The sequence below is a fragment of the Halalkalibacter urbisdiaboli genome, assembly GCF_002156385.1.
Classification (GTDB): Bacteria; Bacillota; Bacilli; order Bacillales; family Bacillaceae_D; genus Halalkalibacter_A; species Halalkalibacter_A urbisdiaboli.
Window position 1 is genome coordinate 524,592 of sequence record NZ_MVJM01000002.1, and the last position, 57,671, is coordinate 582,262.

A 57,671-nucleotide genomic window follows, 5' to 3' on the forward strand; every position below is an offset into this window, starting at 1 on the left:
TTAACAGCAAAATCATTAATAATATCGTTGGCACAATTGATGCACAAATTGCAGTTACCATACCTAGAATCCCGCCAACTCGATAGCCGATATAACCTGCCATCTTCGTATTAATCGGACCAGGCAATGTATTACCTAAAGCAAGGATGTCACTAAATTCATCCTTGTTCATCCACTTGAATACATCAACGACCTCTTTTTTCACAAGCGGAATAGCCGACGGTCCTCCCCCAAATCCTAAAATACCTGAACGAAAAAAAGCAATGAATAGGTTCCACTGAACACTCATATCTTCTCCCCCTAATGTGTTCTTTACCACCTTCTGAACATGCAAACTTATTTTAACATGTTCTCTACTAACCAAAAAAATCTACTCGACTGATAGATAACAGTCAAATAGCTGCATTCTTTGTTGTAAGAAGGCAGCTATTCAACCTTGAAGATAATCTACCCGATAGCCATCCATGAAGCAAAAAATCGCTTCACCAAAGATGATGAAAATGGGTTAAGAACGGGTATAGATTAGTACGGCTGGCGAGGAAGGTCTATAAACTATGGTGCTGTTAGCCCATCCGATAGTCTGACCCCACGACCACGGTGCATCACAGATTGTCGCTCCCTTCCGGGAAGCACTCATGGGAGATTAACCCTACTCTGGTTGCTGCACCAGCCTCCAATTTTAATCTGCCGTAGAAAGGATGAGTTCAATGAAGGTCATCATTGAACGGGCATGTGGAATGGATGTTCATAAGAAGAGTATTACTGCATGCGTCATCACCCCAGAAGGAAGGTTCAAACCTTTACAACAGAAACGGTCTTTCTTTTAAAGTTAATCGACTGGATTAAGGAGCACGCTTGCACCCATGTAGCCATGGAAAGCACGGGAGTTTTTTGGAAACCCATCGTAAATCTATTAGAAGCTGAAGCCATTGAGTTTTTTGTTGTGAATGCCCAGCACATGAAAAGCAGTTCCTGGTCGTAAAACGGATGTGAAAGATGCGGAATGGATCGCTCAACTTCCCCGTCACGGCTTACTCAAGGGAAGTTATGTTCCCGACCGAAGTCAACGTGAATTGCGAGAACTTGTTCGCTATCGTCGGAGTATCATTGAAGAACGAGCCCGACAACACAACAGAATTCAGAAGGTATTAGAAGGAGCTAATATCAAACTAGCTTCAGTTGTTTCTGATGTTATGGGCGTTTCTGCTCGCGATATGCTTCGAGCTATTGCTGATGGTGAAGAGGATCCAGAGAAGTTAGCTGGCTTTGCTAGACGAACGATGAAACGTAAAAAGAACGAGCTGGAGTTAGCGCTTCATGGCTATGTTCAATCTCACCAACGCATCATGCTAAAAACCATTCTATTACACATCGATTTCTTAACAGAGCAGATTGATAAACTTGACCAAGAAGTAGCGAACCGAGTATCAGATTATCAGGCAGATATCGAACGATTAGACTCGATTCCGGGAATTGCGGTTCGTACTGCTGAACAAATCTTATCTGAAATAGGGACGAATGTAGCCGTACAGTTTCCTACTGCTGCTCACTTATGTTCATGGGCTGGACTAGTTCCTGGCCACAATGAAAGTGCAGGGAAACGAAAAGCCTCAAAGGCTAAGAAAGGTAATAAATATTTAAAATCGGCTTTAACTGAATGCGCTCACTCTATTCGCGGTTCCAAAAACTATCTCGGTGCCCTTTATCGAAGGACTTCAGCTCGAAAAGGAAGAAAGCGAGCAGCCATCGTTGTTGCACATGCCATGCTTCGAATCGCTTATTACCTCTTAACTCGAAAAGAAATGTATGTAGACCTTGGCGAAGACTACTTTGATAAACAGAAACAGGTATCCATTGTCCGGCACTCCATCCGTCGATTAGAAAACCTTGGTTATACTGTCACAGTAACTGCTCCCGAAGCTTCTTAAACCTTTCAAAACTTCATAGAGTACCAACCCATTTTTTAAAAACACTAAAAGTGGGTTTTATTTAGTGTTGTCTTTAATCAACGTGCAGTTCTTTTAAATTTTCATGGGAGCTTAGAGGGACAACCTTCAAAAATTCTAAAAATATCGTCCTCGTTTTCAGTGACCTTCAAATAGCGTTTTTTATTTAAGTTAAAGCTACCCTTTAACAAGTAGTCCGAAGCATTATTTAACTAACCATTTTGCTAAAAGTACCATAATGAATATCTGAATTCCAATTACGATTAAGAAAGGTACAGCACTAAAAAATACATTTAACAGATAAAAACAACCAATGGATAAAGTCGTATAGTACAACCACTTCATTTTAATTCCTCCAAAAAAATAATTCCTTTTTAACCGTAACATAATAAAACCTTGATTCCCTGCTGAATTCGGTACAATTTCTTTAGGTTTCACACCAACTACAGCTTCCATATCACGAATGAACATATCCAATCCATGCCGAACAGGTAAGCTAATACCATTCGGATATTGTATCGTTGTGTTAGCATTTAACGTAAAGTAATCCATCGTACCACCTCCGAAACTAGAATACTTGTATGGTAGTTTACAGTGTTCGTAATGTCAATATTCATTCATAACTGATAAAGGGAATTTAGGCTCAAATCAAACAACACGTGCATTCATGCACCAAAGTTAGATAACATCAGTTCCTAAATCGATTTTTGTTGTGGGCTATGTTTCATAAGGATTTTATAAAACTTTATAAAATCCTATTGCTTTCCCTTCAAATCCTCTTTTTGTATAAAAATGATGTGCATCATTTCTCTCACTGCGATTTCCGCTGTTTAATACCAATTTATTTATCTCTTGTTCTTTTGCCCATTCTTCTGCTTTTTGAATAAGCCTGTCACCAATACCATTCTTTCTATATTTTGAATCTACTACTAAAGCAACAATTCTTATATAGTTTTCATTTTTTTCATAATGAAAACCTAATATCATCCCAATCATACCAACAATCTGACCGTCTACTTCAGCAACTTGAGTATTATATAATGGATTGGAACTAATTTTCGCAAAACGTTGCTCCATTTCTTGTATAGTCGTTGGATACCTAACTCTCCCATTAAAAATGCCAAACCACTTATATCCTTTTCTGTCGCTCTTCTAATCATTTATCCTCCTTCGAGATTTATTGCCCAACGGCGGACATTTTTTATTTTGGGTTACTGAGTTCCACAAAAACATCATTAGCTTCTTCCGTAACAACCTGAATATCATAAGTACCAACTTCACTATGAAACTGTATATTCCCTTGTCCTGAAGTTGAGATACTTTCTTCCCATAAAACTTCACTTTCTCTTTCAACAAAAATGACAATATCCCCTTCACTAACAGACGCTTTATATGGAAGTGAAATCATTCCTTCTCCATTCACATCGAATTCTGCTACCTGATAGTTCCCTTTTAATTTATCTATTGATAATTGAACGTTTCCATTAGATATACTTTTGTTAGCATTTATAGCCACATTATCGGATAAAAAGACCATTAACCCTACGAAACAAATGATAACAAAGCCAAATACTCTTGCTACAATAAACAATCCCTTAGTGTTTATCTTTCTTAAGATAAGACTATTAACACCATATACAAGTCTAAATACAATAGGAAATAACAATGCAAATAATAGTATGGAAAACCAATCAATTAATTGGATGATTGAAAAAGTAAGTAAAATAAAATATAGAAAAACAAAGAACCAATACCCAAATAACAGGAATTTATTATCTTTATTGACTTTTCCGAAAATAAATTCTAATAATCTTTGCAAAAAATCACCCCTAATTTAGGAGCACTGAAAAGGTGGTTTATCCTTTTCAGTGCTCTTTAAGTAATGTGCGGAGCCGTTGCCCGATTTTAAAAGCCTTGCGATGAGAAGGGTACTAAAAAAGGGTGGGTTTCCCTTTTTTAGTACCCTTTAAGTAATGTGCGGAGCCGTTGCCTGGTTTTGAAAGCCCTGCTATGAGTGGTTTTCTCATAGCAGGGCGCGCAACGTGTGGAGCCATTACTTCTTCTTTGAGTTACAAAGAAGTAGTTTTTCAGTGGCTTCGCGATGAGCGGGTTCTCATCGCAAGGCACGCAGCGAGCGAAGCCATTACTTCTTCATTGAGTTACTAGAAAAGGTTTTTCAGTGGCCTCCCCTAACTTATATTCTTACTTTTAAATAATAGGAGAAAAGCACTTAAAAAATTCCTATGATTTTTTTAAGTAAGGCCAATTATCCGCATCCCAATACAAAGGTCTTATTTGTAATGTCGGCTTCCCTTCATTCAAGGCATCGTAGGCATGATTGACGAGAAGCGAGGATTCACCAGAGAAGTAAACTGCACAATGCCCAGGTCCTATCCAGCGATCATCCCCAGCATCAATCAATGTTCCGCCACCCTCCATCATGGAGACTCCATCTTTATCAATATAGGGCCCTGTGATATCCTTCGAACGTCCAACGACAATATTGTATGTACTATCTACTCCGCGACAGCAGAAGTCAAATGATACAAATTGATAATAATAGCCGTTACGATATACGATGAAAGGCGCTTCAATCGTATTAGGCTGTTCCATTCGACTGGAGATGGCTAGAAGTTCTGCACCTTCTTGAGGCTTCATCGTTTTTGGATCTAATTTAATCAATTTATTACCTGACCAGAAGGAGCCAAAATTTAACCAAGGCTGGCCTTGTTGATCAACAATCAAATTAGGATCAATCGCATTATAATTATCTTCAGCTGTCGAATGAATAACATGCCCCATATCCTTCCATTCATAATCAGGATGGTTCGGGTTAAGCGTTGTATTTGTTACTAAACCAATGGCCGATGTATTCTGTCCAAAAGTCGAGACTGAATAATATAAATAGTAAGTTCCATTGTAAAGAGATATATCCGGAGCCCAAAGACTCTCCTCTGTTTTTTCAGGTACATACTCTTTACACCATTCAGGTAAGCTTTGGAAAATGGAACCTTCCGCCTTCCAACTCGTTCCGTCCTCTGACGATTTAATCTGTACCCCCCTACCCGTATGAAAAACATACCAGCAATTTCCCTCTTTAGAGATTACGGGATCGTGTGCCCATAATTGACCTTTCAGATTCCAGTCTATCTCGTAAAAGTTAACTCCCTCAAAAGATGCTGTATTAAACATTAAATTTTCTCCCTTCGAATGTTTTAGAGGAAGTCCCAAAAGGTTTGTTTTTAATCTTTTGGGACTTCCTCACCTTTTTTAGACCACTCACGTTTCTGTTCTGGACATAATGATTCACCCTCAAAAACTGAATATGTTCAATATACTTAATCGTGACTAACTTTAAAAAACCTTTACTAATGCCTTTTTCTTATTTTAAAGTGCTTTCAAAAAAATGAAGCGAGCAGTCGATTAATTTATATTTTACTGTGTTAGACAACAAAAGTGGAACCCTCTACTTAAAGATTTTGTTCATTAATTTTTGTGTTTGCTTTCCAGCAATTCTTCTCCCGATTCTTTTCCCCGCTTTTCCTTTATTAATAGCATTTATGTCTACTAATCACTTTGCAACTGTATATAGAGCTTTTCTTACTTCATTAATCTTCATATACAACATCCCTTCCATTGACATATCTTCATTATACCTGACCATTACAATTGATTTGTCTTCCCACACCCTGCATAATAACGTTATTCTTGGTCATTCTATAATTAATACTAGATAAAGGAGTGCTAAAGCTTGATACACTTCTTTGAAAGTCATCCCCAACTATTTATTATTAGTGCAACGATCCTATTGTCCATACCGCTTCTTTGTTTTGGCTGGTCTCAATTAAAGAGAGCCTCTGCCTTTTACAGCTACAATTGGAGTGACATTGACCAGCTTAGTACACGAGAATTCGAATCGTTACTAATCCCATATTTTCACAACCAAGGCTATTCGGTTACCAATGTAACGGATACAAGCCTCTGTAAGGTGAATTTTGTCTTACGAAAACGAGGGATTAAGGTCGTTGTAATCGTTAAAAAGCAGGAGAACAACGTTGATTCTCTTTCAGTTAAAGAACTCATCGAAGCGAAGGACATGTTTGGAGCAAACAAAGCCTTACTCATAACCAATCTCTATTACACATCGACTGCAAAAAAATTGGCTGCAACAGAAAATGTGAACCTTGTTGATCGTACTGCTTTGCATTCTATACTCACGAATAAAGCAGGTATAGACCGTCCGCACCGCTTTATTGAACGAGTCCGTACATTCTCAGATTACCCAAACATTGAGTAGAGAAAAAAACCTCTGGGACACCCAAAGGTTACTTTCTTAATATTGTCTAGCTTTCACAAGGTTAATGCTGCGTGCTTTTGCAGCTTCAACTACGCTTGCTTTTGTAGAATCCCCAGCTACTCTTCTTTTCTTAATTAAGATGTGTGAGAAAAGATCAGTTGTACAGTACCTGTCATTTCAAATTGTGGGACTGTTGATGGAATAATAAAATGATCTCCCTTTTTTAAAGAGTAGTTTTTTTCTTCAACAACCAATTCCCCATCTCCTTCAAGCACACTAAAGAGAAGGTACTTCCCATCAGTCCTTTTCATGACATAACCATCTAACGCCCCATGATACACCGTAAAATAATGTTCTGAGACAAGCTTCGTAATTTTTAAGCCACCCTCTTGAGCAACTTCCTGTTTAACGTTGACATTAACATGTGGAATTGTCGTTACTTCAATCGATTGCTGAATATGCAACTCACGTTTTGCCCCCTGGTCATCAGTCCGATCATAATCATACACACGGTAGGTCGTATCTGAGCTTTGCTGCGTTTCTAAAATAACAGCACCTTTTCTAATCGCATGAACAGTCCCACTTGGCACATAATAAAAGTCACCCGGTTTAATCGGAACGCTTTTAAAAAGCTCATCCCATTTCCCTGCCTCAATCATCGACACGAACTCTTCCTTCGTGTTCGCGTTATGCCCTAGCACCAGCTTAGAATCAGGATCGCAATCAACTACATACCAGCACTCGTTTTTTCCAAGTTCACCATTTTCATAGGTAGCTGCATACCGATCATCTGGGTGAACCTGTACCGATAAATCTTGATTTGCATCAAGAATTTTCACTAGTAATGGAAATTGCTCTCCCTTTTCATTTGAAAAAAGCTCACGATGGTTTTCCCAAAGTTCAATTAATGTTTTTCCTTTTAATGAACCATTCCTCACTGTTGAGGGACCGTTTGGATGGGCTGAAATTCCCCAGCACTCACCCGTCGTACTGGAAGGAAGGTCATAATTAAATTGCTCTTTTAACTTTTTACCGCCCCATATTCTTTCCTTAAACTCAGGCTCCAAAAATAAAGGTTCCTTTACCATCTTCCCGTCACCCACCTTATGCCAAGATTTCATCAATTCGTTGAATCACTCCATCTGTTTTACTCCGGTTGATTTCACTGCGATAAACATTATGATTGATGGTACGTTACAAGTGATGCTGCACCAATTAGTCCGACATCTCCTCCTAATTGAGCTTGAACAAATTCAATCTCGTCAGCCATTGGTTTCATTGCTTTCTTTTTTGCAAACTCAATCGCTGGTTGAAATAAATAATCCCCTACCTTACTAACACCTCCGCCAAAGATAATGATTTCTGGATTATATAGGTGAATTATGTTAACGAGGGCGACCCCTAAATAGGATCTCGTTTCCTCAACAAGCTGTAACGCAAGTGGATCGTATTTTTGAGCAGCATCGAAAATCGCTTTTGTTGTCACATCCATTTCACGTAGTAAAGATGCACGTCCCTCTTCCTCTAGCACTTTCTTCATTCTATTAACAATCCCCGTTCCAGATACGTAGGCTTCGACACAGCCTTTGTTTCCACAACCACATAGAGGCCCAAGAGGATTAATAATCATATGTCCTACTTCTGCAGCGCTGCCATTTCCCCCTAATTGCAGTTGACCATTATCAATAACTCCACTTCCAACCCCTGTACTAATTGTTAAATACACGACATTTTTCTTGCCTTTCCCGCCCCCATGAAAATACTCACCTAAAACGGCTGCATTGGCATCATTGTTTAAATAAACAGGAACATTAAATTGATTCTCTAGAATTTGACGTAAAGGAATGTTCACCCAGCCAGGTAAATTAGGAGGAGATTTTATCACACCTTCAAAAACATCTAACGGACCTGGACTACCAATTCCAATTCCACTAACAGAACCGTCAGCACTATTTTCGGTAATAACAGCTTGAATGAACGTTATTAAGCGTTCAATTACGTTGTCAGGACCTTCTTGAGCAAGCGTTAACGTCGCTCTTTTGTCAATTAGCTGACCAGTGTCACTGAAAAGCCCTACCCGTATTTGTGTACCTCCTAAGTCGATCCCTACAATATACATATGCTCCGCCTCCCTACTATATAAAGGGCTGTCTCAAAACCCCCAAATAGTACTTGGGTGTCCCAAAAGGTCAAAAACAAACCTTTCGGGACACCCCGCTATTATTTAGATAAATAAAAATTCTCGGATTCCAACCCAACCCCAAGTCATTCCTTTAATATAGTCCATCTTGGTGCAACTCCTTTAATCTTCTATTTACTTCCTATTCTTTCAATCAATTCAAAGCAAAATCTAGCATTATGATATGGACACTTCCAAGGTTCTACCTTCCCTTTACTTACCGGCACACTCAAATCTGCATTTCGTTGCCAATACCATTCACCATGCTCTTTATCAATAATATATTCCTTTGTAAAATCCCATAGTCTATTAACCGCCACTAAATAATCCTGTTTAGATGTAAGCTGGTACGCATTATAAAAACCAACCATCGCTTCCGCTTGCACCCACCAAATCTTGTCCTTATCGAGGTGTCCATCTTCAAGCTCATTCATGACACTTCCATCCTCGTCAATTCCGTCGGCTAGTACTTTTTCAGCCATCTTGATAGCAACCTCTCTTACTTTGGTTAGTAACGCTTTGTTACCTAGCACTTCAGCTGCTTCAAATAGTAACCAGCTTCCCTCAATATCATGACCGTATGAGATTACATTTGATTTTGACTCCCATTGTTCATTAAAAAATAAAATAAATTGATCGTTTTCAGGATGAATAATATGGTCTAGTGTGAGATGAATTAACTCATCTAGCTTTTCTTTTAAACCATCATCCTTCCATACACGATAAAGATTGGTATACGCCTCTAAAATGTGTAAATGGGTGTTCATCGATTTTGCTGTATTTAAATCCTTACCACTTAAACGTAAGTCTTCATCTGTTTTCCAATCACGTGTGAACGCTTCGAGGTACCCTTTATTTTCCGTATCATACGCATGTTTTTCGATAATCTTATAAAGACGAATAGCAAGATTAAGACTCTCTTTATCACTAGTTGCCATAAAATATTCAGATAGCCCATAAATCCCAAATGCTTGATTATAAATATGCTTACGATCCTCTACTGGCTTGCCGACATAATCTACCATCCAATAAACCCCATCATACTCATCATCCAAAAACGAATCTTTTAAAAACGAATATGCGTGTGTCGCCATTTTCAAATATTGCGGGTCACCATACGTTCGATACGCCTTTGCATACGACCAAAGAATTCGTGAATTTAAAATACATCCTTTATCTGCCTGCTTGTTGACGTCTAATTCATTTGTAACAAAACCAAAAAAACCGCCATTTTCCTCGTCAACCGTATGATTTATCCAAAATGGTAAAATATTATTCTTAAGCTCAGTTTCAATTTTCTGTCGTAAAATCACCATATATCCCCCTAATAAATCCTTCTTCCTAAGCTTAAACCTATTAATAAGTTTCAAATAAGCTATCTCGTTACTTTGTTTTAGTTTATCGTTTAAGTAAATAATAACGCGAATCAACGTTCCTTGTCAATAATGGTTCGTTTATAATAAAATAAAAAAAACCTTTATTTAAGTTAAGAAATTAGACACTTAACTTAAATAAAGGTTAATTATTGTATTAGACTACTTTATTCTTTGAAATGACTTTTATAGAGTTAACGGACTCACGATGAATAACTTGCCCTTTAATCAGAACTCTACCATAGCGTTTCTCTTTATTTTTTATTTTCTCAAGAATAAGCTTCACAGCCACTTTAGACATTTCCTCAATATCTACCTGAACAGTCGTCATTGGTGGATGAGATAGTGAAGAATAAATATCGTTGTCAAAACCAACGACAGAACAATCATAAGGAACAGAGTAATTCATACTCTGCAGCTGTTGGATTAAATTATAACCAATCTGATCATTATTGCATACAAAGGCAGTTGGAAGGTTTCTAGGAATTTGCAAATCAATAAATTTCCCTCGCTCATCACGGTCATTTATGATATAGTCTTGCTTCAAACTAATTTTATGTTCCAATAATGATTTATAATAACCTAAAAAACGATCTTGAATACTACTTGTAGAATAGATGTTTCCAACGAAAGCAATATCACGATGTCCCTTGTCAATAAGATAGTTAGTTAGTTCATATACGCCATAGAAGTTATCGGTAACGACCGAATCAATATCAGAAAGATCCGTATAAAAGTCTAAAAAGACTTTGGGGATTTCGTTGACCGTCAATAAATCAATATATTCCTTACTAACTTGACCAAGGATAATAAACCCATCTACTTTATTTTCATAATAAGTTCGAGGGAGATTTAACTTTTCTTCATCGTCGTCAGTCAATATTTGCAAAATACCATAATAATTATAACGTTCTAGCATCTTCGTAATATGCTGATGAAATTTCAAATAAAATGACTGTGCATCACCAGTAAACCTCTCTGGGATAATCACACCGATATTATAAGAAAAGCCTTCTTTCATAGATTTTGCTACAGTATTAAAGCGGTAACCCAATTCCTCAGCTAACGTCTTTATTTCGTTTTAAGTTCATCACTTACTCCTTCTTTATCATTCAAGGCTTTCGAAACCGTAACACTACTTACTCCGATTTTTTCTGCTATATCCCGCATCGTTACATTGCTTTTCACTTGGTCACCTCCATTCTAGTTAAAAATTATCCTATGATACTAAAAACATTTTATACTATTTAACCTAATTTGTAACGTTTTATTAGTTAATTAATTATTACCAAGTAAACGAAGATTCTTTTCAATTAGTTTAATCCGTTGCTCTGCACATTCTAATGAATGAAGCGGATCTACCGGTGTGTTAAATGTATAATCAATGAGCTTTTCAATTGTCGTTGTCGCTACATGGATACGTGTATCACTTGACGCATAATAAATAAACACTTCATTATTCTCATTTACAATCACACCGTTATAGAAATCTTTCTTTTCGTTTTTTCTCGATAATAATTGTTCCTGCTTATCAGCTAATTCAAAATATTTTTCATGAATCATTCGTTTTATCCCCCTAAACACATATTTATCGTTAACCTAATTCAGTGTAAATATTACTTAACTCATTGTGTTTTGTCAATTAAATAAAAGCGCTTTCTCTTCAATATTGAGAACAAATAACCTTTTATTGCTAAAAAGAGGGAGAAGTAAGGTAAAGATTTGTCGTAAAGGATAACAGGGAGGTGAAAGGACTATTCAACCTCTTATATTGTTCTTCTGCAAGCTAATAAGAGAAACAACAGCTCTTTCGTAACGACTTCATCAGGCGTTCCTTCTCTCTAGATTACTCCTTTCTGAAGTACTGAAAATTTAGCTATTGCTCAACACTTACATCTTACAGATACTCTTTTCCATTATTTACATAAAGAAATTCGGATTGTTCTTTCTATATAAGGGATAATAGGAGCGTCGAAACTAAACTATTTTTGGAGGTTCAAGAAGTGAAGAAATTTACGCTTATTTTTGCAGCAATTTGTCTCTTACTGTCATTTACTGGCCACGAGGATGCACACGCTCAAATTAAAATGTTTAAGGAGCCACCATTTTCCCATTACAAAGTTTCCCCTGGTGATTCCTTCTGGTTCATTGCTCAACGGTATGGACTCGACTATCAAGAATTAATGCGTTTAAACCCAGATGTTGAGCCAAGAAACATGCATGTTGGCGAAGTCATTCGTCTAAAAGCAGATGCTACTCATCATAGTACATTTGAAGATCAAGTCGTTGCCCTAGTTAATCAAGAGCGGGCAAAGCAAGGATTAAAGCCACTTACACATCGTGCTGATGTAAAAAATGTTGCCCACAAAAAAGCAGAGGATTTAATTAATGCCAACTATTTTTCACATAACAGCCCAAATTATGGCTCTCCATTTGATATGTTAAAATCATTTGGTATTCAATACACTACTGCAGGTGAGAATATCGCAAAAGGACAAAAAACACCTCAAGAAGTAATGAATGCTTGGATGGACTCACCGGGTCACCGTCAAAATATTTTAAAGCCTGAATACGATACGATCGGTGTCGGCTTTTATCATAGCGCCTGGGTTCAAATGTTTATTAAAGCAAGATAACTTAGACGGGGGTGTCCTAAAAGGTTGATTTTGACCTTTTATGGACACCCCCTTAGCATTGAAGTCGCTACAACTGTTATAAGAATGATCAAACCTCACTCACTATTCTTATCCTACATAAGCCATGACGGCAAGAGCGATTGCAATTGCAACGCCTGCGACTCCACCAATAAGGAATGGTTTTAGCTTTTTAAAATTTATCACTTTCATGCTTCTCACCCTCCTGTTTTAAGGCCTGTACAATAATCCCTATGTTAGCTCCAATAAAAATAGGACAATAAATTGCTTTAAAAAAGATTAGATCCTACATTGTTGCTATAATAATCTAAAATACAGACTTTATTAGGAGAGATAAAAGATGAGCTTTCATTCAGCACCGAGTACATTTATTAGCCAAGTAACTTTAACTGTTTCCGATCTTAGACGTTCTCTTACTTTTTATGAAAAAATGATCGGCTTTCGTATTCTACAACAAACAGAAACAAAGGCAATTTTAAGTGCGGACGGGGTAAACCCTCTTCTAATTTTAGAGCAGCCAGAGCAGGTTAAACCTAAGCAATCTCGAACTACTGGTTTGTATCATTTTGCCCTTTTATTACCTAAACGCTCCGATTTAGCGTCCGTGCTAAAGCATTTAGTGGAAAATAGGTATCCGCTACAAGGGGCATCCGACCATCTCGTTAGTGAAGCGATTTATTTTGCTGATCCTGACGGAAACGGAATTGAGATGTATAGAGACCGTCCAGCTAGTTGTTGGACTTGGCAACAGGACGAAGTAATGATGGATACAATGCCACTTGATCTAGAAAACCTTCTTGCAGAAGCGAATGAAGATTCTTGGATACGTCTGCCTTCAAATACGGTTATCGGACATATTCACTTACATGTTTCGGATTTAGAAGCGTCAGAACAGTTTTATTCCAAACTCGGTTTTCAAGTAGTCACAAGATACGGTCAACAAGCTCTTTTCATTTCAACTGGCCGCTATCATCACCATATTGGATTAAATACATGGGCCGGTGTTGGAGCACCTGCCCCTTCAAAAGAAAGTGTTGGGTTAAAAATATTTTCTTTACAATACCCTCACAACGAAGCAAGAGCTCATGTTATTGAACAATTAGTTGAAATGGGTGTTCCTATTTTGGAGGATGGTGGGCAATGTATTGTCGAGGATCCTTCGCATAACGTGATTCAATTAACTACTTAAAGTCGTTTGTATATCAAGAGGCTGTGAGCGTAGTCGCTACATTTTTTAAAAGCCTTACGAAGGGGGGTTCGCAAGGCGCGTAGCCAACGAAGCCATTGCTGTGAACGCTTTATGCCTTTGAGACACTCCCTTGCGTTTCAACAAACAAAACAGACCCAAGACATTCATTTGTCAAGGGTCTGTTTTATTAGCTGCAAACAATTATACTTTTTGTACGTTTGTCGCTTGAGGTCCTCGGTTGCCTTCTTCGATATCGAAAGTAACTTCTTGACCTTCGTCTAGTGATTTAAAACCTTCGCTTTGGATAGCTGAGAAGTGAACGAAAACATCTTCGCCACCTTCACGTTCGATAAATCCAAAACCTTTTTCTGCATTAAACCATTTTACTTTTCCGTGTTCCATCTTTGTTGCCTCCTTGCATGTACCAAATACATGAAAAATATTGCAAGTACCTTGCGTATTTTATTATGTCCATGGCGTATAGTTTTATTCATTGAATATTATTAATTTATTTCTGCATACTAAAAACATATTTTGCTCAACTTCAACCTATTTTCATGTTTCGTAAAAATGACTACTTTTTTTTAGGTTTTTTTGCTGGCTCTACCGTTACAGTTAATATCACTTTTTTAGAGTAACCTTCAACGGTTCCTTCAATTATCTGTTCACCGACTATACTAGAATCAATGGAACCATCCCACGTGATTTCCATCTTTTTAACAGAACCATCATTCATTATCGCCTTTACCTTTTTCGGGAGTTTTACCTTTTTATATTGGGTAACAGTCATTGCTATATCTGGTATAGTAAACGTATCTTCCATTTTTTCTGCTTCAATAATTCGACCTTCTGGCTCAGCATAGGCTTCACCTACTGTTCCAAGCTTCTCTAGGAATTCCGTAAAAACATCATAATCTGGAAGGAATAATTCCATCATTCTTCCATCGTCTTTCGCCCGTTTTAAACTCTCAAAACCATCTCCCCCATCGGCAATAAATTCATTCGTCGCAACAATATAGGTTGCATTCTCATCTAATGGCACATACCCTGTTTCTGTTTCTATTTCGACGTCATAAACCCGCTCAAATGCTGGTTGTGCTCGGTCGTAGCTAAATCGGAGCCCCGCTACTTGTAAGAAACGACCTTGGGCGCTTTCAACCTGACTTACACCATTTTCTAACGCTTCGAGTAGTTCTGTTCCAGTTAATTCAAGTGCAACTAAATTATTCGCAAACGGAAGAACCGTTAGCACATCTCCTAATGTCACATCTCCAGCACGAATCGAGGCTCGAATACCGCCACCGTTTTGAATTGCGATTTGAGCATTGACACTTTCCTTTGCTTTCGCTAACATTCCATCGGCAATGAGATTGCCAAGATTCGTTTCCTTCGTTCTAACATTTTCACGTTCTCCATCCAGATCGACTGTCGATTTGCCAATCACAGTTTGCTTGAGCTCTTCAATTGGTTCCTTTAGGACTTCTAAGCGTTCTGCGGCAGCCATATCTTCAGCAAATATATACTCGCCAGCTTCATTTTTCTCATCAACTTCAACTAACTCTGAGTGCCATTGCTGTAATACACCGTGTTCGTCAAACTCAACATCCATTCTACCAATGTAAACACCATAATCTTGCGCTTGAACAACAATTGTCGGCTCCGTCTCTTCATGAAGAACAACTGCTTGGTCAATTTTCGTGTGACTATGTCCGCCAATGATCACATCTATGCCACTTACCTCTTCTGCTAATTTCACATCATACTGATGGCCTAAATGCGTGAGAGCGACAATCTTATTTACTCCCTCTTCTTCTAGCATCGCTACTGTCTCATGTGCTTTTTCAAGATAATCCTCAAAAGTTATCTGTTCTCCTGGATTTGCTAAATAAGCTGTGTCTTCTGTTGTCAAACCAAATACTCCTATTTCTTCTTCGTCGATTTCCATAATAATCGCTGGATACAGCTTTCCACTGTCTCCAGATTTACCGATCGTATGCTCAGCAAGTTGACTCAGTTCTGGGTCCTGACTGTAATCAACGTTTGCACTGACAAACGGGAAGTGAGCATTTTTTATAAAATTCGCTAACACCTCTGATCCTTTATCAAATTCATGGTTACCAGGTACCATTGCATCATAGCCAACCATATTCATAAATTCTAAGTCTGCCTGTCCAAGGTACTGGTTAAAAAATAATGTTCCAGAAAAGACGTCTCCAGCATCAAGTAAAATCGAATGTTCGACCTCTTCACGTATCGTGTTAATAGCCGTAATTCTTCTAGCAACATTATCTAAATGAGCATGAGTGTCATTCGTATGCATAATTGTTAAATGAAAGTCTTCATCCTTTTTATGATCTAAAGCCATTTGAACAACGACCGGATCATGGTCACTCGCACGACCATGAGCTTCCATAAAATCCGCATTAATGTTGACAATATCAATTTCAGTTTGTGAAGCTAAATGATTACTAACAAGTATATGGTCCAAGACTTGAGAATTTCCTTCATATACATACGTATATTGTTCGTTTAACGGAAGAGTATCAATCATGTTTGTTAATTGATTCCCTTTAACAATATCTAATGTTTTCGAAAACTGATAATCATTTAAATCACCAAGCACAACGACATTAGCCTGTGGATTTTTTGTCTGCACATCTTGCACAAAATTATGAATAATGGTGGCGATTTGATGACGTTGCTTTTCACTTTCAAAAACAGGTGGTTGGTTTTTTCCAAATAAAGGTTGGTCACCACGTTTTGAATTAAAATGATTGTTAATGACGATAACCTTTTCACCATTGAACACAAATTCTGCAGCCAATGGCTTTCGGCTGTTTTCAAATGCTGTATTCGTCGGGTCAATCCTTCCTGGATTTAACGTTAACGCTCCATCAAGATACTCAACAGACTGAGTTGCCGTACCAGCTTCTTTTCCTTCAGCTAATTTCACTCGTTCCGTGTTATAGAGAAAACCAACACGAATATTTCCACCTGGAACCCCACCATCTTGATTGTTTTCAGGCGCAATATCTGTGAAATCATACGAAGGCCCACCTAACGCTTTAATTTTCGCAATTAGCTTTTCATACGTCTCATTTGCAACTGTCGTGCCTGAATCTGTTTCGCCGTCGTTATCTTGAATTTCAACTAACCCAATAATATCGGGCGATTTAAGATTCGTAATAAATGATTGAGCAATTTTTTCTATTTTTGTGTCGGATGTTCTTGCAGAAAGATTTTCAACATTGTAGTTTGCTACGGTTAATTTAGATTCATCTTTTACAATCGCAGTAACTTCTTGCTCGACTTCACTTTTGATTAAATTAGGTAAGCGATGTTTATCGGTCATAATTTTAAAGTTATTATATGTGTATCCGACTACACCTGTAATTGAGCCATCAAAACAATCCCCAGTTTTCGCTACAAAGCTCGTATCGTTAATATTAAGAAATAATCTATCTGGATTTTGGTTGGCTTCTGTAAGGATGCGACCGCCGTTTGCAGTTTGAAGTTTTTCACGACCATTTGCAACAGTGACTGGTACTTCACCATATTTTTGTGGACCAACTGCGCAAGCATGATTAAGCTGAACCCGCATTCCTTCTAAGCTTTCGTAAAAGTCAATGGCATCGACTTCTGGATTAAAAACGGTTAGCATGTCACTATCAATATGATCTGCTGGAATAATACGCCCATTCTCTCCTATGAGAACTGGTGGTGCTAATTGATGTAATTGATCGGTCGCTACGAGCTCAACTTTATCACTCGCTAAATTGGCACTAATTTGTGTGACCTCTAAATGAGTATCCGCACGATCATCGTATCCCTCACTTGACGTCCCACTGAATTCGGTCACCTTTCCAGTAACCTTGACATGGTCACCAACACTGCGTCCATGTGACGTTTTATATACATAAATTCCTTCTGAAGTTTTCTCATCCCCATCTGGGAGAGGATCCTCTATATAAAAGCCATGGCTTGTAACAAACGTGACAATTCCTTCGACACTAGCTACATTTTCATTTAGGAAAGGCGAAGTATGCCCTGAACCTTGAATGTCATGAATTCTTGGATTGTCATTTATAATTGTATAAGAATACTGAACAACCTCACTTATATGGCCTTCCCCGTCAACGGCTATTGCTTTAAGTGTGACATTATCGGAAATTTCAATAGGAGAAGTATATTTTGTACTCATTTCTGTAGGGGTAGAACCATCTATTGTATAATAAATAGTTGCACCATTTTTAGCTGGTGTGAGTGTAACATTTGTTCCTATTGCTACTCCACCTGAATTAGGATTTGCCATAACGGCTGAAACGTCTTCTGCTTCTCCAGCATCTACAAATGAGAAGTCATGAATACCTCTTGGTTTTAACTGATAAGTCCCGTTAAACACAGAGGCTATTCCAACCACGTCGACAACCATTCCATTGGTATAAGGAAACTCCTCATACGTTAATCCCGTTCGATTATCGACACGAACAGTAAGCGTTTGATTATCTTTTTCAGCTATAAATTCAAATGTTCCATATTGATTAACACTTATTATATTCCTAATTTTTATACTTTCTAGCTTTACAAGCTGTCCTTGATTCGTAGCATCCACCTTATCTGGTGTGACAATTACCGGTTCAGGAATAGCCGCCTCTCCTTCTTTTTGAAGAGATGATATATTAGAAATTTGAAGCTCACCATTATATGCTCCTTTTTGTCCGCTCAGTGTTACGTTATCCCCAGGCTTTACTTCATCATTTCCTTGATATACATAGATTCCTGCTGTTTCATCTTGAAGATAAAATCCTTTTGAGCCCCAAAGACCTGTCCCTGTTGTTACAACACCATTTATTTTAACTTCTGTTCCATTTGTTAGGTTACGAACCTGAGATATTGTACTTACTGGAAGAGCTTGCTTCATTGTATACGTAAACGTTGCAACATCACTCGCCTCAAAACCATCGGCAACTGCAAATGCTTTAATGGTTGTCTCTTCAAAAATAATAATCGGTTCATCGTAGACCTGACTTTGTTTATTAGGCTCTGTTCCATCCGTAGTATAGTAAATCTTCGCACCTTCAGTAGCTGTTTGCAGGCTTATTGTTGTTCCAGCCTCAACTTCACCTTGCAGTGGAGTAGCTTGTACATTAGCTGTTTTCCCTGCGTTTTCTTCGACAAACTCATAAGTTGTCGGTGATTTTAGACCAGCTACACCAAAGTATGCTTCTAAACTTCCGGTTATTTTAACTTTCTTTCCTAAATTATTTGGATTATCAACTAGATTTAGAGCTGTTCGAATCGCCCCTGACGGTAATTGGATTGGCAGAAAATCAGTTGGCTCTTCAGCTGAGTCTGCTAAGGCCAAATTTGTACTAACACTAAATGGTGCATTTAGCTTAAAGTTAGGACCACTACTTACAGTTCCTACAATATAGCCTTCGACCGTTGCGATTCCGGAATTATTTGCTATCGCTTCAGCAACCGTCAACGTTGTAGATGCTTGTACATTCCCAATTCCTATTTGTGAGTAAACTGGGAGCATTAAGGTGAAAACTAAAAAAAGCTTTACGAGTTTCTTGATTCGATTCTTCAACGTTTATTCCTCCTTCATATATTAGGTACATCTTAATCATAAAAGAGGAATAATAAGCCAGTTTTAATAATGTTAATTTTTTGAATAGTTTCTTTAAACCTTTTTTAATTTTTACAAATCTTTTAATAAACAAAAAAAGACACCTTCCCGTTTCCGAGAAAGTGAGTTTAGTTAATAATGAAAATAATTCCCATATAACCTACCTCTGCTAACAGTAGTACTACCGCTATATCTAGTATCCCAATAACATTAGTGACTTCCCATTTCTTATTCTTCTCTCTTTTTCTTAAAGTCTTTCACTAATTTAGAAAATTGCTCTTCAAACTCTTTAGCAGGTATTGGTTTCATAAAGTAGTAGCCTTGTACAACATTACATTGCTGCTGACGTAAAAATTTAAGTTGTTCTTTATTTTCAACTCCTTCAGCAATCACTTTAATTCCGAGACTTTGTGCCATGGCGATAATCGCTCCAACTATTTTTGCATCATTTTCATCAACTAAAATATCTGTCATAAACGATTTATCAATTTTCAAACAATTGATTGAAAAGCTTTTTAAATAACTTAATGAACTATAACCAGTTCCGAAGTCATCCATACTAATTTGTATACCTAAATCTCTTAATTGTCTTAACACGTTTACAGCATATGTAAAATCCATAGCCATTGATTCAGTAATTTCTAACTCTAAATACTGAGGTTCAAGATTTGTTCTAATCAAAATATCTTCAATCACTTCAGCTAAATTTTGCTTTAAAAACTGTTGTGGCGACAAATTGACGGCGACTTTAATTAATGGGAGTCCTTTATCGAGCCATTTTTTGATTTGACGACAGGCTTCCTCTAGGACCCACTCGCCAATTGGAATAATAAGTCCAGTTTTTTCCGCCAATGGAATGAATTCATTCGGTGGGATAAGCCCCGATACCGGGTGATTCCACCGTAATAATGCTTCTAATCCTGTAATATCTCCCGTATCAATATTGACCTGCGCTTGGTAATAAAGAGAAAATTCCTTATTTTCCAGTGCATTTCTAAGATGATTTTCTAATAAAAGCTCTTCTCGAGAATCAATATACATTTCAGGGGTAAAAACGATATATCCATTTTTCCCTTGAAATTTTGCTTTGTACATCGCAGCATCGACTTGTACCAAATAATCTTCTAGCCCAATCCCATTTGTCGGATAAAAAGCAATGCCGATGCTAGCCGTTGCGTTAAACTGATTGTTATTAATGGTGAATGGCTTTTTAAATTGTGCGACAATCTGATCAGAAATCCTAGTCGCCTCGTCCTCTTTGTGAACATCTTTCAAAAGGATCATGAACTCATCACCACTAATCCGTGCAAGCATATCATCAGGTTGTAAACAAGCCTTTAACCTTCGAGTCACTGCCTTTAGTAATTTATCGCCATTACTGTGACCAAATGTATCATTAATATTTTTAAACCTGTCTAAATCAATCAATAACAAAGCAAAATCCTTATTTTTATTCTCATTCATTAATCTTTCCAATTCACTATGAAAATACCTCCGATTAGGAAGTCCTGTAAGCTCATCATGATAAGCTAAGTAATTATACTTTTCTTCCATCAAAAAGCGTTCCGTTATATCGCGAAGCTGCGCAAAAGCTCCAATTATCGTGGCATTATTATTATCATAAATTGGTTGAGCATCAAAAAGACAAATAATTCGTTCCCCGTTATTATTCGTAAATTTCATTTCCACGTCTTTAAATATTTTTTGTGAATCAATTACTTCTTGGAAATAGCCCCCTGTAATATCGGTTGCATAAATATTTTTACCTATCATCTCATCCCTTGTAAATCCTGATAATTCTTCCGCGAATTCGTTAAACTCTGTCACTTGACCAGCAGCATCAGTAATAATAATCGCATTCCTTGTTCTACTAAGCATAATTTGATTCATGATGTTTAGTTTTCTATTTTGTTTTCTTAATAAAAGCTCGCGTTCTATCAAATCTACTATGTTTGTCAACATATTTATAAACAACGGATTTTGTAATTCAACCGTTGTCATCATTGAAATACTGCCAAGTAAGTCATCAATGTCTGTATAATGAAACGTGACTCCATAGCAAGCTGAGCTATGTAAACAACGAAAATAATGGTCATCTCCAATTATCTGAACAGGGTGTCTCTGTTGTAGGGCTAAACTGATGACGTTCGTTCCCATATCTTCTAGTGAAAACTGGGCCCCCAACCTAATTCCTAATTGAGTTACGGTTGTTTCAATCATTTTATCACCCATCATATCAAGTATGAAACCGTTTTCATCCGAAATCACTAATAAGATAGGCTTTCCCTTTAATGAATTTAGAAATTTCTGAGAAAAAAAACTAACAACTTTAAGGATCTCACTATATGATTCTCTTTTTTCTGCAAATTGACTTGGTGTCATATTTATACTAGGTTTTCTAATCTCGTTAGGGTCCATACCAATTAATTTACATTGATGCAAAGATTCAAGAATATAGTAAGGAGTTTTATTGGTAGGCATCGTTTAATCACTCTCCTTTTAGTAGTATAATCTTTTTTCAAATATAAAGTAAATGAAAAAGGAGAACTATGTCGGTCCTCCTAAAAACGCTCGTAATAGCTTATATTAAAGAGCCTACACGATCTTAAATCGATAGGATGAATTTGCCATTTAACGCTACCAAACACCTATGTTAATATAGGTGATTCCCTTTGACTCAAGGTCACATAATTAGTATAAGGCTAGCTCTTCTTGGGATTTTTCCGAATCGTTTGGTGTTTTTTAAATATCGTACTTAATAAACGAGTATCCACTCAATTAATTCAGCATTCTTTATATAAAAATCAATTTTCTTCGTTTATAATTGGAAAACATAGGTTGGTATTTTATACCTCAAAACCCTCAAAAAGGAGAAATAAAAATGAAGCTCTCTCGTAAATTCAAAATTAGCTTGTTCTATGGGGTAGCTCTTGTCATTGTTATCGCCATTCTTTTACTAATCCCTGAAAGTACATTTGAAATAAAAGTGGTTGACAAAGAAGAACAGGAGCTGGTTATCGGTACAAGCTTTGTTGTTTATTCTGAAGAAGATTATTATATTGTTTCCGAAGAGGAGTTTGCTACAATTGACATTGGAGATACAATCGAATTTCGCTGGGTAGATAATCGAAAAATTGAAATTCTTTCCGTCACTAAGACAAACCGTTAAAGGGCACTACTTAAGTATTAGTCGACTACAAGCCTCTCTTGTAGTCGACACCACTGTTCTATCGATAACGACTTATTTTAAAGAGAGCTCTCTTCTATTTAATATCCTTATCAAGCCAATAATCATTCGACATAATAAAAATTTAGCCGCCATGCTAAAAAATGAATGATGCCATTTCCACCCTTTTTTCCACGTAATTAAATCCGTCTTCTTTTCAGCAATCGTTTCAATAATAACCTGCGGAATAATGAACACAAATAGCTTTAATATGATACCAATAGGCCTGCTATTTAGCGTCCATTGATTATAGTAAAGTAAAAATAGCGGATAGTGTACATAATCAAATGGCAGATGTATAGGCGTTTTTTTGGATAGAGGTTTTATTTTATATTTTATATACCCCTTTGAAACAAGGTAACGATCTGCATAACTGTTCCCTATACAACTGACAAGGTAAACAATAATCCAGTCTTTAAGAGGACGTTTCATGATCGCGAAAGGTAATAGAGCTAATGCTACTACAGTTGTAAATAGCAAAAAGGAGCGTTCGTACTGTTTTCTCTTCATGTCATAATTCACCTCTAGGTTAGGATGCCTTTAAAAAAAAGTAATACTCCTTAATTATGGATTCTAACCAAATTATCCAATTACCAATCAGTCTTTTCAACTTACCATTTTAGACATGCTCATCCCTATATCGTTCAATTACTAAATTTATTATCTTGTTATAAGCATTTATATAAAGATTAGGATCTGGCTCCTTCCCCATTACCTTTGGGACATCGAAGTCGGATAATACAAAATGATGCTTCGGTGTAACCTCATGTCTAGCTAAACAGCTTTTACAACAAGACAATGGACATCCGTCAATGGCGATAATATTCCGACCAGATTTGGCTGTTTTCACAAGAGGTTTTACATCTCCACCGACACCAGCGATGCACGACATCTCCGCCACTTTTTCACGATCCATCTTTAATGCAATCATATTCGCGGTTTGTGCAGCAGAGGAACATCCTGAGCATGAATAGACAAGAGGTAAATCGTTTTTTTTCATTTTTGTACCCCTTCCACGTTTGGATTAGTTTGATTCATAAAGTTTCTATAAAAAGTCCACACTGTTTGTAAGCAACATATCCAAACAAGGTGGAATGAAACGATGATTCTTAGGTTCGGTTACGTCTCAACAGCACTTTCACTATGGGAAGCCTCTCCTTCTCGGACACTAACATTTACAAATTGGAAAAAACTTGATAAAGAAAAACGAATGGAAAAACTCTATTATGCGACCGAGCAAAATTTAAAAAATACAATACGTGCCGTCCATTTTAATATTGCTAACGGCATCTATGTGTACCGTATGTCATCTTCTCTCGTCCCACTCGCTACACATCCAGAGGCAAAGTGGGATTATTTAACACCATTTTGTTCTCTCTTTAAAGAATTAGGGCATTTGATTAAAAGCTCACAAATGCGTATTAGCTTCCACCCTAATCAATTCACATTATTTACTAGTCCAAAAGAGCACATAACTGAAAATGCAATCATTGATATGACCTATCACTACGACATGCTTGAAGCAATGGAGATACATGATAAGGCAACGATCAATATTCATGTCGGTGGGGCCTATGGTAATAAGGATGCTGCTATCTCTAGATTTAATCAATCTTTCATAAAGCTTGACCCTGTCATCCGAAAACAAACAACACTTGAGAATGATGATAAAACCTATACAGCAGCAGAAACTCTAAACATCTGTGAGCAGCACTCACTACCATTCGTTTTTGATTATCACCATCATTGGGCAAACCGCAGAACGGAGGAATTCGAAGATTTGCTACCAAGAATTTATGCGACCTGGAATGATTCAAACAAACTCCCTAAGTTTCATCTCTCCTCCCCAAAATCACAATCTGAGTTTAGAGCACATTCCGATTATGTAGATTTAGATTTTGCCCTACCCTTTATTAGGACACTTAGAGCATTCGGACAATCTGCAGACATTATGATTGAAGCAAAAGCAAAGGATAAAGCCGCCTTAAAGCTTGTTGAACAGCTATCAAGTATTCGTGGTTTTAAACGAATCGATGGTGGGGCAATTGAAATATAAGGGTTTTGTCGATTTTAAACTAGGCAAATCATAAATGCTATGAACTAGATCACTGCTAGAAAAAATATCTCTCTAACGCACGAGTTCGTAATCTAAAAAACAAAGAAACAATCCATTCCTACTGTAGGAATGGATCGTTAGAGATTAGACGTTCAAAAGCGTAAAGCTCAGATACAAAACACTTTAATTAGAAGTCTGAGGATCTTCCTTAATGACTACGTGGAATTCCTTCAGCATATTGTCCATACGTACACCGTGCCCTTCAGAAGCTTCCATAAAGTACTTCTGTTTAATAATAAAGCTTCCGTCTAACTCGTTGCTAACTGCATAGTAGACAACGACTGGATCATCCCATTCATATCCGTTGTTTGCTGAGAATCTGTATCCAATTACAGGACTCTCTACTTGTTCAACTTCCCCAACATTTTCATAATCTTGCACAATATCCTTCCTTATCTCTTCCATTGCCTCTTTTGTCTTCACATTTTTTTGTTCTATGATCTCCATATATACTTCAGGATACCTTTCGGGAAGGTCTACTGTAATACGGAATACCCCCTCCTCTTTCACTACGTCATAACGCTCCTCATCTACGTATATAACAAAGCTCGCTTCTTGCTCTGTTTTTCGCTCTCCTTCATGAAGCTTCATATCTGTATCCTCAGGCATTCCCTCAAGTTCTTGTTCAATTTTCTTTTCCGGTTCAAACAACATACGAATTTGAGAGATAACCGCTTGCCCTTGGGATGTTGTTGTCAATAGAAGTGCAAAAAATAGCGTTGCCGCGACTGTGAGCCCTGTCCATCGTTTCCAGTTATACACGTTTCTCGCTCCCCTCTTTCGTTCAATTCTATTTTTTTTCGTGTTCTTGTTGTATACATCTTTCTTCATTCGATCGATTTCATCTAACTGATTTTGCATAGATTGCCATATCTCTTCCTTACGGCTACTAGATGTATCAATCCCTTTTGTTAAACTGTCCTTAATCCATTCTTCTTCTTTACGGTCCATCATTCAAATCCCTCCTTTTCAAACCTTCAAGAGCAGCTTTTAACTTACGTCTTGCTTTAAATAATCTTGATTTCACTGTATTCAAATTAAGATCGAGCACTTGTGCAATTTCTTTTTCCGTAAGGTCATGTAAATACTTTAAAATAATCGGAATACGATGATGTTCCTGGAGCGATTGTATCGCTTGATATAACTCTCTATATTGGTCAAGTGCATAATTATCCCGCTTCGCTAAATTAGGGTCATTCTCCCACTCATGCTCTACGGGAACCACCCTCGCCGATTGTCCCATCACTCTCTTGCACTCATTGATAAGAATTCGATAAAACCAAGGTTTAAACGGCTTATTTATATCGTATTGATCGAGATGTTCGTAAACTCGAATAAACGTTTCCTGTACAGCATCGGCTGCGTTTCCCTCATGTCTTGTTACAGCTGTGGCTACACGCATTGCATAATCAAAATATTCGTCATAAAGGCTTTTAAACGCTTGTCGATTACCCGCTTTTATTTCTATAATCCAAGACTGTTCCACATTTCCATCCTCCTTTCACTTCTTACTACCCGTGAACTTGCTAAAAAGTTTTCATTTTTAATTATTTTTTTATCTGATTCTGATTAATCTTATAAAAACAAAAAAACTACACAGATCCTGGTGTCACAAGATTCTGTGTAGTTATAAACGTTGTGTATGGGGATGCAGAGTGAACCATGCCGCTAAGTTTTTAATTCGCAATACGGTGCTCTCCCGTATTTGTCAGTTAAAATTACCTATTAATGCATCGGCTTCAACAATTTTGATAGCTAGATTTTCCTTCGCTGATAAATCAATTTCATAATGTTTCACTTCTTGTTGTTCCTCATCTCTTATAATTCTTATCACAGGTCGCCCGACAGCTCGGAAATTATACCTTGATACTATTCCCGTTCTGCCATCGTTTAATTTTACTGTTAAACCTTGTGGATAAATGGCAATACAATCCTTAAACAGTTCAACCTGTCTACTATCAAATTGTGTCCCGCTTCCTGCATAAAGAATTTCAATACCTTCATGTGGTAGCACGGCTGGTCGATACACTCTCTTACTCGTTATCGCATCAAATACATCGACCACACTCAATATTTTGGCGTATTTATGAATTTCATTCTCTCTTAAACCTCGTGGATAACCTAATCCATCGATACGTTCATGATGCTGCAGGGCACAATGAGCTACAGGTAAGGGGATTTCATGTATTTTTCTTAGGATCTCAAAACCTAAATGACAGTGTGACTTCACCTGCGCATATTCTTCATCCGTTAGCTTCCCGGGCTTATTTAATATTTCTAGCGGGATATACACCTTTCCCAAATCATGTAGCATTGCCCCTAACCCTATTTCTTCAATATTCTTTAAAGGCAAACCATTCTCAATAGCCAACTGACATGCATAAATTGAAACATTGAGACTGTGATTATACACATAATTCTCGTGAATTTTTGTCGTTGCTAATAAATTTAATGCATGCCGATTTTCATTTAAACAATTTAGAATATCCTTAAATATCTTTTTAAAACTACGCACCGCTCTTTCTGATTTGATCATTCCTTGAATATTTGACCTACCTGAGCTTAATTCAGCAATCGTTCTAAAGCCTTCGGTTATCTTATTAACTGCTTCTCCACGCACTTCCGCAGGAATGGCTTCAACGATGTCAATCCCTTCAGACACTTCATCCTCTATATAAATGGTTGAAACATTATATTTTTTTAACTTTTTTAGTAAGCCATCATTAAGTTCAGTACCCTGAGATAAAAGAACTTTACCATTTTCATTGTAAATTGATTTACCTAGTTTAATCCCCGACTCGCATGTATCTACATTTACTAAGCGCATATTATATCCCTTCTTCTGCTTATGTTGAATCCTTCAGAAAGCTCAAATCAACAGAGAAATTGTTGTTCTAAATTTCGACATAAATCATCATATTCCTGCAACAACAAAACTATTTTAGAAACTTTTTATCATTTTTTAGTTTTTTCTAATGCAAATGAAAATTAAACGACTCTAACTAAATTCATACGCCAACATAAAATCTTTTAAATAAACGTTTAATTAAAATGGAGTATAGCGGTTAACACAAACGCTCCTTTTAAAAGAGGGTGAATGCTCACAGTAAGAGAAAGTGTAGCTTTTGCGTTGCTCAAGCATCGTTTCTTCTATATATATCCCCTTCAGGATCATGAATAAATTTGCTTCTAATATTAACAATAACATTAGTGTTAATCTTAACACTAAATTTCAATGTGGAGGGATCTACGTGAATATTCTTAGGTTTTTCTCAACTATAATGGTTATTGTTTTTAGAGTAGCATCCTTAATTAGCTCTAAAGTAAACAATTTATTAAGAATGCCATCCTTGACTTAAGCTTGGAGTATTCAATATGTATATCTAAATCGCATTGCATTATTAATGAGGCGAGCATAATAGTGTGCTCGCTTTTTAGTGTATCCTCATTTAAGATGCATTCATTCGTAATACATTCAATCATGATAGATGGGTACAATAACGTTTAGATTAGTTGACTTTAAATGATATAAAAATCAGTTTACATACTAATACTAACCATTCAAGTTTACATCTAGATTAAAAATACAATTTAATTTTATAATTGGAGGTTTATTGTGGAAAGTACTAATTCTCAACTTACATCAGCAGAAATAGCAAATTTATGGACACAATATATAAATGACTCATTATCAATTTGTATCCTTACTCACTCGATTGATAAGGCGAAAGACGATGATAGTAAAGCCATACTTGAATATGCTCTTAGCATTGCTGAATCCCATATCGAAAAAATCACAGAGTTTCTGAATCAAGAGAATTTTCCTATTCCAAAAGGATTTTCATTAGAAAAAGATGTAAATCTGAATGCCCCTGCCTTATTTACAGATACATTTATGCTCGTCTATATGCATGTTATGACCATTCTCGGTATGACAGGCTATGCTGGTGCAGTTGCTACATCAACACGCGCTGATCAAATAACCTACTTTATCGAATGTAATAATGAAGCAATGGAACTCTTTAAACGAATTGTTCATTTAATGCAGGATAAAGGGATTTATAGTAGACCTCCGCGAATTAATACACCAAGTGAAGTCGATTTTGTAAATAATCAACGTTATTTGACCGGTTGGTTAGGGAAAAAGCGCCCTTTAAATGCTGTAGAAATTAGTGGTATTAGTTTTAACATGATGAAGGTAATAGTTAAAGTTGTATTAGAAATTGGATTTGGACAAGTCAGCCAAACGCAAGATGTCCAAAAATATTTCCAAAGAGGAAAAAATCTTTGTGAAAAACAATTTGGGCTTCTTAGTGCTATATTAACAAAAGATGAATTAGCCTCTCCCGCTTCATGGGTATCTGAAGTTACTAATTCAACAGTTCCGCCCTTTTCAGATAAACTGATGTTAAATCATATTGTCATTTTGGTCTCATCAGCAATAGGATATTATGGAGCTGGTGCATCGGTTTCTCATCGAAGAGATCTTGCCTTTGAATACACTCGTCTTGCGGCTGAGGTAGGGTTATATGCAGAGGATGGAGCTGAATTATTAATTAAATACGGATGGATGGAGCAACCACCGTTAGCTGATGACCGAGAAAATTTAGCAAATAAGAAATAATCTCCTTCGCATAAGGATATAGTTATTGAACGTATATGATGGCACATTGCGTTACTAAGCTTTGCTCAACTCCTAAATAAAAAACTCTTAAAAAGGATGGCCTTGTTATTGGACTTAAGAGCTATTCATTAAGTTCAAGTGAATGTAACGGAAATATAAAATCGCTATTAAAATATTCTCTTGCAAAAAAGATGAGCAAGATTGAACCAGTAACGCATGTCCATAAAACAAAAAGACTGCATATAGCAGCCTAAGATTGTTACGTTTTTGTAAAAGAAAAAGAATATTAATTACTCTTCGTTTTGAGCTTTTTCTCGATACAAGACATTACCAACCTTTTCATATGTCTCTTCATCAAAAGCTGTAAGGCCTCCCGGCGAAAGTATAAATAGATAGCCATTTGCGTACACACTTCTCTGTACAGACTGCTCGTAGCTCTCGTACCGTTGTCCTTCACCTTCACTTATGAGACTCGCCAGCCGTTCGATGCCTTCAGGAGTAATGTTATATACCATTGCCCCCTGCCCATCAAATGTCCACTCCCGATCATCGGAAGGTTTGTTCGAGTTGTATAGGTGAATTGGAAATGCATAGACTGGCTTCTCCGGATGAATCGTTAGTGCCTTATGGTTGTGCATCAATTCCGAATAAGTACCTTCCCCACCAATAACCTCCACAAATTTCTCCTTGGGATTGTAAAAATCGCTTACATCAAAAATCGAAATCTTCATCCCATCCTGCCTTACGATCGGTTCACTTCCCTGTTCCCTAGGCTTACCGAGCTTTGTTTCCACCCCAAAGCCGATGAGGTGATTTTCATCGATCGGGTGCAGGTACGTGCTAACTCCCGGAATTTTCAGTTCCCCAAGAACTTCAGGATTGGTCGGGTTTGTTGCATCTATAACAAACAGCGGATCCATCTCTCGAAACGTCACGAGGTAAATCATGTCCCCCATAAAGCGTGCCGAGTAAATGCGTTCTTCCGGCGCCAAATCACCAACATGACCAATTTCGTTCAGCTTTTCATCTAGAATGAACACATGACTTTTTGAATTTCGATGGTCCCCCCATGTCTGCCCTTCTGTCGTGGCAATGCGAAAGTTTCCGTCATATTCATCCATGGAAAATTGATTCAGAACGGTTCCAACCACGCTTCCTGATGCAATAAAAGGTACGTTCAATCCATCTAAAGCAAATTTAAAAATGTCAGTACTAGTGGTAGAATCTTCTCCGTTATAAGAGTTAGAAGCTAAGTATATATGTTCCTGAGACATATACATTTGCCCGCCTGCTCCTATAAATGCATCGACAGTTACCGCTGATGACGGCTGTTTAGTATTAATAGCTGTAATGACTGTGAAGCTACGCTCTTCACTGTTTGGTATGCGCGCAATATTATCGAGTGCGACTTTGGTATAATCTTCTCCGTTGTACACAACAGGTCTAACACTCACTTCCTCTTTCCCTTCCTCCATTGTTCGAACCATAGGATAGTAGCTTGTAACATAGTAGAGATGATCTTCTATCATTCGAGAACTAACGAGGTGTCCTTCAGTTCCTGACTCCCCTTTAAGCTCTGGATTTGTACGGTCTGATATATCATACACTCGTGTAAGTGTCATTCCCTCCATTGCCGGCATTGTACTTATTTCTTTAGTACTACTAGACCTATATTGCTCCCATTTATCGCCAATGACGATAAGGGTATCATCGGTCAGGAAAAGGTTCGTCGCATGGAAAGTGTTTTCGAACCTAATAATCGAAGCAACACTCATATCAGAAAGTTCTTGAATGTTAGTAATCACAATCCCTTCATTCGTTACCTGATAAATATACTCACCATCAGTTTGCACAATGTCTCCTTCCTCAACTCCCTCAACCTGATTGTTCGTCGAAGAGTAATCACCGGAAGTATCATTTGCGAACGTAGATCCCGAGGATTCTTCAGTTGCAGTAGCATTTTCTAATCTAACCTTAGTGTTGGATTCCCCTTCTTCTATATAAGCCAGGATCTCCTCCTCTGATGCAAAGCGAGGCAACTCTTCACGCACTGTAAAAGCAAAGCTCTGCTCGCCACGAAGAGGAAGTCCGTAAGCCGAACGGATCTCATTAGAGAGATGCAGCGTGTATTTCTTTTCCTCAGAATCCCACTCACCTTTTTCAACCGTCACATGAAGTGTTTTGCGATCAGCAGACAGTTTTACTTCTGCCGGGAAACGCTCCCCCTCAAAGTCTTTGACGTAGACGGTTTTGGTGGACACTGTCTCAGGATCTAATGCTGTAGATAACTGTACCGGAAAACTATGTCCTCCAAGCACTTCTGTTCCCGCAACGTTAACCGTTGGAGTCAATCGAAAAAAAATGATTGCCATTAGGACTATAGTGAGGATGCCACCTCCTGTAAGCCAGATAACTCGCTTGTTCATAACCAATCCCCCTTCATTTATCTGTATCTATGTAACGCCTCATACAGGTAGAAGGTGACATAAACTTTTGATCAGGAGGTTTATATTTGAGATCTCAGTCTATTTCTTTCATCATCTTCTTCTAAAAATAATCTAAGTTTTGTCTAATAAAGGTCATAGTTTGGTTACATTTCTTCTGTAAAGTTTAGGACAAGCAGTTAAGAGAACTGCAAAATAAACGAAAGGAGGATCCTAATCAGCTGTTTCGCACCAAACTCAACCACATTAGTCTAAGAAATATCGAATCGCAAACTACTAAATAATCAAGCATTTATGAGGAGGAAGAAACATGGTTAAAAGAAAAAATGAACGGATAAATAAACAAAAACATTCAAAGAAAGTTGTACCATTTGTTTTATCAACAGCAATGCTTGCAAGTACATTTGCAGCTGCGGGTGCACCTGCTTCAGCAGCAGAACTCGAGGAACACTCAAAAAATCATGGTCAAATTGTATCTCAAGTGGCTACTGCTATTCCTACTTCATCACAAAAAGGTAAGATTATGCGAGAGGTTGCAAAAGGGAACTATGAAGTTGCAGATGAATGGTTAAACAAAGATACTGAAGAAGATATAGAAAACGAAGAAGACGCACCTTCTAACGACGAGGCTACTGAGGATAACTCCTCTGACTCTGAAGACGCACCTTCTAACGACGAAGCTACTGAGGATAACTCTTCTGACTCTGAAGACTCAGCTTCTGACGACGTGGCTGCTGAGGATAACTCTTCTGACTCTGAAGACGCACCTTCTGACGACGTGGCTGCTGAGGATAACTCTTCTGACTCTGAAGACGCACCTTCTAACGACGTGGCTACTGAGGATAACTCTTCTGACTCTGAAGACACAGCTTCTGACGACGTGGCTGCCGAGGATAACTCTTCTGACTCTGAAGACACAGCTGAAAACCAAATTTATGAAAATTACCAATCAATTTTTAATCATTATAATCAGTTAATTGACTATAAAGACCAATATATCCAACTTTTCATCGAAAACATTGACCCCTTATCCGAAGACGTAGATGTAGTTACCGATGAAAACGCTAAAGAGCACGTAGATTCTATTATTGAAGAAACGGCTATTGAAGTTGGCGATGAGACAGAAGTTCTAGATTCTACTAATGAAATAGTTGCTGAAGAAGAAACACAAACTCTTGATTCTACCACTGATGATGCAACTACTGAAGCTAGCGATGAGACACAAGTTCTAGATTCTACTAATGAGATGGCTGATGAAGAAGAAACGCAAACTCTTGATTCCACCACTGATTCAACTACTGAAGCTAGCGATGAGACACAAGTTCTAGATTCTACTAATGAGATGGCTGATGAAGAAGAAACACAAACTCTTGACTCTACCACTGATGATGCAACTACTGAAGCTAGCGATGAGATACAAGTTCTAGATTCTACTAATGAGATGGCTGATGAAGAAGAAACACAAACTCTTGACTCTAACACTGGTGATGATTCAACACAAGATGTTAACTCTACAGTAAAGTATGGAAACACGCTTGATAATCTGATTGGCTACTATGATAAAGTCAAAACGGCTTATTTTGACTTTATCTCTTTCTTAAAATAAAAATTAATTCAAATGGGCGTCCTAAATGAGGTGAAATCAGGAGGGCGCTGAAAAGCCCCTTGAAAGTCACGCTAGGAAGCAGCAATGGCTCCACACGTTCCCCGCCTGCTATGAGAAACCCACTCATAGCAGGCTTTTTAAAAAGATGGCAACGGCTCCGCACATTGCTTAGAGGGCATTAAAAATGAGCTATTCTTTCTCTTATTTAGGCTTATTAAACTACGTCGAACCTCAGGGAGAAGCAAGACTTAGAAAGATATTTAAAACTTATGTCCCTTGTGATACCTTCGTTGGCAGTGCTACCTTGTATAAGTGTAAAAGCTTCTTTTACGTAATTCTGAAAGTAAACAGAATGAAAAGGTGGTTTACTATGCTTAAAATTTTAGTAGCTGATGATGACGACAATATTCGAAATATTATTCTTCATTATCTACGAAAACAACAGATTCATGCCTTTGAGGCCGACAATGGTAAGTCTGCACTTGACATCGTTAAAGAGAAGCAACCGGATTTGATTATACTTGATTTAATGATGCCTGAAATGGATGGATATGATGTCTGTCGCGAGGTTCGAAGAGGTTCGAATGTGCCGATAATTTTTTTAACAGCAAGTGGTGATGAATTTGACCGTGTTCTAGGTTTAGAGTTAGGTGCGGATGATTATATAGTGAAACCATTTAGCCCACGAGAATTAATCTCCAGAATCAAAGCCATCTTTCGAAGAGTCAACTCATCGAACATAGAAACAATTAAAGAACAAAAATATACATACGATTACGGTGTAATAAAAATTGATATTGACCGTCGAGAAGTTATCATCAAAGATATGAAAGTAACATTCAGACCGAAAGAATTTGATTTACTCGTATACCTTGCTGAATCTCCTGGAAACGTTTATACACGAGAAACATTACTTGAACAAATTTGGGGATATGATTATTTCGGGGATATTCGTATTGTTGATGCACACATAAAAAAAATTAGAAATAAATTAAAAGAAGTCGGTTGCAATGTACTAAGAACCGTTTGGGGAGTCGGTTATAAATTTGAAGTTGAACCTGAAACATCTACATTAATAGAAAAAAGATAGAAGCAAATATGAGTATACTCAATCTACCCTTCTCGTATTACGAGTCTACTGTTAAATTGATGGGAATTTTTTTAGTCTGTGATCAAATTGTGATCATAGACTTCACTTTTTCACCGTAAATTATTTCATTATATCGCCATATCCACGCTGCCAGCCAAATGCTCTTCCACCATTATTGGTGCTAAACTATCCACCTGTTGAAGGTATATAGTAACACTCACAGTTTCATTATTAATCATTTAGGAAATACTTCTTCACTACAATTGCAGCTAACTTTGGCCTTCTGTATCGCTCTAAGACTCCTTTGCTATTATGTGTTCCCACTCTATTTAATAACCATCCTGTGTCTTCAACGACTCGACAATCACAAAATTGCCAAATAAACATCCCTGATACAAACAACTTTGAAGTATATGCTGCTAAGTTTTTCCTAATAATCTCTGCTTGTCTATTTTCAGTACCTCTAACATAGCTCTGATCACGTAGTCCATAATATCCATCTCCACCAATTCACTCATTATGAATGGGTTTCCACTTCCACCTAATTCATCCGGCATTTTCTAGCTTGTTCACAAAGCGTTCCAGGATCTTTATCCGTGTACCATTGCGGATATAAATTAATTTAGAAATCAATATAAAATGTCACCATCAGAATTTAGACGAAAAATTGAGTGAGCCCATTGAAACTAGAATATCATTCGGAAACTTTTCTCTGTTGATTAAATTTGAAATACATGGAGAAACTCCTTTAAAAGCTAGGCTAAATAATTCGAACTTAGGAATTTCTTTATTATAGTTCGAATATATACAACAAAAAAACGACTTGCTCCAATCAAGGGTCATGTCGTTTTTTAAATTGTTCAAAGTATGTAAGACGGATCATAGTAGGCTCGAACCGTAAGCTCTCTTCCTCTATAGTTAATTACACTGCCCCAATCTCCATCAAGTCACTTACATTTAATGTTACGTTGTTATTTATTTACTTATGGGTTGGACGTATCAAACCGCTGACCACTTGAAGCATTACTTTTTTGGGAATGAAGCGATTTATTTGAGAGATTAGATAATTCATGCGTCCTGCAACGACATAAGATCGACTAGTCCCAAGTGAACGAAATGCCACATCTACCACATCCTTTGGGCTATCTTTCTTTCCCACTACCGCATCATTAGTCCCTACATTATCAAAGAAAGCTGTTTCTGTAGAACCTGGACACAAAGTAAGGAATTGAACGCCACGTTTACGATTTTCTTCCCATAATGCCTGGGTAAACGAGAGTACAAAAGCCTTAGTAGCTCCATATACAGCCATATAAGGATTGGGTTGGAATGCTGCGGTGGACGCCACATTAATGACCGTACCACTTCTCTTTCTCAACATCTCCGGTAAGAATAGATGAGTCAGTTTTACGAGAGCCATAATATTAAGCATAATTTGATCATGATTTCTGTCAAAAGACTGTTCCTCAAAAAAACCATGTGTAGCAAAGCCAGCATTATTTACTAATATATCAACACTACAACCTCGCCGAATACAGGCCTGATAGATCTCTGTAGGAGTATTTTCTTTGGACAGGTCTGAGACAATAACTTCAGTTTGAATTCCATGTTTCTTCCTAAGTTTCTGTGCAAGCTCATTGAGCTTAGATTCTGAGCGAGCTGTTAAGATCAGATGACTCCCTTTTGCTGCAAATTCATGTGCGAATACTTCACCAATACCCGATGAAGCACCTGTAATAAGAGTCCATTTGTTATTCACTTTCATAATTTCAACCCTTTCACATTTTTATTCTGTTTTCAGAAACACTGTTTCCTTACGGTATCATCGTATCCAAGGGGGAGATTTTTGTCAATTTATTTGACTAGTTACGCATCATACAATATAGTACATGTGTGAAAACGTCGTTTTCTTGAATAATTTAAAAGTTCTGAAGGTGAGATCAAATGAACCCCAAAACCTATCAAGAATCAAAACTACAGCATGCCGAGAACCTTAGACACATCATCGTGGAAGCGGCAGCAATGATCCTACAGGAACATGGACCTGAAGCAATCACCATACGTAAAGTTGCCGAAAAAATGAACTGTTCGACCAAAGTTATATATAATTTATTCAACAACAAGGATGGTTTGATTAAACTTCTATATATAAAAGGCTGTATGTTATTGGCTCAGAAGTTCGAATCAGTCAAAAGGCAAGAAAATCTGGAGCTATATCTTCGAGAACTTATGGAAGCCTATTGGGAGTTCGGACTAAACCATACGAATTATTATATGTTAATGTTCGGTGGAGCTTTTAGTGAGTTTAAGCCAGAGGATGAAAGTTTACAAGCCACAATAACAGCATTGCAGCAGTTCATCAATATTATTACAGAGACAATTGAAGCAGGACTCATCGTTGAGAAAGACCCCCTACAAGTTGTTCATGTTATATGGGCATCGTTACACGGAGTGATCCACCTCTATCTTGGAGGCCACATCGAAAGTTTAGAAACGACAAAAGCCTTGTATGACAAAACAGTAACAAATTTGATTCGCACTTACTTCCGAAGCTCTAATTAGTCATCCACATTAAAATATTGAGGGTGTCATAGAATGGGATACCCTCGCTTTTAAAGAAAAAGAAACCTTTTCCTTGGTAAAATGGACATGACGAGCATCCAAGTATACCGAAAGGAACGGTTTCTTGTACATCAAATAGATTAGACCAACTCCAATGGATATTGAAATCATGACGCCTTGCTTTGTTCACACCGTAGTCGTTCAAACGAACTCAAGCATTTAAACAACTTTGCCACGTCTGTTTGTTCCCCCTCGTAAGGCTGTACATAAGAAAAGCGCCACCACATTCCGTGGTGACGCTTTTCTTATGTATGGAGCATAGCGGGATCGAACCGCTGACCTCTTCGCTGCCAGCGAAGCGCTCTCCCGCCATAATCAGTTTCACTGCCCATGTTCTACTCAATTTCCAAAACTTTGACCATCGCATTTACCATTCCTAGATGCATGCTTTCATGAGCAATTAACACGTAAAATAGTTCTCCGATCACGCTTGCTCGGAGAAAGTTATTCTGATCATCAACAGGTTGCGCCAGCCTACCATCATACTTTTCATAAATTTCAAGCATTTGTATTTCCAATTCCTTAACAATAATATTTATATCTGGCGGTTTTCCCGACCAACTTATGGGACTTGTACCTGTCATGAAGTATGCTCTATAGCTCGTTGGTATTCTTGATCCATCACCTGACAACGTAAATATTAATTCGTCCGTAATCGTCAGCACATGCCCGATCTGCCAAAATACGTTATTACTGAATCCTTTAGGAGTGTGATTAAGTTGACCTTTTGACAAGCTGGATATTGCATTCAGCATTTGCTTTCGCAGATCTGCAAACAAATTCAAGATATAAACATCAGACAAGTCAATCACCTAACGCTCTTACAATTTCTATTCTGCCGCCATACTGTAATTCCGGCCAATCAGTTGTTAACGAAATCGCTTCTTCCAAAGATTCAGCTTCAATGATGGAAACACCGAATACATCCCCAGAGTAATCATTAACCGAATACTGTGAAACGATTTTAAGCCCATTTCCCGCAAAACGAAACTTCTCATAACCTTTTTCCTTCAGGTTGTTGAGCCATTTCCATAAATCACTAACATTCTGCTCAACCTGATCGTCCGGAACGATACCTCCTCGATACACGAACATAAATTCCAACATAATCACCTCCATAAATTCAGTTGCATATTGAAACTGATTTAAGTATAATCATAATCAATCGATGAAGTCAAGGGAGGACCTATGAGAAATTTAAAGCCAAACAGACGTTCCAACTGCCCGATCTCATTTTCTCTTGATGTAATAGGTGATTCATGGTCGCTGTTAATCGTCAGGGATATTATATTTACGGGGAAGAAAACATTCGGAGAATTCCTCGCATCGGATGAAGGGATTGCTAGAAACATATTGACTAACCGTTTATCCCGTCTTGAGACAATGGGATTAATCACCAAGAACCCCCATCCCACAGACAAAAGGAAAGACCTTTATAAATTAACCGAGGATGGATTGGATTTTATACCAGTCATATTCGAATTATCTGCTTGGGGGGCGAAGCATGAACCTGAAACATCAGAAGCCCAAGCGTGGTTGGCTGATGTCCAAATAGATAAAGAAAGTCTGATTCAATTGATAAAGGAAACCGTTAAAAATGGCGGATCTGTATTTGCAGGTCCGGGGAATGTAATTGAGCAGTTAAAGAAGAGGCAGCAATCCCAATAAACATGTGCGTACGAACCCTGGGCACGCTCCATCATACAAAAAAACTCTAAGATTAGATTAGCGTGGTTCCGTGTTATGTACGGTAATTTCATAATTCATTAAACAGATAAAATCAGCACTGCATATTGATTAGAACACTCTTACTAATCAATATGTAGTTTAAAAATGTGTTAATCGACGTGGCAAACAGTTAATGTAGATTTGAATCTCGTACTCCCTCCACTACGTTCCGGTCCGTGCGGACGCCCCCCACCGGAGTTCTCTCCCTGAGCTATCATTAAACACAAAAACAGCCAATCCTTTTGGATCGGCTGTTTTGTGTTTATGGAGCATAGCGGGATCGAACCGCTGACCTTTTGGCTGCCAGCCAAACGCTCTCCCAGCTGAGCTAATGCCCCGTAATGAGTACTATTTTATTATATTCAAGGAAAAAGAAAGGTGCAAGTCCTTTCTTTTTCCACTGAAATTACAACGTTGTTATTTGCACGATGACCACTTCGATATAGTCATAGATTCTTGATTAGTGGCTAGTCATAAAAGGTCATTTAGTTGATAGCTATTAAAGATATCTACTAATCTTTATCCGCTTCTTTTCCTTATCCACTCGAAAACCAGTCCATGTATAGCTTTTTTTAGCTTCAAACCACTCACTCTTCACTCTTTACATACTCCGTTAATGGCAGGTGTAACTCCTTTAATCCTTCTACAACTAACTTGGCAATAATAGCTGCACCTTTTTCGTGAAAGTGAGTGTCATCCTGAATCCCCTCTTGGTAATTCGGATGCTCATTCGGTTTAAACCAAACGAACAATTCTTTTGATTTCTCTGCACCAAGAGATTCATATAATGCCCGAGTTTTCATTCGTAAATCAACAAACGGGACATTTTCTTTTTTAGCAAGCTCCTCCATCGCTTTTGGGTAATCACCATGGGTTTCCTCTAACTCGCCGGCGTTGTTAAACTTTCTTCGTTCGACAGAGCTAAAAAGAATAGGGATCGCGCCTTTGCTACGTGCAACTTTAATATATTGACTTAGATGCTGTTGGTAGGTTGAGTAGGGCTCTGTTCTTCTTTCATCCTCCTTGGCATCATTATGACCAAATTGAATAAATAAATAGTCACCCTCACCGATTTCCTCTGAGAGTTCGTCTAGAACTCCTTCTTCAATAAAGCTTTTCGAACTTCTTCCATTAATCGCTTTATTTTTTATTGTGACGGTTTCCTTAAAAAAATCACCTAAAAATTGTCCCCAGCCTGCCATTGGCGCTGCTGATGGGATGTAATTAGCAACTGTTGAATCACCAGCAAGAAATAATGTAATCCCTCTCTTCATAAAAAACCTCCTATTGTTTGCGTTATCAATACAATAACGCGAAATTCTTTTTCCAACAACTATACATTTTTGCTTTCTCAAAAAAACACACCTTTTAATAGAGGGCATTGAAAAAGGGTGCTTTTCCCTTTTTCAATGCCCTCTAAGCAATGTGCGGAACCGTTGCCACTTTTTTAAAAGCCTGCTATGAATGGGTTTCTCATAGCAGGCGAGCAACATGTGGAGCCATTGCTACTTAATAAGAGGCACTGAAAAAGGGTGGTTTTCACCTTCTCAGTACCCCCAAAACGATGAGCGAAGCACTTGCTACTTAATCGTATGTGGTTAGCAGCAACTAACTCATTTTATGCTTTTGTTTTATTAATGTTAGTAAACATAGGATCGCCCCAATAAAGGTAATGATGCTACATGTAATATACGTTGCCGGCGGACCAAAATGCTCCATATACCAGCCACCGCCTGCACTTCCAATCATTCCACCAATTCCAACAATGACGGCAATAAAGATCGTTTGACCAGTAGCTGTAATTTCAGCCGGGACAATTTTTGTTACTAAAAATAAGGCAGGAACGATAAAAACAGGAAAAACACTATTTAAAGCTTGTAAATAAATGAGAATATCAGGGTCTGGAAATAAACCATATAAAAGCCATCTCACAGAAAATAGCAATGCGCCAATAAAAACAAGCGTCATTTCGCGGTATTTCTTTGCAAGCCAAGCGACAAGGATGAAAACAGGTGATGATGAAAAAGCAGCAATCATCCATGATAAGCCGATTTTTGATTCTGATGCACCTAAGTCAGAAAGATATATTGAAAATAAGCTATCGTTTAACCGATGGGCCATAAAAATGATTAACCCTAAAAATAAAAACCAGACATAGCCTTTATTTGAAAATAAACGTTTAATAGATTGTAAGGATATTGGCGAAACATTGTCTGGACGGTCATCCTTTAAAAAGAAGGCTATGCAAAGTGCAGCAATAATGATCGTTCCGTACATCCACCCAAGCTTATTCAGTCCTAATATACCGACTAATGTTCCAACGATGACGGATGCGGTACCTACTCCTACATCTCCCCACAAACGAATGAGACCGTAATTTTTGTCATGCTTTTGTGAATAGGCAATGGTGATATTTTCAGTAAGTGGTCCGGTAGAGCTTTTGAAAAAATTAAGAATGATAAAAAATGTTAATAATAGCGCAAACGAATTTACCGAATAATATACGATGCTTACGAGTAAGGAAATCAACAATAAACCAATTAATACCTTTTTTGTTGATTTCAACTTATCACTAACATAGCCGAAAAGAGGTTGACCAACAACAGCAATTACCGAGCCCATCGCAATAACTAAGCCTACCTGTTCAGTAGATAACCCCTTCGCCTTTAAATATAATGGCATAATAACGCCCATGATCGCAAAGGAAGAAAATAAGAGAAAGAAAAACAATGATAACCGAAACATGTGCTGTCCCCTTTAATATTAATAAATACCTGTCCCGTTCACACAAAAGTAAGCGCTATATCATCTTAGCCTACTAAGGCTAAACCTTCAATAGCACTTTTTATATTATTTTGTTTGAAAAGTAATGATTATTTAAAGGGGACGTTCTCGTCTTTAATAAATGAGCGTTAACTCTAATTCTTGAATAAGGCTATTTGCAATCGTTAAAAATTTCGGATCAACCTTCGCATCCTTATCTTTTGGCTCCTGAAATTGGTTAAACGAGCTATTCCAGGTCATGCTTACTAAACCGTTAAAAACATCAGGATTATCATCAAGGTTATCTTGGTATTGATGATCTAATAATAAAGGTTGCCCTAATCTTACCGTTACACCTCTTTGATCTAATTCACCATCAACTGCTTTAAACGGAAGACGTAAGAAGGTATAGCCGTTCTTTTCATCAATTTTATAATCGAAATAGCCATGATCATAATCCCAATTGCCACCAATTGTATATCCAAGTGGCTTTAGCTTTTCCTCGAGTGCTTGTAGTTTAAATTGCTGTCCGACTACCGCTGATTGCAAAGGAAACATTCCATCCACATCCTTCCTGACTTTATCTTGGGTTTAGTTTGACCTAGATGGATGTTCTTTATGTAAAAGACGGTAACTCATAAAGGGTATTTTTCGAGGGTACTGAAAAACTCCTTAAAAGGATTTCGAGGAAGCGGTAATGGCTCCACACGTTACGCGCCTTGCTATGAGAAACCCATTCATAGCAAGCCTTTCAAAATCAGGCAACGGTACGCACATTACTTAAAGGCCGCTGAAAAGGAAAATCCACCCTTTTCAGCGACCTCTATTTTTCACCTTTATAAGTCACCGTTCGATATTATTTTAGGCGCTTTTCTAGTTCTGCTTTTTCAGCTTCGAAACCTGGCTTACCTAAAAGTGCAAACATATTTTTCTTATATGCTTCTACTCCCGGCTGGTCAAATGGATTAACACCAAGAAGGTATCCACTAATCCCGCAAGCCTTCTCAAAGAAATACACTAGATAGCCAAAATTGTATTCATTTAATTCAGGTACATTGACAATAAGATTTGGTACACCACCATCCGTATGTGCAAGTAACGTACCTTGGAACGCTTTCTTATTAACAAAGTCCATCGTCTCGCCAGCTAAATAATTTAAGCCATCAAGATCATTTTCAGCTTTTTCAATCGTAATCTCTTCGCGAACATTTTCTACATTAATAATTGTTTCGAATAAATCACGACGTCCATCTTGAACATATTGTCCCATTGAGTGGAGGTCAGTTGAAAAATCAACAGAAGCTGGGTAAAGACCTTTGTTATCCTTCCCTTCACTCTCACCAAATAGCTGCTTCCACCACTCAGAAAAGAAGTGAAGTGATGGCTCATAGTTTACCATCAGCTCAATTGTTTTTCCTTTATTATATAAAGCGTTACGTACCGCTGCATATTGATACGCTTCATTTTCTAAAAGGTTCGGATTGTTAAAGTCTTCACTCGCATCCGCTGCCCCCTTCATCATTGCTTCAATATCTAACCCACTAACAGCAATTGGGAGAAGACCAACTGCAGTAAGAACGGAGAAACGTCCACCTACATCATCTGGAATGACAAACGATTCATAGCCTTCCTCGTCAGCTACTGTTTTTAATGCACCTTTTTCACGATCAGTTGTTGCATAGATACGCTTTCTTGCTTCAGCTACACCGTACTTCTTCTCAAGAAACTCACGGAAAATACGGAATGCAATCGCTGGTTCAGTCGTTGTTCCCGATTTAGAAATAACATTTACAGAAACATCTTTTCCTTCAAGTAGGTCGAATAAATCTTTTACATATGTTGAGCTAATGTTATTTCCGACGAAGAACACTTGAGGTGCTTTGCGTTCTTCCTTAGAAAGCACATTATAGAAAGAATGATTTAGTGCTTCAATCGCTGCTCTAGCACCTAAGTATGAGCCGCCAATACCAATAACAAGCAATACATCTGTATCACCCTTAATTTTTTCTGCAGCAGCTTGGATTCTAGCAAATTCTTCTTTGTCATAATTTTTAGGTAAATCAATCCAACCTAAAAAATCACTCCCTGCACCCGTTCCGTTATGTAGAGCTTCATGTGCTGCTTTAACAGCACCTTGTAAATAATCGATTTCATGTTGTTCGAAAAACGTTAACGCCTTCGAGTAATCAAATTTCACCTTAGCCATGTAAAAAATCCTCCTTATGTATTGTCCATCATTATCACTTTATCGAATGAAAGGGAAAGAATCAAGCAGTCAAACTTAGAAAAGTGGAAAAGTTTCTATTTTTTAAATTATTTAACTTTCCTGAACAATCGACTCGTGCTGATTTACAAAGCTGACGTTAAAATCTTTACGACATCTTCCTTATTTAATGCTTTAAAATTACCTAAATGACCCGTTGCCGTTGCAAGTTCGGCCATCTTTTCAATTTGAGATTCATCTATATCATAGTGAGCCAAACGATTAGGTGCACCTAATATCGTCCAGAAAGAGGATAGTTTCTCAATTCCCTTTAAGGCTATTTCAAGATCACTTTTACCTGTTGGATCTACCTGAAATACACGGGTTGCTAGCTGGACATGACGTTCGATTCTTTCTTCAAGCGTGTATCTTAACCAATGTGGAAATAAAATTGCTAATCCACCAGCATGAGGGATATCATAAATAGCAGAAACAGCATGTTCAATATTATGAGTAGCCCAATCACCACGTGTTCCCATTGACGTCATTCCGTTCAATGCCATCGTTCCACAATATAAAATGGTTTCACGATAATTGAGGTTATCTAGATTACGGACAAGCTCAGGTCCGACCTCAATTGTCGTTTGTAATATCGATTCACAAATACGATCCTGCAAAGGCGTATTTTCGGTATGATGAAAATACGCTTCAAGGACATGACTCATCATATCAACAATTCCATATACGGTTTGATCTTCTGGAACAGAAAGGGTATTAACAGGATCAAGAATTGAAAATAGCGGGAAATTATAAGGACTTGACCACCCAATTTTCTCTTTTGTCTCCCAGTTTGTAATAACTGAGTTTGCATTCATTTCTGAACCTGTTGCTGCCAGCGTTAAAACTGTTCCAAACGGTAATGCACTTTCTGCTTTACTCTTCTTTGTAATAATATCCCAAATATCCGCTTCATTTGTTGCACCAACTGCAATTGCCTTAGTCGCATCAATCACACTTCCGCCACCGACTGCAAGAATGAAATCAATATTATGGTTCTGGCAAAGCTCAATCCCTTTTTTCACGGTTGAAAGTCGTGGATTTGGTTCAACACCAGCAAGCTCAACAATCATTGAATTACGATCTTGTAGTTGTGATATGACACGGTCATAAAGTCCATTACGTTTAATACTGCCTCCTCCGTACACTAGTAAAATGTTTTTTCCGACATGTAGAAGTTCTTCCGTTAATTTATTTGTTTCATTTTCACCAAAAATGAGCTTTGTTGGGTTATGAAAGGTAAAAGAATTCATCATCGTTCCTCCTAAATAATGAGCATAAACACCTCATTATTTATGTTCTACATTAATAGTAAAAAACCTTCCAAATGATTCCTGTAATTAAAGAGCATAAATTATTCATTTACATCTCATTCTATAAACGAAGCACACCCCTCACATCGATGGTTGTGCAAATCCCTTATAACGGAGGTGAATGGTGTGAGCGGTATTCAACGCACAGCACTTGTCTTAGCCATTATTGGTGCAATCAACTGGGGATTAATCGGTTTCTTCCGTTTTGACCTTGTTGCTGCCATTTTCGGTGGTCAAGCGGCTGGTTTCTCTCGTTTCATTTATGCCATTGTTGGGTTGGCAGGTCTATACTGCATCTCAATTTTATTCAAACCTGATGAAGAATTAGAACGTGTCCCCGAGACACAGCGTTAATTTAATAATTGGACATTATGGCATGTCATTGTATACAAAAAACACCCGCTAACGGGTGTTTTTTGTTATTCTTTATTTCTTTGCGCGCTTGTTAAGGTCCGCTTGAATTTCGTTTGATTGCTTTAACCATTCTTTTAATTTATCTTCTAATGTATTAAAGCCTTGTTGCTGCTGTTGCTGTTGTTGTGGCTTACGACCACCACCGCCACCAGTGTTACGTGGTTTGCTTGGACGAGCTGGACGTTCAGGAGCTTCCTGAGTCGCACGAATTGATAACGAGATTTTACCAGAACCCTCCTCAACAGACATAATCTTAACCTTTACTTCATCACCAACGGAAAGAACATCATTGATATCCTTTACGAATCCATGAGCTACCTCCGAAATATGAACTAAACCTTGCTTTTGTTCATCTAGGGCAACGAACGCACCAAATGGCTTAATACCCGTTACTTTTCCTTCTACAATGCTGCCTACTTCGTAATTTGACATCTATTACACATCTCCTAACTATTTTTTAACCTTTTAATATTAACATAGGTTTTCACTTTACGCAAAACTCGGTCGTAGGTTATTTTTTACAATGAAAAAGGGTAGTTATTGAGGGCACTGAAAAAGGATGCTTTTCATTTTTTCAATGCCCTCTAAGCAATGTGCGGAGCTGTTGCCATCTTTTTAAAAAGCCTACTATGAGTGGGTTTCTCATAGCAGGAGAGCAACGTGTGGAGCAATTGCTACTTAATAAGAGGCACTGAAAAAGGGGGGGGTTTCCTTTTTCAGTGCCCTTTAAGTAATGTGCGGAGCCGTTGCCTAGTTTTGAAAGCCCTGCTTTGAGTGGGTTTCTCATAGCAGGGCGCGTAACGTGCGAAGCCATTACTTCTTCTTTGAGTTACAAGAAGTAGTTTTTCAGTGGCCTCAGCATCAGCGTTTATTCTTTTTTCTTAGTAAGCTTTCCATGACTTAAAAGACATTCTTCAAGCTCTACACCAAGATCTCGCTTATATTTGTTTACCTTATACTCATCCCTTGCATCAATGAGGGTAATAATCGTTCCTTCTTTTCCCATCCGGCCGGTGCGTCCTGCACGATGCAAATAACTATCTGGACTAGATGGCGGATTTAACTGAATAATGTGGGTTACATCGTCAATATCCAATCCTCGTGCAGCAACATCTGTTGCGACTAAAATGTGTATATCCCCTTTACGAAATTGCTGCAGTGCCTGCTCACGCTCTTGCTTCGTGCTATCGGATGATAATGGAGCTGCTTTAATCCCTTTAAACGTTAACTTTTCAGTCGTTTCAGCTAACTTCTCCAATTGATTCACAAATAGAATGCCTTTCTTAATTTCCTCAGCGTGAATCAATTTTCTAGCCATGTCGATTCTCTCTCGCTCACTGACACGAACGAAGAGATGCTCAACCTGCTCAGTTTGTAATAGACCACCTTCTGCTTCAAGTTTTACAACAAATGGAGCAAAGTCTGCTACCTGTTCTGTAAAGTTTTCTGGAATGGTTGCCGATACAAATAAATATTGCTTGTTACGACCAATTCGTTTAGCAATTTGCTTTAACGCTTCCCAAGAAGGACGCTCTCCCATCATTCGGTCCGCTTCATCAACTGCTACAACATCAACTTCATGAAGTTTTAACTTTTTCATTTCCACAAGCTCTAAAATACGACCTGGTGTTCCAACCGCAAGCTGCGGCTTTTGCTTTTTTAACTTTTCAAGCTGACGTTTAATATTCGCACCGCCAATAAATGATCCCACCTCAACCGCTTGCTCTTGTGTTAATGTTTTCGCTACTTCAACAATCTGCATGGCTAATTCCTGTGTTGGAGCAAGGATAAGTGCTTGTAGACCCTTTTTCGCAGGATCAATCTTTTTCAAGGTTGGCAATAAAAAGGCAAGTGTTTTTCCTGTGCCAGTTTGCGAACGTGCAATAATGTCTTGCCCTTCTAAAGCCTCTGGTATCATTTTCTGCTGTATATCTGTAGGCTCTGTAATACTTTGTTGCTGTAATGCCTTAATTAAGTAATCTGGTAAATATTCCGTACTAAATAATTTACTCATCTTTTTTCCTCTTCCTTTTGTTACATTTGGTCTCTACGTAGATTGTTAATATCTTGATCTGTTAACGTTCCTAACTGATTTAAAAGCGCCTCCTGAAAAGTACCAAGACCGATATCATTCGCTTCTAAAAAGGCCTTTTCACCTGCAATTCCGAAAAAGGCAACTGCATCCGCAGCAGCATTAACAGCCTCCTCACGATTCATCGATACAAATGCAGCTACAATTGCACCTAGTAAACATCCTGTTCCAACGACTTTTGTTAACCATGGATGCCCATTGTAAATTGTTTTTACAATCGACCCATCTGTAATCACGTCTACCTCACCTGTTACAACTGCTACACAATTATATTGCTTTGCCGCTTGCTTTGTACGTTCAATCGAGTCTCCTTCCATTGCCCCGTCGACTCCTTTTACATTTGCGTCTTCACCAATTAGCGAAGATATTTCTCCTGCATTTCCTCTAAGGACTGATACTTTCACCTCAGAAAGGATCCGTTTACACATTTCCGTACGAAACGGAGTTGCCCCAGAACCAACTGGATCGAGAATCACGGGGACTCCCGCTTTATTTGCAGCTTGTCCAGCAAGAATCATTGCTTCAATTTGCTCGGTTGATAACGTTCCAATGTTTAAAAGAACTGCCCCCGAAACACTTGCGAGATCCGCTACTTCTTCCTTTGCATAAGCCATGACCGGAGAAGCCCCTAGTGCTAACAATCCATTTGCCGTAAAATTTGTCACAACTACATTCGTCATGCAATGTATTAGTGGATTTTGCTTTCTGATTCGCTCTAATCTCACATCATTCACAGCCTTTCACCTATCATCAGTTATTCATATGAAAATCTTACCTTTTTTTAGCGAAGAAAACAAATTCATGAACAAGATGTATTATTTTCTTCATACTGGAGATACTAGTAGTACAATCGTATTCCCCCTAATTGAGACAAGGGCCTAGCTCTTGTCATTTTTTTTAGTTGACTGAAAAAGCATCTTTATGAAAGACTAAAAAACCCCACAAATAAGAGGTACTCATTGTGGGGTTTACACATTATTGATATTTTTTCAAAAAGCGTTGCATTCTTTTTACAGCTTCCTCAAGGTTATCCATGGACGTTGCATAGGAGCAGCGAATATGTCCCTCGCCCCCTTCACCAAAAACATGCCCTGGAACAACAGCTACTCTTTCTTCCATCAATAGCTTTTCCGCAAATTGCTCTGACGTTAATCCCGTATTTGTAATAGATGGGAACGCATAAAATGCGCCTCCGGGTGTATGGCATGTTAACCCAATATCAGCAAACGATTTAACAAAGAAGTTACGTCGTTGCTTGTAGGATTGCTTCATTCGTTCAATGTCATCCATTCCACTCTTAAGTGCCTCTAAAGCACCAAATTGAGCCATTGTCGGTGCACACATTAAGCTATACTGATGAATTTTAAGCATAGCTCCTAATAAATCCGGTGGAGCCAGAACAAAGCCAAGCCTCCAACCTGTCATGGCAAACGCCTTTGAAAAACCAGAAATTAAAATCGTTCGATCCTTCATGCCTTCAAGTCGAGCAAAGCTAAAATGATCTTCATCGTAGCTTAACTCTGCATAGATTTCATCCGAGAACACAATAAGATCATGCTGCTCTGCTAAACGAGCAACCTCTTTTAGCTCTTTTTCACCCATTGTAGCCCCTGTTGGGTTATTTGGGAAACACAGCATAATCGCCTTTGTATTTGATGTTATTGCTTTTTCAATTTGAGCAGCTGATACTTTAAAGTCATCCTCAATTCGTGTCCCAACTGGTATAGGAACTCCACCTGCCATCGAAACAAGAGGAGCATAGGAAACGAAGCTAGGCTCAACGACGATTACCTCATCACCAGGATCTAAAATGGCACGCATCCCGATATCAATTGCCTCACTTGCGCCAACTGTGACAAGAATTTCATTTTCCGGATTATAAGTTACAGAAAAGCGCGAACTCATATAACTGGCAATGGCTTCACGTAACTCAATTAAACCAGCATTTGCTGTATAAGAGGTAAAGCCTCGTTCCATTGATGAGATACTTGCTTCCCTTACATTCCAAGGGGTTACGAAATCAGGTTCTCCAACACCTAGCGAAATAATATTATCCATCTTAGATGCAAGATCAAAAAAACGACGAATACCCGATGGTTGAATTGCCTGAACACGGGACGATAAGCGCGAACTTCTTTTCGTTGATGGTATTGTCATGGTGTCACCACAATCCTTCTATCTTCTTCTCCCTCTTCTCCAAACACAACTCCATCATGCTTATACGTCTTTAGCTGAAAATGAGTTGTGGTTGAGATAACTGAATCAATCGTTGAAAGCTTCTCAGATACAAAACGTGATGTCTCAGACATTGTTTTGCCTTCAATCACGACCGATAAGTCATAAGCCCCAGACATAAGATAAAGTGCTTTCACTTCAGGGAATCGATAAATTCGTTTCGCTACTTCGTCAAATCCTACTCCGCGCTGTGGCGTTACTTTAACATCAATGACGGCAATGACTGTTTCACTCTCATTTACTTTACTCCAGTCAATAACAGCTGAATAACTTAAAATAATTTTGTCATCCTCAAGCTTTTGCAACATGCTCTTTACTTCTTCTTCTGTTGAATCAATCATTTTTGCTAAGGTTGGAAGACTAATTCTTCCGTTTCGCTCAATGATTTGTAACAATTCTATCGCCTTTCTCTCCATCTCTTTGTCCCCTTTCGCAAAATGCGAGTATGGATTCTGCTTATTTCGTTTATCATAACATATCGAACGTTTTGAACGAATGTCCTTTTGAAAAAAAATAGCAAAAAGGTGATGGCCATGATGTCAACCACGTCTCATCGTAACCAAACCTGCGCGTTACTCATTATTGACATGATTAATGATTTGGAATTCCATGATGGTACACTTTTATTCAAGCATGCTTATCCTGTTGCAGAAAAGATTGTCACTTTAAAAAATCGAGCAAAACAACATGAGGTTCCAGTCATTTATGTAAATGATAATTACGGCAAATGGCAGTCAGATTTCCGCCATCTTGTTGATCATTGCTTAAAAAAGAATGTACGCGGAAAACCGATTGCCCAGCTTCTACAGCCCGATGAACATGATTACTTTATACTCAAACCAACCTACTCTGGCTTTTTTTCAACACCACTTGATTTACTATTGCAGCACCTTAAGGTCAATACGTTAATTTTAACAGGAATAGCCGGAAATATGTGTGTTCAGTTTACTGCCAATGATGCTTATATGCGTGATTATAAACTCCTAATTCCTCGCGATTGCATTGCCTCGAATACGACTGATGCTAATGAACAAGCTCTACACTTAATGAAGAACGTTTTAAAGGCGGATATTCGTCCATCTGAAACGATTTCTTTCTAAAGCTGCATGTAGAAAAAGGCCAGCATGAGCTCTCACGCTGGCCTTTCACACTTAAGCAAATACTTGCTTTAAAAATTCCTTGTCATGCTCTAACCAATAGTTCATTAAACGCTTTGCTCCTTCAAGGTCATGGAGCTTTGCTTGACCGCATTGTTTTTCCGTTGCAGCAGGAACGTCTGTAAGCTCTATCGAATAGTTCATTGTTTTTTCTAATACATCAATAATCTCCTCAACACTCGGATTCCCGCTCATAATTAAGTAAAAGCCAGTTTGACATCCCATTGGTGATAAATCAATCACATCAAAATGGTCATACTCCTCAGCGAAACGACGAATGTTTAACGCAAGTAAATGCTCCATTGTGTGAATCACATCAGGCTTCATCGCTTGCTTATTCGGTTGTGAAAAACGAATATCAAATTTATTCACTTCCCCGTCCGTACCTACATTATGCTTACCACAATGACGAACATAAGGGGCCTTTACAATCGTATGGTCTAATTCAAAACTTTCTACTGTTGGCAACTTCCTTCACTCCTTTTAAATCTCATGAATGGGTTAAGTATAACGAAAATCTCCGAGACTGTCTAAGTATTTCATTTACCGATATTTCCCTTACGCCTTTACCTTCTTTGCGGTCGAATGAATCAAAATGTTATGACGCTCCGCGAACTCTGTCATCTCATTAGCAAACGTTTTAGGTTGAAACCGATGTAGTTTTAAACGAACTCCCTTTTTTACGTTTACGAGGACGATATTTTTGCTCCCTAATGTAATAACATGAATATCCTTCATTTCATCGGCATGGATGACTCGGGTCTTTAATAGAATTCTAAGGAAGCGAATGTCAAAGCTTATTCTATCCTCTTCTATCTTAAGATGATATTCAATCATCGTTGCTACAAGACAAATTGCTAAAAATAAAAAAGCTACATATCCCCAAGGAAGCTCTAGAACATTTGCATACGTTAACGTAATAATCGCCAAAACTAACCAAAGAAACTTTGGCTCTTGTGCTTTATAAGTCATCATCTTCTCCCCCTTTCTAACGAACGACTGATTCTAATATCTGTTATTTATTATACACAAGTTTGATTCACTTGAAAGAAGGGGAATGATGAAAGAACGGATGATTAATTTCAGACATAAAGGATGATTACGACATGACCTATTTTATAAAAGAATTGATTCACCATCTTAAAACCGATCCCATTTTAGATTGGGCAGCAACGCTAGCCTACTATTTCATGCTTTCAATATTTCCATTTATGATTTTCATTATTGCCCTTATTCCTTATTTCCATCTTGATGTTGGACAAGTTCAAGCGTTTATTCTCGATTATGTTCCAGAAGAGTTAGCCGAGTTGTTTACTACGACGATTATTGAAGTTATTAGTGAGCCAAAAGGAGGACTACTCTCCTTCGGTATCCTAGCTACGATATGGGCTGCATCGAACGGGTTAAATGCTCTCATTCGTGCGGTTAATCGCTCTTATAAAATTGAAGAAACACGAAACTTCTTTTTATTACGACTAGTGTCGATGATGATGACTATCGGAATGATTCTTGTCATCGTTGTGACCTTGCTGCTCCCTGTATTTGGAGACATTATCATTCACACGATTGAAGGACTGCTTTTTATAACTCCAGAAACGATTGACTTACTTCATAAACTAAGATGGATTGTCGGGATCGGAATGATGACCTTTTTCTTAATGCTCCTGTACTTAATTGCCCCTAATGTGAAATTAAAATTAAAGCAAGTCATCATTGGGGCGATTACCGCGACAGTCGGTTGGCAAATCATTTCTTTCGTCTTCTCAACCTATGTAAGTAATTTTGGAAACTTTACAGCGACCTACGGTAGTTTAGGAGGCGTTATTATTCTTATGCTTTGGTTCTTTCTAACAGGATTAATGCTAGTGATCGGTGGCGAAATCAATGCCATTCTTTATCATCAGAAACAGCAACAAAATCGATAAATCCTCTATTTGATGTATAAAACATAAAATAACGGACATGATGGTACCAGCATGATATGAAATTAAAGAGGAGATGAAAAATAAAATGAATAAAACTGAACTAGTCAATGCAGTGGCAGAACGGACTCAGCTATCAAAAAAAGATGCTGGTAATGCTGTAAATGCTGTATTTGAGTTAATTTCGGAGACATTATCTCAAGGTGAAACTGTACAATTAATTGGCTTTGGAAACTTTGAAGTACGTGAACGTGCTGCGAGAAAAGGACGTAACCCTCAAACAGGTGAAGAAATTGATATTGCTGCAACAAAGACTCCTGCATTTAAAGCAGGGAAACAACTAAAGGATGCTGTAAAATAACATAAAAAAGAGAGGATAGAACGAGCGTTATGCCGTTTCTACCCTCTCTCTTGCTAATAATCAACATATTATGCTTCCTGATAAGGATTTACATCTTGAGGTTTTTCGTATGTGACATATGTCTTTGCAATCATGTCATGGACGCCTCGTTTATCTTTACGGAATGCAACCATAAAGACGCTAACGATAAAAGCAATACCAAGTGTAATGACATAAACAAATCCAGCCACAAGATAGCGTAAAAGCATTGTACCAAAACCAACGTTGCTTCCGTCAAGCTTCACAATACGAATCCCGCAAATCCTCTTCCCAACCGTATAACCGTACCAAAAAACAGGAAGTAAAAGAGAATAGAGGACATCCGCCACCCCGTGAAAAATCTCTCTTGCCTCATCTCCTAAGCCAAGAATCATCGCAATAAGATAAATCGATAGCGAAATAAGTAATCCATCTAAAATAAGTGCACCTAAACGAATCCAAAAGCCTGCAGGTCTGTTTACCATCTTTGCTGTTACTCTCCTTTCATTCTATCCAGAATTCAAACATCTTCCATTATAAACGTTTTTAAAAAGGATTGCAGTCTTTAAAACAAATGAAAGCAATAGATCCGTTCCTATTGCTTTCATTTCTTCTTTTTTATGTTTACTTCGTAAACAATATGCCTTTTCTAGGAAGACTTCACTGTAAATTGTTCTACTAAGTAGTCACTGCCATCTTTGACCAAAGAAACAGAAATTGAAAGTTGATCAAAGGATGGATAGCCAAATCGCCCAAATTGCTCCTTTGCATACATGCTTGTCTCATCATAAAAATATATAGGAATTTGTTCACCTTCAATTAAAATAAGCCCATTTTCCTCATGAATATCAACCTCATCCCCATCAACAAATCGAAGACCAGGATTTAAAACAGATTCACGGACAATGTGATAGTAATCCTCCCTATATTCGGAACCAATTGGTCTTCTATCCTGTAAATAGTGCTGGAATTGTTCTTTATAAATTAATTTACCTTCTTTAGCTACAAATAATTCATTAATTAATGCTTTAACCCCAGTTTCAGTCATATAATTACTTAAAAATTGTTCTATTGATTCTTGCGTATGGTATTTTTGATTATAATAAATGTCACCATCCTTCACATGATGACTAAACAGCTCTCGTGCATCCTGAAGAAACTTATCATAATGATAGAGAACCTGCTCCTCATCTAGAGTGGAGTCATGACAAGCAACCAACGATACGAACGTGAACAATAAAAACGGTATCCACTTCCTCATTTTATACCCCATTTTCCCTTTTATATAGTAGACGAATGAGGAGCGGATAAAGTTTCAGTTTTTTTAAAATTTCTAAAGAATAAGTGCTGCAACCCATCCAAAAATCAGCAACGGAATATTAAAATGAAGAAAGGTCGGTACACATGTATCCCATATATGATGATGTTGACCGTCCGCATTTAAACCAGCAGTCGGTCCAAGTGTGCTGTCAGATGCTGGGGCACCTGCGTCACCTAAAGCACCTGCAGTACCAATTAAAGCAATGATTGCTATTGGACTAAAGCCAACCGCTAGCCCTAAAGGCACGAATAATGTAGCGATAATTGGTATCGTCGAGAAGGAAGAACCAATCCCCATTGTAATAAATAAGCCAACGATTAGCATAAACAATGCAGCGATTGCCTGATTTTCCCCAACCATTACTGATACTAATTCAACGAGTGTATCTACATGACCTGTCTCACGAATAACCGCTGCGAAACCAGAAGCTGACAGCATAACGAAACCAATAAATGCCATCATTTTCATCCCATCCGTCACAACTGAATCAGCTTCATTCCATTTTAACGAACGAGTAACCATAAGAATAATTATTCCAGAAAGCCCCGCTAAGATCATTGAATCAGTTAACGTTTGAATAATTAGTGTAACAACAATGGCTACTACTGCAGCGATAACCGATGCCTTTGTTGCTGGTTGAACGTTCTCTCTTTCCCCAACAACAGCCTTGTTTTCATACACACGTTTTTTTCGATAACTAACAAAAACAGCTACAAGTAGACCAGCTACAAGTCCTAACGTCGGAATTGCCATCGCATAAGGAAGAGCTGCTCGGTCAACAGTTAGTCCATTTTCTACAATATTATCGACTACAATGCCATGAAAAATTGAACCAAATCCGTACGGTAAGAAGATATACGGAGCCGTTAAACCAAAGGTCATAATTGAAGCGATAGCGCGTCGGTCAACCCCTAGTTCATTTAACAGCTTTAAAATAGGTGGAATAAGAATCGGAATAAATGCAATATGAATCGGAATTACATTTTGTGAAAAACAGGAAATAACTAAAATAAGGAAGAAGATTAATGCCTTTGATACGGTTTGCTTTTTTGTATCATTTTTTCTTCCAACTAGACGAATCACATAATTAACCATTACATCTGGTAGACCTGTTCGCGCAATCGCCACAGCAAACGCTCCTAGCAAAGCATAGCTTAAAGCAACCGTCGCACTACCGCCAAGCCCTTCACTAAAAACCGTAATCGTTTGTTCAACTCCAAGCCCTCCAATTAATCCACCTGCAAGTGCACCTACGATTAAGGCAAGAACTACATGTACCCTTAATAGACTTAGCACTAACATAAGAATAACCGCAATTAATACAGCATTCACTATTAACAACTCCCCTTTTTTATTCTAGTACATTAAAAACCTTCTAAAAAACTATACAAAAATATCATTTCCAATAAGAGCTTGTCAAATATACGCTTTACTGTATTAAAGCATTATTTCATTAAAACAACCCTCTGATTAAGAAAAGCGACTCTGCCGCTCTTTCTTAAATGCGACATATGGAACCAGCGCACTTCTTTGAATTCACTCCCTCTCTCCTGAATTACTTTCATGATTTTTCTACTTTCTTATCCGGCAAAAAAAAGCGCCCTTCTCGGACGCTTTTCATATTAGCTTATTGTTGTGCAGCGATTTCTTGTTCAAGCAGTTCAAACATTTCACGGCCTTCTTCGCCAACCACTTCATTTTTGAAGTAATCTCTAACCGGTAAAGCTAGCTCACGGAATGCCTCGCGCTCTTCTTCAGTTAACTCGATAACCGCTGTTGGTGTATCTTCGTTTTCTTTAATTGAATCTAGTAAGCTTTCATTCATTTCCTTTTGCATTTCAAACGCTACTGGACGCATTTCTTCAACTGTTTCATCAATAATCGCACGAACCTCATCTGGTAGCCCATTATAGAATGTTGGGTTTACTGTTGTCATCGCTACATAGTTGTTGTGGTTCGAAATCGTCATATGATCTTGTACTTCATGGAAAGATTCATCTTCAATAAAGAAGATTGGGTTTTCTTGTCCTTCAACAACACCACGGTCTAAAGCCGTGTATAGTTCAGCCCAGCTTAATTCTTCAGGCGCAGCGCCATATGCACGATATGATTCTTGAATTAATGGTGATGCTTGTGTACGCATTTTAAAGCCTTCAAAATCTGCTGGTGTGCGTAATTCTCTGCTACCAGTCCATTGCATTGCACCTTCAGTCCAGAATGCAAGTGGTTTAATGCCATGAGATTCAAAAATACCTACTAACTGTGTATTTAATGCTTCACTTGTGTTTAAAATTTCTTGTGTCTTTTCTAAATCATCTGGAAATAAGTAGTGTAATGCGAACACTTGACTTTCTTTAACTGTCCCACCAACAAATCCTGGAGACATAATGGCAAACTCGACTGCCCCCATCTGTAACTGCTCTGCTTGGTCAACCTCACTTCCAAGACCACCGAATTCATAGACTTCAACATTAATCGCTCCACCAGACTTTTCATTTAGCTTCTCAGCAAATTCAGCGGCATACTCATACTGCACTTGACCTTGCATCTCCTCTGTAACAAAACGCCAATCATAGGAGCCCTCGATAGCTGCTTCATCTGAACCAGCATCGTTATTTTCCTCAGTTGCAGGATCAGTATCTGGCTCTACCTGTTCATCTCCACCTACATCGTCACTTCCTCCACATGCTGTTAGAGCAAATGTTAAAGCACCTACTAAACTTACTGTTTTCCATTTTTTAAATAACATCAAATACCCCCTGTAAAATTCTATATTTCAAGAACATTACATCCACTTTAGTAAAAAGAGTGAAATGTCCTCAAATAATATAATTAACACCCCAGCAATAAGTAAAATCAAAATATAAGGTGGTGTTCCCCTAATAACATCTAAGTACGATTTATTAAAGACTGCGCTCGCGGTAAATATATCGACTCCAAAAGGTGGTGTTGCTGAACCTAAAGCTGCCTGGAATACAATAACAACGCCCAAATGTATAGGATCCACTCCTGCTTGAGCGGCAATCGGTGTGAAAATTGGTGTTAAAATTAAAATAACAACAATAGGATCGACAAACATACAGCCAATA

The 57,671-nt window shown here is 38.0% G+C and carries 54 protein-coding genes, 2 tRNA genes and 2 pseudogenes (2 of these 58 cut by a window edge); 15 read left to right on the forward strand and 43 right to left on the reverse strand.

Features of this window, described 5'->3' with window-relative positions; translation table 11 throughout:
* Positions 1-289: the 5' portion of a chromate transporter gene (locus tag B1R93_RS10405; RefSeq protein ID WP_088103912.1), read on the reverse strand. The gene continues 284 nt to the left of window position 1, outside the view; the window shows 289 of its 573 coding nt (coding positions 1-289); the start codon lies at positions 287-289; the stop codon falls past the left edge of the window.
* Between the two features lie 418 nt (positions 290-707).
* Here B1R93_RS10405 and B1R93_RS10410 point away from each other — a divergent pair.
* A pseudogene (locus B1R93_RS10410) lies at positions 708-1,928 on the forward strand (IS110 family RNA-guided transposase).
* 222 nt (positions 1,929-2,150) lie between these two features.
* On the opposite strand, the gene B1R93_RS10415 reads toward B1R93_RS10410, so the two are convergent.
* From B1R93_RS10415 to B1R93_RS10430, 4 genes are all read right to left on the reverse strand, one after another.
* Entirely contained in the window at positions 2,151-2,498 is a 348-nt protein-coding gene (locus B1R93_RS10415) for a hypothetical protein (RefSeq protein WP_088103913.1), read from the reverse strand.
* Positions 2,499-2,681: 183 nt separating this feature from the next.
* Positions 2,682-3,023, reverse strand: coding sequence for a GNAT family N-acetyltransferase (locus tag B1R93_RS10420; RefSeq protein WP_245308257.1), 342 nt, complete (start codon positions 3,021-3,023; stop codon positions 2,682-2,684).
* 124 nt (positions 3,024-3,147) lie between these two features.
* Entirely contained in the window at positions 3,148-3,765 is a 618-nt protein-coding gene (locus B1R93_RS10425; RefSeq protein WP_088103914.1) for a hypothetical protein, read from the reverse strand.
* A gap of 422 nt (positions 3,766-4,187) precedes the next feature.
* Positions 4,188-5,138, reverse strand: coding sequence for an arabinan endo-1,5-alpha-L-arabinosidase (locus B1R93_RS10430; protein WP_088103915.1), 951 nt, complete (start codon positions 5,136-5,138; stop codon positions 4,188-4,190).
* Positions 5,139-5,697: 559 nt separating this feature from the next.
* Here B1R93_RS10430 and B1R93_RS10435 point away from each other — a divergent pair.
* Positions 5,698-6,243 (forward strand): restriction endonuclease, encoded by a 546-nt coding sequence (locus B1R93_RS10435; protein ID WP_088103916.1) that lies wholly within the window; start codon positions 5,698-5,700, stop codon positions 6,241-6,243.
* A gap of 134 nt (positions 6,244-6,377) precedes the next feature.
* On the opposite strand, the gene manA is transcribed toward B1R93_RS10435, so the two are convergent.
* The 6 genes from manA to B1R93_RS10460 form a co-directional block, all read right to left on the reverse strand.
* Positions 6,378-7,331 carry a mannose-6-phosphate isomerase, class I gene (gene manA / locus B1R93_RS10440; RefSeq protein WP_088103917.1) on the reverse strand — a complete coding sequence of 318 codons (954 nt, stop codon included), beginning with the start codon at positions 7,329-7,331 and terminating at the stop codon, positions 6,378-6,380.
* Between the two features lie 89 nt (positions 7,332-7,420).
* Entirely contained in the window at positions 7,421-8,362 is a 942-nt protein-coding gene (locus B1R93_RS10445) for an ROK family protein (protein WP_088103918.1), read from the reverse strand.
* 191 nt (positions 8,363-8,553) lie between these two features.
* Entirely contained in the window at positions 8,554-9,735 is a 1,182-nt protein-coding gene (locus tag B1R93_RS10450; RefSeq protein WP_425348948.1) for an AGE family epimerase/isomerase, read from the reverse strand.
* 217 nt (positions 9,736-9,952) lie between these two features.
* Positions 9,953-10,816, reverse strand: coding sequence for a substrate-binding domain-containing protein (locus tag B1R93_RS10455; protein ID WP_425348949.1), 864 nt, complete (start codon positions 10,814-10,816; stop codon positions 9,953-9,955).
* Positions 10,817-10,866: 50 nt separating this feature from the next.
* A complete protein-coding gene (locus tag B1R93_RS23925; RefSeq protein WP_425348950.1) occupies positions 10,867-10,983 on the reverse strand; it encodes a LacI family DNA-binding transcriptional regulator in 117 nt (38 codons plus the stop codon).
* A gap of 90 nt (positions 10,984-11,073) precedes the next feature.
* A complete protein-coding gene (locus B1R93_RS10460; protein WP_425348951.1) occupies positions 11,074-11,358 on the reverse strand; it encodes a hypothetical protein in 285 nt (94 codons plus the stop codon).
* A 440-nt stretch (positions 11,359-11,798) separates the two neighbouring features.
* Here B1R93_RS10460 and B1R93_RS10465 point away from each other — a divergent pair, with 440 nt between their 5' ends.
* Positions 11,799-12,431 carry a CAP domain-containing protein gene (locus B1R93_RS10465; protein WP_245308258.1) on the forward strand — a complete coding sequence of 211 codons (633 nt, stop codon included), beginning with the start codon at positions 11,799-11,801 and terminating at the stop codon, positions 12,429-12,431.
* 358 nt (positions 12,432-12,789) lie between these two features.
* Positions 12,790-13,638, forward strand: a complete 849-nt coding sequence (locus B1R93_RS10470) for a VOC family protein (RefSeq protein ID WP_088103920.1) — start codon at positions 12,790-12,792, stop codon at positions 13,636-13,638.
* A gap of 201 nt (positions 13,639-13,839) precedes the next feature.
* On the opposite strand, the gene B1R93_RS10475 is transcribed toward B1R93_RS10470, so the two are convergent.
* The 4 genes and pseudogenes from B1R93_RS10475 to B1R93_RS10485 all read right to left on the reverse strand — a co-directional run bounded on the left by B1R93_RS10475 (position 13,840) and on the right by B1R93_RS10485 (position 21,751).
* Positions 13,840-14,040 (reverse strand): cold-shock protein, encoded by a 201-nt coding sequence (locus B1R93_RS10475; RefSeq protein WP_088103921.1) that lies wholly within the window; start codon positions 14,038-14,040, stop codon positions 13,840-13,842.
* 172 nt (positions 14,041-14,212) lie between these two features.
* Positions 14,213-17,299: a 5'-nucleotidase C-terminal domain-containing protein gene (locus B1R93_RS23930; protein WP_425348957.1), complete on the reverse strand. Its 3,087-nt coding sequence runs from the start codon at positions 17,297-17,299 to the stop codon at positions 14,213-14,215.
* A 444-nt stretch (positions 17,300-17,743) separates the two neighbouring features.
* A pseudogene (locus B1R93_RS23935) lies at positions 17,744-19,180 on the reverse strand (chitobiase/beta-hexosaminidase C-terminal domain-containing protein); the annotation flags it as partial.
* A 318-nt stretch (positions 19,181-19,498) separates the two neighbouring features.
* Positions 19,499-21,751 carry a putative bifunctional diguanylate cyclase/phosphodiesterase gene (locus B1R93_RS10485; protein WP_088103923.1) on the reverse strand — a complete coding sequence of 751 codons (2,253 nt, stop codon included), beginning with the start codon at positions 21,749-21,751 and terminating at the stop codon, positions 19,499-19,501.
* Positions 21,752-22,151: 400 nt separating this feature from the next.
* Here B1R93_RS10485 and B1R93_RS10490 point away from each other — a divergent pair, with 400 nt between their 5' ends.
* The gene (locus B1R93_RS10490) at positions 22,152-22,439 is read left to right on the forward strand and encodes a hypothetical protein (RefSeq protein WP_088103924.1); all 288 of its coding nucleotides are present in this window, start codon (positions 22,152-22,154) and stop codon (positions 22,437-22,439) included.
* A 72-nt stretch (positions 22,440-22,511) separates the two neighbouring features.
* Here B1R93_RS10490 and B1R93_RS10495 read toward each other — a convergent pair whose 3' ends face one another.
* Together B1R93_RS10495 and B1R93_RS10500 are read right to left on the reverse strand one after the other, a co-directional pair.
* The gene (locus B1R93_RS10495; protein ID WP_088103925.1) at positions 22,512-23,006 is read right to left on the reverse strand and encodes a CBO0543 family protein; all 495 of its coding nucleotides are present in this window, start codon (positions 23,004-23,006) and stop codon (positions 22,512-22,514) included.
* Between the two features lie 109 nt (positions 23,007-23,115).
* Positions 23,116-23,496, reverse strand: coding sequence for a putative zinc-binding protein (locus B1R93_RS10500; protein ID WP_088103926.1), 381 nt, complete (start codon positions 23,494-23,496; stop codon positions 23,116-23,118).
* A gap of 102 nt (positions 23,497-23,598) precedes the next feature.
* Between B1R93_RS10500 and uvsE the strand changes: the two genes are divergently transcribed.
* Positions 23,599-24,552: a UV DNA damage repair endonuclease UvsE gene (gene uvsE, locus B1R93_RS10505; RefSeq protein ID WP_088103927.1), complete on the forward strand. Its 954-nt coding sequence runs from the start codon at positions 23,599-23,601 to the stop codon at positions 24,550-24,552.
* A gap of 183 nt (positions 24,553-24,735) precedes the next feature.
* Here the strand turns inward: uvsE and B1R93_RS10510 are convergent, their stop codons facing one another.
* The 3 genes from B1R93_RS10510 to B1R93_RS10520 form a co-directional block, all read right to left on the reverse strand.
* Positions 24,736-25,566 (reverse strand): DUF874 domain-containing protein, encoded by an 831-nt coding sequence (locus B1R93_RS10510; RefSeq protein WP_088103928.1) that lies wholly within the window; start codon positions 25,564-25,566, stop codon positions 24,736-24,738.
* Entirely contained in the window at positions 25,553-26,098 is a 546-nt protein-coding gene (locus B1R93_RS10515) for an RNA polymerase sigma factor (protein ID WP_088103929.1), read from the reverse strand. The genes B1R93_RS10510 and B1R93_RS10515 overlap by 14 nt, the downstream gene beginning before the upstream one ends.
* Before the next feature lie 222 nt (positions 26,099-26,320).
* Positions 26,321-27,439 (reverse strand): HD-GYP domain-containing protein, encoded by a 1,119-nt coding sequence (locus tag B1R93_RS10520; protein ID WP_088103930.1) that lies wholly within the window; start codon positions 27,437-27,439, stop codon positions 26,321-26,323.
* Positions 27,440-28,228: 789 nt separating this feature from the next.
* Here B1R93_RS10520 and B1R93_RS10525 point away from each other — a divergent pair.
* The gene (locus B1R93_RS10525; RefSeq protein ID WP_088103931.1) at positions 28,229-29,236 is read left to right on the forward strand and encodes a DUF3231 family protein; all 1,008 of its coding nucleotides are present in this window, start codon (positions 28,229-28,231) and stop codon (positions 29,234-29,236) included.
* A 290-nt stretch (positions 29,237-29,526) separates the two neighbouring features.
* Here the strand turns inward: B1R93_RS10525 and B1R93_RS10530 are convergent, their stop codons facing one another.
* Entirely contained in the window at positions 29,527-31,662 is a 2,136-nt protein-coding gene (locus tag B1R93_RS10530; RefSeq protein ID WP_088103932.1) for a beta-propeller domain-containing protein, read from the reverse strand.
* A gap of 328 nt (positions 31,663-31,990) precedes the next feature.
* Here B1R93_RS10530 and B1R93_RS10535 point away from each other — a divergent pair, with 328 nt between their 5' ends.
* On the forward strand, positions 31,991-33,286 hold the full coding sequence (locus B1R93_RS10535; RefSeq protein ID WP_088103933.1) for a midas domain-containing protein: 1,296 nt from the start codon (positions 31,991-31,993) through the stop codon (positions 33,284-33,286).
* A 370-nt stretch (positions 33,287-33,656) separates the two neighbouring features.
* The gene (locus B1R93_RS10540) at positions 33,657-34,376 is read left to right on the forward strand and encodes a response regulator transcription factor (protein WP_245308259.1); all 720 of its coding nucleotides are present in this window, start codon (positions 33,657-33,659) and stop codon (positions 34,374-34,376) included.
* Between the two features lie 979 nt (positions 34,377-35,355).
* Here B1R93_RS10540 and B1R93_RS10550 read toward each other — a convergent pair.
* Entirely contained in the window at positions 35,356-36,141 is a 786-nt protein-coding gene (locus tag B1R93_RS10550) for an SDR family NAD(P)-dependent oxidoreductase (RefSeq protein ID WP_088103934.1), read from the reverse strand.
* 179 nt (positions 36,142-36,320) lie between these two features.
* Here B1R93_RS10550 and B1R93_RS10555 point away from each other — a divergent pair, with 179 nt between their 5' ends.
* A complete protein-coding gene (locus tag B1R93_RS10555) occupies positions 36,321-36,938 on the forward strand; it encodes a TetR/AcrR family transcriptional regulator (RefSeq protein ID WP_088103935.1) in 618 nt (205 codons plus the stop codon).
* Between the two features lie 312 nt (positions 36,939-37,250).
* Here B1R93_RS10555 and B1R93_RS10560 read toward each other — a convergent pair.
* The 3 genes from B1R93_RS10560 to B1R93_RS10570 form a co-directional block, all read right to left on the reverse strand.
* Positions 37,251-37,334: transfer RNA gene (locus B1R93_RS10560), tRNA-Ala, on the reverse strand.
* The gene (locus B1R93_RS10565) at positions 37,334-37,801 is read right to left on the reverse strand and encodes a DinB family protein (RefSeq protein WP_088103936.1); all 468 of its coding nucleotides are present in this window, start codon (positions 37,799-37,801) and stop codon (positions 37,334-37,336) included. Before B1R93_RS10565 ends, B1R93_RS10560 begins: the two co-directional genes overlap by 1 nt.
* Position 37,802: 1 nt before the next feature.
* Positions 37,803-38,105 (reverse strand): YciI family protein, encoded by a 303-nt coding sequence (locus tag B1R93_RS10570; protein WP_088103937.1) that lies wholly within the window; start codon positions 38,103-38,105, stop codon positions 37,803-37,805.
* 81 nt (positions 38,106-38,186) lie between these two features.
* Here B1R93_RS10570 and B1R93_RS10575 point away from each other — a divergent pair, with 81 nt between their 5' ends.
* Positions 38,187-38,666, forward strand: coding sequence for a winged helix-turn-helix transcriptional regulator (locus tag B1R93_RS10575; protein WP_088103938.1), 480 nt, complete (start codon positions 38,187-38,189; stop codon positions 38,664-38,666).
* A gap of 325 nt (positions 38,667-38,991) precedes the next feature.
* Here B1R93_RS10575 and B1R93_RS10580 read toward each other — a convergent pair.
* The 6 genes from B1R93_RS10580 to B1R93_RS10605 form a co-directional block, all read right to left on the reverse strand.
* Positions 38,992-39,064: transfer RNA gene (locus tag B1R93_RS10580), tRNA-Ala, on the reverse strand.
* 249 nt (positions 39,065-39,313) lie between these two features.
* Complete coding sequence (locus tag B1R93_RS10585) at positions 39,314-40,000, reverse strand: rhamnogalacturonan acetylesterase (RefSeq protein WP_088103939.1); 687 nt, start codon at positions 39,998-40,000, stop codon at positions 39,314-39,316.
* A gap of 334 nt (positions 40,001-40,334) precedes the next feature.
* The gene (locus B1R93_RS10590; RefSeq protein WP_088103940.1) at positions 40,335-41,471 is read right to left on the reverse strand and encodes an MFS transporter; all 1,137 of its coding nucleotides are present in this window, start codon (positions 41,469-41,471) and stop codon (positions 40,335-40,337) included.
* Positions 41,472-41,624: 153 nt separating this feature from the next.
* Positions 41,625-42,047, reverse strand: a complete 423-nt coding sequence (locus tag B1R93_RS10595; protein ID WP_088103941.1) for a YugN-like family protein — start codon at positions 42,045-42,047, stop codon at positions 41,625-41,627.
* A gap of 298 nt (positions 42,048-42,345) precedes the next feature.
* Entirely contained in the window at positions 42,346-43,695 is a 1,350-nt protein-coding gene (locus B1R93_RS10600; protein ID WP_088103942.1) for a glucose-6-phosphate isomerase, read from the reverse strand.
* 143 nt (positions 43,696-43,838) lie between these two features.
* Positions 43,839-45,002 carry an iron-containing alcohol dehydrogenase gene (locus B1R93_RS10605; protein WP_088103943.1) on the reverse strand — a complete coding sequence of 388 codons (1,164 nt, stop codon included), beginning with the start codon at positions 45,000-45,002 and terminating at the stop codon, positions 43,839-43,841.
* Between the two features lie 186 nt (positions 45,003-45,188).
* On the opposite strand from B1R93_RS10605, the gene B1R93_RS10610 reads away from it, so the two are divergent.
* Positions 45,189-45,416 (forward strand): DUF378 domain-containing protein, encoded by a 228-nt coding sequence (locus B1R93_RS10610; RefSeq protein ID WP_088103944.1) that lies wholly within the window; start codon positions 45,189-45,191, stop codon positions 45,414-45,416.
* Positions 45,417-45,488: 72 nt separating this feature from the next.
* Here B1R93_RS10610 and yugI read toward each other — a convergent pair whose 3' ends face one another.
* From yugI to B1R93_RS10635, 5 genes are all read right to left on the reverse strand, one after another.
* Positions 45,489-45,908: a S1 domain-containing post-transcriptional regulator GSP13 gene (yugI, locus tag B1R93_RS10615; RefSeq protein WP_088103945.1), complete on the reverse strand. Its 420-nt coding sequence runs from the start codon at positions 45,906-45,908 to the stop codon at positions 45,489-45,491.
* Between the two features lie 436 nt (positions 45,909-46,344).
* Complete coding sequence (locus B1R93_RS10620; RefSeq protein ID WP_088103946.1) at positions 46,345-47,490, reverse strand: DEAD/DEAH box helicase; 1,146 nt, start codon at positions 47,488-47,490, stop codon at positions 46,345-46,347.
* Positions 47,491-47,510: 20 nt separating this feature from the next.
* Positions 47,511-48,293 carry a hydroxyethylthiazole kinase gene (gene thiM, locus B1R93_RS10625; protein ID WP_133058654.1) on the reverse strand — a complete coding sequence of 261 codons (783 nt, stop codon included), beginning with the start codon at positions 48,291-48,293 and terminating at the stop codon, positions 47,511-47,513.
* 250 nt (positions 48,294-48,543) lie between these two features.
* A complete protein-coding gene (locus B1R93_RS10630; RefSeq protein WP_207634147.1) occupies positions 48,544-49,725 on the reverse strand; it encodes an aminotransferase in 1,182 nt (393 codons plus the stop codon).
* A complete protein-coding gene (locus tag B1R93_RS10635) occupies positions 49,722-50,219 on the reverse strand; it encodes an Lrp/AsnC family transcriptional regulator (protein ID WP_088103947.1) in 498 nt (165 codons plus the stop codon). Before B1R93_RS10635 ends, B1R93_RS10630 begins: the two co-directional genes overlap by 4 nt.
* Positions 50,220-50,339: 120 nt before the next feature.
* Here B1R93_RS10635 and B1R93_RS10640 point away from each other — a divergent pair, with 120 nt between their 5' ends.
* Positions 50,340-50,903 (forward strand): cysteine hydrolase family protein, encoded by a 564-nt coding sequence (locus tag B1R93_RS10640; RefSeq protein ID WP_088103948.1) that lies wholly within the window; start codon positions 50,340-50,342, stop codon positions 50,901-50,903.
* 51 nt (positions 50,904-50,954) lie between these two features.
* Here the strand turns inward: B1R93_RS10640 and B1R93_RS10645 are convergent, their stop codons facing one another.
* Both B1R93_RS10645 and B1R93_RS10650 read right to left on the reverse strand, forming a co-directional pair.
* Complete coding sequence (locus B1R93_RS10645; RefSeq protein ID WP_088103949.1) at positions 50,955-51,428, reverse strand: S-ribosylhomocysteine lyase; 474 nt, start codon at positions 51,426-51,428, stop codon at positions 50,955-50,957.
* A gap of 90 nt (positions 51,429-51,518) precedes the next feature.
* The gene (locus tag B1R93_RS10650) at positions 51,519-51,932 is read right to left on the reverse strand and encodes a hypothetical protein (RefSeq protein WP_088103950.1); all 414 of its coding nucleotides are present in this window, start codon (positions 51,930-51,932) and stop codon (positions 51,519-51,521) included.
* Between the two features lie 134 nt (positions 51,933-52,066).
* Between B1R93_RS10650 and B1R93_RS10655 the strand changes: the two genes are divergently transcribed.
* Complete coding sequence (locus B1R93_RS10655) at positions 52,067-52,885, forward strand: YihY/virulence factor BrkB family protein (protein WP_088103951.1); 819 nt, start codon at positions 52,067-52,069, stop codon at positions 52,883-52,885.
* Positions 52,886-52,970: 85 nt separating this feature from the next.
* Complete coding sequence (locus B1R93_RS10660; RefSeq protein ID WP_088103952.1) at positions 52,971-53,243, forward strand: HU family DNA-binding protein; 273 nt, start codon at positions 52,971-52,973, stop codon at positions 53,241-53,243.
* A 68-nt stretch (positions 53,244-53,311) separates the two neighbouring features.
* Here B1R93_RS10660 and B1R93_RS10665 read toward each other — a convergent pair whose 3' ends face one another.
* The 5 genes from B1R93_RS10665 to B1R93_RS10685 form a co-directional block, all read right to left on the reverse strand.
* Positions 53,312-53,746, reverse strand: coding sequence for an RDD family protein (locus B1R93_RS10665; RefSeq protein WP_088103953.1), 435 nt, complete (start codon positions 53,744-53,746; stop codon positions 53,312-53,314).
* A gap of 164 nt (positions 53,747-53,910) precedes the next feature.
* Complete coding sequence (locus B1R93_RS10670) at positions 53,911-54,522, reverse strand: hypothetical protein (protein WP_088103954.1); 612 nt, start codon at positions 54,520-54,522, stop codon at positions 53,911-53,913.
* Positions 54,523-54,594: 72 nt separating this feature from the next.
* Positions 54,595-55,914: a Na+/H+ antiporter family protein gene (locus tag B1R93_RS10675; RefSeq protein ID WP_088103955.1), complete on the reverse strand. Its 1,320-nt coding sequence runs from the start codon at positions 55,912-55,914 to the stop codon at positions 54,595-54,597.
* Between the two features lie 295 nt (positions 55,915-56,209).
* Positions 56,210-57,331 carry a DctP family TRAP transporter solute-binding subunit gene (locus tag B1R93_RS10680; RefSeq protein ID WP_088103956.1) on the reverse strand — a complete coding sequence of 374 codons (1,122 nt, stop codon included), beginning with the start codon at positions 57,329-57,331 and terminating at the stop codon, positions 56,210-56,212.
* A gap of 36 nt (positions 57,332-57,367) precedes the next feature.
* Positions 57,368-57,671 carry the 3' end of a TRAP transporter large permease gene (locus B1R93_RS10685; protein WP_088103957.1) on the reverse strand. 974 nt of this gene lie beyond the right edge of the window, so the window shows 304 of its 1,278 coding nt (coding positions 975-1,278); its start codon lies off the right edge, out of view; the stop codon is at positions 57,368-57,370.

Bases quoted from the DNA above. Each gene is read 5' to 3' on its own strand.
- B1R93_RS10415 (WP_088103913.1), bottom strand. From the start codon at position 2,498: ATGGATTACTTTACGTTAAATGCTAACACAACGATACAATATCCGAAT.
- B1R93_RS10420 (WP_245308257.1), bottom strand. From the start codon at position 3,023: ATGGAGCAACGTTTTGCGAAAATTAGTTCCAATCCATTATATAATACT.
- B1R93_RS10430 (WP_088103915.1), bottom strand. From the start codon at position 5,138: ATGTTTAATACAGCATCTTTTGAGGGAGTTAACTTTTACGAGATAGAC.
- manA (WP_088103917.1), bottom strand. From the start codon at position 7,331: ATGGTAAAGGAACCTTTATTTTTGGAGCCTGAGTTTAAGGAAAGAATA.
- B1R93_RS10445 (WP_088103918.1), bottom strand. From the start codon at position 8,362: ATGTATATTGTAGGGATCGACTTAGGAGGTACACAAATACGGGTAGGG.
- B1R93_RS10455 (WP_425348949.1), bottom strand. From the start codon at position 10,816: ATGAAAGAAGGCTTTTCTTATAATATCGGTGTGATTATCCCAGAGAGG.
- B1R93_RS10460 (WP_425348951.1), bottom strand. From the start codon at position 11,358: ATGATTCATGAAAAATATTTTGAATTAGCTGATAAGCAGGAACAATTA.
- B1R93_RS10470 (WP_088103920.1), top strand. From the start codon at position 12,790: ATGAGCTTTCATTCAGCACCGAGTACATTTATTAGCCAAGTAACTTTA.
- B1R93_RS10475 (WP_088103921.1), bottom strand. From the start codon at position 14,040: ATGGAACACGGAAAAGTAAAATGGTTTAATGCAGAAAAAGGTTTTGGA.
- B1R93_RS23930 (WP_425348957.1), bottom strand. From the start codon at position 17,299: ATGCTAACCGTTTTTAATCCAGAAGTCGATGCCATTGACTTTTACGAA.
- B1R93_RS10485 (WP_088103923.1), bottom strand. From the start codon at position 21,751: ATGCCTACCAATAAAACTCCTTACTATATTCTTGAATCTTTGCATCAA.
- B1R93_RS10490 (WP_088103924.1), top strand. From the start codon at position 22,152: ATGAAGCTCTCTCGTAAATTCAAAATTAGCTTGTTCTATGGGGTAGCT.
- B1R93_RS10495 (WP_088103925.1), bottom strand. From the start codon at position 23,006: ATGAAGAGAAAACAGTACGAACGCTCCTTTTTGCTATTTACAACTGTA.
- B1R93_RS10500 (WP_088103926.1), bottom strand. From the start codon at position 23,496: ATGAAAAAAAACGATTTACCTCTTGTCTATTCATGCTCAGGATGTTCC.
- uvsE (WP_088103927.1), top strand. From the start codon at position 23,599: ATGATTCTTAGGTTCGGTTACGTCTCAACAGCACTTTCACTATGGGAA.
- B1R93_RS10510 (WP_088103928.1), bottom strand. From the start codon at position 25,566: ATGATGGACCGTAAAGAAGAAGAATGGATTAAGGACAGTTTAACAAAA.
- B1R93_RS10520 (WP_088103930.1), bottom strand. From the start codon at position 27,439: ATGCGCTTAGTAAATGTAGATACATGCGAGTCGGGGATTAAACTAGGT.
- B1R93_RS10530 (WP_088103932.1), bottom strand. From the start codon at position 31,662: ATGAACAAGCGAGTTATCTGGCTTACAGGAGGTGGCATCCTCACTATA.
- B1R93_RS10535 (WP_088103933.1), top strand. From the start codon at position 31,991: ATGGTTAAAAGAAAAAATGAACGGATAAATAAACAAAAACATTCAAAG.
- B1R93_RS10540 (WP_245308259.1), top strand. From the start codon at position 33,657: ATGCTTAAAATTTTAGTAGCTGATGATGACGACAATATTCGAAATATT.
- B1R93_RS10550 (WP_088103934.1), bottom strand. From the start codon at position 36,141: ATGAAAGTGAATAACAAATGGACTCTTATTACAGGTGCTTCATCGGGT.
- B1R93_RS10555 (WP_088103935.1), top strand. From the start codon at position 36,321: ATGAACCCCAAAACCTATCAAGAATCAAAACTACAGCATGCCGAGAAC.
- B1R93_RS10570 (WP_088103937.1), bottom strand. From the start codon at position 38,105: ATGTTGGAATTTATGTTCGTGTATCGAGGAGGTATCGTTCCGGACGAT.
- B1R93_RS10575 (WP_088103938.1), top strand. From the start codon at position 38,187: ATGAGAAATTTAAAGCCAAACAGACGTTCCAACTGCCCGATCTCATTT.
- B1R93_RS10585 (WP_088103939.1), bottom strand. From the start codon at position 40,000: ATGAAGAGAGGGATTACATTATTTCTTGCTGGTGATTCAACAGTTGCT.
- B1R93_RS10590 (WP_088103940.1), bottom strand. From the start codon at position 41,471: ATGTTTCGGTTATCATTGTTTTTCTTTCTCTTATTTTCTTCCTTTGCG.
- B1R93_RS10595 (WP_088103941.1), bottom strand. From the start codon at position 42,047: ATGTTTCCTTTGCAATCAGCGGTAGTCGGACAGCAATTTAAACTACAA.
- B1R93_RS10600 (WP_088103942.1), bottom strand. From the start codon at position 43,695: ATGGCTAAGGTGAAATTTGATTACTCGAAGGCGTTAACGTTTTTCGAA.
- B1R93_RS10605 (WP_088103943.1), bottom strand. From the start codon at position 45,002: ATGAATTCTTTTACCTTTCATAACCCAACAAAGCTCATTTTTGGTGAA.
- yugI (WP_088103945.1), bottom strand. From the start codon at position 45,908: ATGTCAAATTACGAAGTAGGCAGCATTGTAGAAGGAAAAGTAACGGGT.
- B1R93_RS10620 (WP_088103946.1), bottom strand. From the start codon at position 47,490: ATGAGTAAATTATTTAGTACGGAATATTTACCAGATTACTTAATTAAG.
- B1R93_RS10630 (WP_207634147.1), bottom strand. From the start codon at position 49,725: ATGACAATACCATCAACGAAAAGAAGTTCGCGCTTATCGTCCCGTGTT.
- B1R93_RS10635 (WP_088103947.1), bottom strand. From the start codon at position 50,219: ATGGAGAGAAAGGCGATAGAATTGTTACAAATCATTGAGCGAAACGGA.
- B1R93_RS10640 (WP_088103948.1), top strand. From the start codon at position 50,340: ATGTCAACCACGTCTCATCGTAACCAAACCTGCGCGTTACTCATTATT.
- B1R93_RS10650 (WP_088103950.1), bottom strand. From the start codon at position 51,932: ATGACTTATAAAGCACAAGAGCCAAAGTTTCTTTGGTTAGTTTTGGCG.
- B1R93_RS10655 (WP_088103951.1), top strand. From the start codon at position 52,067: ATGACCTATTTTATAAAAGAATTGATTCACCATCTTAAAACCGATCCC.
- B1R93_RS10660 (WP_088103952.1), top strand. From the start codon at position 52,971: ATGAATAAAACTGAACTAGTCAATGCAGTGGCAGAACGGACTCAGCTA.
- B1R93_RS10665 (WP_088103953.1), bottom strand. From the start codon at position 53,746: ATGGTAAACAGACCTGCAGGCTTTTGGATTCGTTTAGGTGCACTTATT.
- B1R93_RS10670 (WP_088103954.1), bottom strand. From the start codon at position 54,522: ATGAGGAAGTGGATACCGTTTTTATTGTTCACGTTCGTATCGTTGGTT.
- B1R93_RS10680 (WP_088103956.1), bottom strand. From the start codon at position 57,331: ATGTTATTTAAAAAATGGAAAACAGTAAGTTTAGTAGGTGCTTTAACA.